This window comes from Candidatus Neomarinimicrobiota bacterium, from assembly GCA_021734025.1.
Classification (GTDB): domain Bacteria; phylum Fidelibacterota; class JAANXI01; order JAANXI01; family JAANXI01; genus JAANXI01.
On record JAIPJS010000020.1, the window covers coordinates 1 to 57,671 of the forward strand.

The 57,671-nt window shown below is 51.4% G+C and carries 40 protein-coding genes (1 of these 40 running past the window's edge); 37 read left to right on the top strand and 3 right to left on the bottom strand.

Annotated features, from left to right (window positions below; all coding sequences use genetic code 11):
• Nucleotides 1–554: 554 nt before the first annotated feature.
• The 11 genes from K9N57_15340 to K9N57_15390 all read left to right on the top strand — a co-directional run bounded on the left by K9N57_15340 (nucleotide 555) and on the right by K9N57_15390 (nucleotide 12,706).
• Nucleotides 555–1,772, top strand: a complete 1,218-nt coding sequence (locus tag K9N57_15340; GenBank protein ID MCF7805557.1) for a dicarboxylate/amino acid:cation symporter — start codon at nucleotides 555–557, stop codon at nucleotides 1,770–1,772.
• Nucleotides 1,773–2,433: 661 nt separating this feature from the next.
• Complete coding sequence (locus K9N57_15345) at nucleotides 2,434–2,883, top strand: dCTP deaminase (protein ID MCF7805558.1); 450 nt, start codon at nucleotides 2,434–2,436, stop codon at nucleotides 2,881–2,883.
• 134 nt (nucleotides 2,884–3,017) lie between these two features.
• The gene (gene ccsA / locus K9N57_15350) at nucleotides 3,018–3,836 is read left to right on the top strand and encodes a cytochrome c biogenesis protein CcsA (protein ID MCF7805559.1); all 819 of its coding nucleotides are present in this window, start codon (nucleotides 3,018–3,020) and stop codon (nucleotides 3,834–3,836) included.
• Nucleotides 3,836–5,749 (top strand): sigma 54-interacting transcriptional regulator, encoded by a 1,914-nt coding sequence (locus K9N57_15355; protein MCF7805560.1) that lies wholly within the window; start codon nucleotides 3,836–3,838, stop codon nucleotides 5,747–5,749. The genes ccsA and K9N57_15355 overlap by 1 nt, the downstream gene beginning before the upstream one ends.
• A 576-nt stretch (nucleotides 5,750–6,325) precedes the next feature.
• A complete protein-coding gene (gene pyrF / locus K9N57_15360; GenBank protein ID MCF7805561.1) occupies nucleotides 6,326–7,156 on the top strand; it encodes an orotidine-5'-phosphate decarboxylase in 831 nt (276 codons plus the stop codon).
• Entirely contained in the window at nucleotides 7,149–7,742 is a 594-nt protein-coding gene (gene pyrE, locus K9N57_15365; protein MCF7805562.1) for an orotate phosphoribosyltransferase, read from the top strand. Before pyrF ends, pyrE begins: the two co-directional genes overlap by 8 nt.
• A 3-nt stretch (nucleotides 7,743–7,745) precedes the next feature.
• Nucleotides 7,746–8,537: an MBL fold metallo-hydrolase gene (locus K9N57_15370; GenBank protein MCF7805563.1), complete on the top strand. Its 792-nt coding sequence runs from the start codon at nucleotides 7,746–7,748 to the stop codon at nucleotides 8,535–8,537.
• A gap of 56 nt (nucleotides 8,538–8,593) precedes the next feature.
• On the top strand, nucleotides 8,594–9,304 hold the full coding sequence (locus K9N57_15375; protein ID MCF7805564.1) for a peptidylprolyl isomerase: 711 nt from the start codon (nucleotides 8,594–8,596) through the stop codon (nucleotides 9,302–9,304).
• 5 nt (nucleotides 9,305–9,309) lie between these two features.
• On the top strand, nucleotides 9,310–10,227 hold the full coding sequence (locus K9N57_15380; GenBank protein ID MCF7805565.1) for a patatin-like phospholipase family protein: 918 nt from the start codon (nucleotides 9,310–9,312) through the stop codon (nucleotides 10,225–10,227).
• A gap of 87 nt (nucleotides 10,228–10,314) precedes the next feature.
• Nucleotides 10,315–12,099: a protein-disulfide reductase DsbD gene (gene dsbD / locus K9N57_15385; protein MCF7805566.1), complete on the top strand. Its 1,785-nt coding sequence runs from the start codon at nucleotides 10,315–10,317 to the stop codon at nucleotides 12,097–12,099.
• 40 nt (nucleotides 12,100–12,139) lie between these two features.
• Complete coding sequence (locus K9N57_15390) at nucleotides 12,140–12,706, top strand: TlpA family protein disulfide reductase (GenBank protein MCF7805567.1); 567 nt, start codon at nucleotides 12,140–12,142, stop codon at nucleotides 12,704–12,706.
• A gap of 347 nt (nucleotides 12,707–13,053) precedes the next feature.
• Here K9N57_15390 and K9N57_15395 read toward each other — a convergent pair whose 3' ends face one another.
• Entirely contained in the window at nucleotides 13,054–16,512 is a 3,459-nt protein-coding gene (locus K9N57_15395; GenBank protein ID MCF7805568.1) for an alpha-amylase, read from the bottom strand.
• An 805-nt stretch (nucleotides 16,513–17,317) separates the two neighbouring features.
• Here K9N57_15395 and lysW point away from each other — a divergent pair.
• From lysW to K9N57_15440, 9 genes are all read left to right on the top strand, one after another.
• Entirely contained in the window at nucleotides 17,318–17,494 is a 177-nt protein-coding gene (lysW, locus tag K9N57_15400; GenBank protein ID MCF7805569.1) for a lysine biosynthesis protein LysW, read from the top strand.
• A 21-nt stretch (nucleotides 17,495–17,515) separates the two neighbouring features.
• Nucleotides 17,516–18,406 carry a lysine biosynthesis protein LysX gene (gene lysX / locus K9N57_15405; protein MCF7805570.1) on the top strand — a complete coding sequence of 297 codons (891 nt, stop codon included), beginning with the start codon at nucleotides 17,516–17,518 and terminating at the stop codon, nucleotides 18,404–18,406.
• Nucleotides 18,400–19,431, top strand: a complete 1,032-nt coding sequence (gene argC / locus K9N57_15410) for an N-acetyl-gamma-glutamyl-phosphate reductase (GenBank protein ID MCF7805571.1) — start codon at nucleotides 18,400–18,402, stop codon at nucleotides 19,429–19,431. Before lysX ends, argC begins: the two co-directional genes overlap by 7 nt.
• Nucleotides 19,432–19,600: 169 nt before the next feature.
• On the top strand, nucleotides 19,601–20,449 hold the full coding sequence (locus K9N57_15415) for a [LysW]-aminoadipate kinase (GenBank protein MCF7805572.1): 849 nt from the start codon (nucleotides 19,601–19,603) through the stop codon (nucleotides 20,447–20,449).
• A gap of 11 nt (nucleotides 20,450–20,460) precedes the next feature.
• Entirely contained in the window at nucleotides 20,461–21,657 is a 1,197-nt protein-coding gene (locus K9N57_15420; protein MCF7805573.1) for an aspartate aminotransferase family protein, read from the top strand.
• A complete protein-coding gene (locus K9N57_15425; protein ID MCF7805574.1) occupies nucleotides 21,654–22,706 on the top strand; it encodes a [LysW]-lysine hydrolase in 1,053 nt (350 codons plus the stop codon). Before K9N57_15420 ends, K9N57_15425 begins: the two co-directional genes overlap by 4 nt.
• A complete protein-coding gene (gene lysS / locus K9N57_15430; GenBank protein MCF7805575.1) occupies nucleotides 22,703–23,875 on the top strand; it encodes a homocitrate synthase in 1,173 nt (390 codons plus the stop codon). Before K9N57_15425 ends, lysS begins: the two co-directional genes overlap by 4 nt.
• On the top strand, nucleotides 23,872–25,209 hold the full coding sequence (locus K9N57_15435; protein ID MCF7805576.1) for a 3-isopropylmalate dehydratase large subunit: 1,338 nt from the start codon (nucleotides 23,872–23,874) through the stop codon (nucleotides 25,207–25,209). Before lysS ends, K9N57_15435 begins: the two co-directional genes overlap by 4 nt.
• The gene (locus tag K9N57_15440) at nucleotides 25,209–25,709 is read left to right on the top strand and encodes a 3-isopropylmalate dehydratase (GenBank protein ID MCF7805577.1); all 501 of its coding nucleotides are present in this window, start codon (nucleotides 25,209–25,211) and stop codon (nucleotides 25,707–25,709) included. The genes K9N57_15435 and K9N57_15440 overlap by 1 nt, the downstream gene beginning before the upstream one ends.
• Before the next feature lie 2,044 nt (nucleotides 25,710–27,753).
• Here K9N57_15440 and pncA read toward each other — a convergent pair.
• A complete protein-coding gene (pncA, locus tag K9N57_15445; protein ID MCF7805578.1) occupies nucleotides 27,754–28,458 on the bottom strand; it encodes a bifunctional nicotinamidase/pyrazinamidase in 705 nt (234 codons plus the stop codon).
• Between the two features lie 547 nt (nucleotides 28,459–29,005).
• Here pncA and K9N57_15450 point away from each other — a divergent pair.
• The 9 genes from K9N57_15450 to K9N57_15490 all read left to right on the top strand — a co-directional run bounded on the left by K9N57_15450 (nucleotide 29,006) and on the right by K9N57_15490 (nucleotide 46,591).
• A complete protein-coding gene (locus K9N57_15450) occupies nucleotides 29,006–30,640 on the top strand; it encodes a glycoside hydrolase (GenBank protein ID MCF7805579.1) in 1,635 nt (544 codons plus the stop codon).
• Between the two features lie 175 nt (nucleotides 30,641–30,815).
• Nucleotides 30,816–32,276, top strand: a complete 1,461-nt coding sequence (glgA, locus tag K9N57_15455; GenBank protein MCF7805580.1) for a glycogen synthase GlgA — start codon at nucleotides 30,816–30,818, stop codon at nucleotides 32,274–32,276.
• Between the two features lie 1,244 nt (nucleotides 32,277–33,520).
• Nucleotides 33,521–34,669 carry an alanine racemase gene (gene alr, locus K9N57_15460; protein ID MCF7805581.1) on the top strand — a complete coding sequence of 383 codons (1,149 nt, stop codon included), beginning with the start codon at nucleotides 33,521–33,523 and terminating at the stop codon, nucleotides 34,667–34,669.
• A 295-nt stretch (nucleotides 34,670–34,964) separates the two neighbouring features.
• Nucleotides 34,965–36,107: a DUF5009 domain-containing protein gene (locus tag K9N57_15465; protein ID MCF7805582.1), complete on the top strand. Its 1,143-nt coding sequence runs from the start codon at nucleotides 34,965–34,967 to the stop codon at nucleotides 36,105–36,107.
• A 677-nt stretch (nucleotides 36,108–36,784) separates the two neighbouring features.
• Nucleotides 36,785–39,667 (top strand): serine hydrolase, encoded by a 2,883-nt coding sequence (locus K9N57_15470; GenBank protein MCF7805583.1) that lies wholly within the window; start codon nucleotides 36,785–36,787, stop codon nucleotides 39,665–39,667.
• A gap of 182 nt (nucleotides 39,668–39,849) precedes the next feature.
• Nucleotides 39,850–41,418 (top strand): sodium:solute symporter, encoded by a 1,569-nt coding sequence (locus K9N57_15475; protein MCF7805584.1) that lies wholly within the window; start codon nucleotides 39,850–39,852, stop codon nucleotides 41,416–41,418.
• Between the two features lie 110 nt (nucleotides 41,419–41,528).
• Complete coding sequence (lysA, locus tag K9N57_15480; protein ID MCF7805585.1) at nucleotides 41,529–42,791, top strand: diaminopimelate decarboxylase; 1,263 nt, start codon at nucleotides 41,529–41,531, stop codon at nucleotides 42,789–42,791.
• A 241-nt stretch (nucleotides 42,792–43,032) separates the two neighbouring features.
• The gene (locus K9N57_15485; protein ID MCF7805586.1) at nucleotides 43,033–44,301 is read left to right on the top strand and encodes a DUF1343 domain-containing protein; all 1,269 of its coding nucleotides are present in this window, start codon (nucleotides 43,033–43,035) and stop codon (nucleotides 44,299–44,301) included.
• Between the two features lie 385 nt (nucleotides 44,302–44,686).
• Complete coding sequence (locus K9N57_15490) at nucleotides 44,687–46,591, top strand: Na+:solute symporter (protein MCF7805587.1); 1,905 nt, start codon at nucleotides 44,687–44,689, stop codon at nucleotides 46,589–46,591.
• Between the two features lie 122 nt (nucleotides 46,592–46,713).
• Here the strand turns inward: K9N57_15490 and K9N57_15495 are convergent, their stop codons facing one another.
• Nucleotides 46,714–47,655, bottom strand: coding sequence for an LD-carboxypeptidase (locus tag K9N57_15495; GenBank protein MCF7805588.1), 942 nt, complete (start codon nucleotides 47,653–47,655; stop codon nucleotides 46,714–46,716).
• A gap of 203 nt (nucleotides 47,656–47,858) precedes the next feature.
• Here K9N57_15495 and K9N57_15500 point away from each other — a divergent pair, with 203 nt between their 5' ends.
• From K9N57_15500 to K9N57_15535, 8 genes are all read left to right on the top strand, one after another.
• The gene (locus tag K9N57_15500) at nucleotides 47,859–48,482 is read left to right on the top strand and encodes a nucleoside recognition protein (GenBank protein MCF7805589.1); all 624 of its coding nucleotides are present in this window, start codon (nucleotides 47,859–47,861) and stop codon (nucleotides 48,480–48,482) included.
• A gap of 21 nt (nucleotides 48,483–48,503) precedes the next feature.
• The gene (locus K9N57_15505) at nucleotides 48,504–49,037 is read left to right on the top strand and encodes a spore maturation protein (GenBank protein MCF7805590.1); all 534 of its coding nucleotides are present in this window, start codon (nucleotides 48,504–48,506) and stop codon (nucleotides 49,035–49,037) included.
• 416 nt (nucleotides 49,038–49,453) lie between these two features.
• Nucleotides 49,454–50,986 carry a D-alanyl-D-alanine carboxypeptidase/D-alanyl-D-alanine-endopeptidase gene (gene dacB / locus K9N57_15510; protein ID MCF7805591.1) on the top strand — a complete coding sequence of 511 codons (1,533 nt, stop codon included), beginning with the start codon at nucleotides 49,454–49,456 and terminating at the stop codon, nucleotides 50,984–50,986.
• A gap of 333 nt (nucleotides 50,987–51,319) precedes the next feature.
• A complete protein-coding gene (locus K9N57_15515; GenBank protein ID MCF7805592.1) occupies nucleotides 51,320–52,687 on the top strand; it encodes an aspartate kinase in 1,368 nt (455 codons plus the stop codon).
• Nucleotides 52,684–53,421 carry a 4-hydroxy-tetrahydrodipicolinate reductase gene (gene dapB, locus K9N57_15520; protein ID MCF7805593.1) on the top strand — a complete coding sequence of 246 codons (738 nt, stop codon included), beginning with the start codon at nucleotides 52,684–52,686 and terminating at the stop codon, nucleotides 53,419–53,421. The genes K9N57_15515 and dapB overlap by 4 nt, the downstream gene beginning before the upstream one ends.
• Nucleotides 53,418–54,308 (top strand): 4-hydroxy-tetrahydrodipicolinate synthase, encoded by an 891-nt coding sequence (gene dapA, locus K9N57_15525; GenBank protein ID MCF7805594.1) that lies wholly within the window; start codon nucleotides 53,418–53,420, stop codon nucleotides 54,306–54,308. The genes dapB and dapA overlap by 4 nt, the downstream gene beginning before the upstream one ends.
• Nucleotides 54,305–55,144 (top strand): 2,3,4,5-tetrahydropyridine-2,6-dicarboxylate N-succinyltransferase, encoded by an 840-nt coding sequence (locus K9N57_15530; GenBank protein MCF7805595.1) that lies wholly within the window; start codon nucleotides 54,305–54,307, stop codon nucleotides 55,142–55,144. Before dapA ends, K9N57_15530 begins: the two co-directional genes overlap by 4 nt.
• Nucleotides 55,145–56,024: 880 nt before the next feature.
• On the top strand, nucleotides 56,025–57,671 hold the 5' portion of the coding sequence (locus tag K9N57_15535; protein MCF7805596.1) for an FAD-binding oxidoreductase. 1,203 nt of this gene lie beyond the right edge of the window; the window shows 1,647 of its 2,850 coding nt (coding positions 1–1,647); the start codon lies at nucleotides 56,025–56,027; its stop codon lies off the right edge, out of view.

Genomic DNA, 57,671 nt, shown 5'->3' on the forward strand with positions numbered 1-57,671 from the left:
TCTGCGATCAATTTCTGATTCAACGGAATTATGCCAAAACCTTTGCGGGCGTGGCCACGCGGGTGTTAGCCAAAGTGACGGCGTTTACCCTGCTCCAATACGTGAATAAATGTGTCAAAAAACGCCCGCTCAATCAGGTGAAACATGCCTTGGCCTAGTTCCACACAACGGGTTTACTAAGGTATAATAGGAAGGATTGCGCACTGCGTATTACGTATAAAGCCGAAGGGCGGGAATTTGCTGGATAAACAAACGATGAACTACGAACAATTTTCCCCTTCTTTCTTAGAATGGAGGAAACCGATAAGATTTAAAGCACAGTTTTGACCTCTTCTACGTAATACGCAATACGTAATATTTTAACGATAACACTATAACACAGTAACACAGTAACACTTTTGCTACCTGCCTCAAAGGACCCCTTTGAGGAACACCCGAACACTTAAAGGATGATTAAGATTACGTAGATGGTTAAAATTGGGAGCCACTCAACTGTTACACGGTAACACCTTAGCACTGTAGCACGATAACACTCTAACACTGGCGGTATATACATGCCTAAACTTTCACTCTCTACGAAGATTTTCCTCGGAATTATTTTGGGGTTTTTCGTCGGATTCATTTTCGGTGATTCAATCTTATTTCTGGATCCCATCGGGCAGCTGTTCATCAAACTGTTGAAGATGATCATTGTCCCGCTGATTATTGCGTCAGTTATTATGGGCGTCGCCGAAATCGGTGATGTACGGAAATTGGGGCGGTTGGGCGGAAAGACGGTATTATACTATCTTTCGACCACCGGCCTTGCAGTCGTCATCGGGATTATTATGGTGAACGTGATGCAACCGGGAGTAGGGGTAAACCTGACGCTGGAAAAGTCTCCGGAGGCCGCGCCGCCGTCGCTCATCGATACGCTGATGGGCATCGTTCCGGCGAATCCCTTCGAGGCAGTGGTTAACATGGACATGCTACCTATCATCTTTTTCTCCATTCTCATCGGCGTAGTACTCACAACTATCGGAAAAAAGGCCAAGCCCCTGGTCAGTTTTTTCGACTCGCTGAACGCGGTGATGATGAAATTGACTCACTGGATTATGGAATTGGCTCCATATGGTGTTTTTGCCCTGATGGCGGTAATTGTCGCCGAAACAGGCGGAGACGTTATCATTGATCTGGCAAAATACATGGCCACGGTACTGATTGGATTATTGATCCACGGGTTCGTCATTTTACCATTGATATTAAAAATTATTGGAAAAGGGAATCCGTTCCAGTTTGCCAAAGATATGTCATCGGCACTGGCCACGGCGTTCAGCACCTCCAGCAGCTCGGCAACACTACCGGTAACGATGGAGTCTATCGAAAAGAATGCCGGAGTTGATAACACCGTATCGAGCTTTGTACTTACCCTGGGAGCCACCATCAACATGGACGGGACAGCATTGTATGAGGCAGTGGCGGCGATATTTATCGCCCAGGTGTATGGCATCGATCTGACCTTCGCACAACAGCTCCTGATTATTGTGACGGCCACGCTGGCCGCCATCGGCGCCGCGGGAATTCCGTCCGCCGGGCTGATAACTATGATCATCGTACTAAACCAGGTGAACCTGCCGCTGGAGGGTATCGGACTGATTACGGCCGTTGATCGCATCCTGGATATGGTGCGAACCACAGTGAACGTATGGGGCGATTCGGTAGGCGCCAGAACTATCGCTGCAACAGAAAATGCGGTTAATCGTGTGGAGTCAGCGGGTGCAGGGAAATCGTAATTTTTTTCAACAAAAATCCAATCATCTCTTGCGATGTGGTTGACGGATCTTCTATATTATTAACGCTCTTTGAGAAAATAGAATAGTTTTCGGTATTTATTTCTGCAGTTATGGTGCCGAAAAACAGAACCATCAAACGAACATGAGGGAGCTACCCTCCGGGCGTGGAAAGCAGGCCTTCTCTCCCGATTTATCGGGAGGGTAAAGGAAGTTTGAAGTGCACCGGGAAGCACCCACCGTAAAAACAGGGTTCTGTTACCCGTAAGTCGCCATGGCTGTAGAATTTGACGGGTCCGGTTTTCGCCGGACCCGTTTTTTTTATACGCTAAATTTTGTGGCCTAGGTGCCAGAGCGCAAAGAGAGAAAAATTTAAAGCCGAATATATATGCGAATAACACGTAACAACAACTAACGACAAAAAATGCACTCGTTAAACCGGTTTTGACTCCATCAATAGCCAGATTATGAATCTGATCAAATGAAGGGGACAAGACACAAGCGACACAGGACTGGGGACCCGGAACACACAACAGTCCTAACTATAACACGGTAACACTATAACACTATACACGATAACACTGCCGTTAACAGGTAGAGAAACTCCATGCTAACCTGTATTTTACCACAAGTATAAGACAAACGTGGCAAAAGGAGGTCTGCCATGGCACGGAATAATACTACCCTTAAAGATATTCTGCAGAACATTATCCACGAAGAGACGCAATTTCCCGAAGACCGAAACGTTGCATTTCTCACTGTAAACCAGATAGGACGTTTGACCGAACCGGGGGCCCTGGATTTCGGGGGCTCGGAATACACCGAGGCGGAAGTGGAATGGATTGTTCCCGAAGTCCGCAATGAAGATGATAAGTACGGTTGGTGGGAACTCGGAGAAGGCTCATATCGGATTCAGTTCAATGAAGGCGTGGAGATGCCGGATGACACCGGAATGCTGCTTCAGACCTGGGAAAAAGTACGAAAAAATGGTGTCATCCATCCCACGGAAGTCATCACCAGGACTCGGAATCCACTCAGTACGCATATTTACGTCGGTGAAGCAGGTATTGGCATTAAGGAAAATGCCCGGTTGTCCGAAGTCCGGTTGCTCTGATACATCTTTACCCGCTAAATCTATCTCTGGGATAAACAGAGATACCCCTCATTCCGACTAACATCTTGCGGGAAATACGCCGGCCTCGTAAATTGCTGTTGCACTATTCAATCCGCCACTAACTCAGGAATCTTATGTCTGCTATCGCCGTACTGCACATCGTCTCATTGGGTTGCTACTGGATTAGTCTCATCCAGTTCTGGCGGTACTTTCGTTCCAGAGATTCCCGTACGGCGCGTATTGCAACACTGGGCGTGTGGCTTGGGCTCATTTCGCAGACGCTGATGCTGGTTTTATTTACCCTCCGGCGCGGGAACCTCCCCCTGGCGCAATTTGCGGAGGCAGCCACGGCATTCGTCTGGATTCTGACCATTATGTACCTGGTGCAGCAATATCTGTTGCAAGAACAGGAATTTGGCGTGTTCGTGATGGGCGTGGTGGCCCTGGTACAGACGATCAGCGTATTAGTTATAGATTATACCCACCCCCTGGCAGAAAGCCTGCAAAACGTGATGTTCGAGATACATGTGGTCTCTATGCTGTTTGGTTATGCCGGATTTACGCTGGGATTTATCGCCGCACTCATGTATCTGCTGTTGTTCAATGATATTCACGGACACCGGTTCGGACTGTTCTACTCAAGGCTGCCGTCACTGGAATTCCTGGATAAACTGAATGTTCGTTCCGTGCTGATCGGCCTGGTATTTCTGACCATGGGGATAGGGTTGGGCATGATGAACGCCGGAACCGCATGGGGGTTTTTCTGGGAATGGGATCCCAAATTGACGGTTGTCTTCCTGAACTGGCTGATCTACTGTTATTTTGCGGTGAGCTACTTGTTCTTCGGCTGGCGGGGACAGCGGACGGCCAACCTCAGCATCATCGGATTCGTTGTTGTCCTCATTTCATTCTTTATCGTAACTAATTTTACTTCTACGATTCACACTTTTTGATGCAACTTCGGTTTTACATGGTGACTGTATCGGAATCCCACATTCCGAATAGCCTGTGGAACCACCTGAGTGGGCTCATTGATAATAATCTGCTCTCCGAAGCCCTCGTGTTTCCGTATGGGGAAACATATCATCTCTATACGGTGCAGCGGGATGTAAAGGTGGACAGGGAGGTTAGGTCCGGACTTCCCGGGGATGAAAAAGCCCGGCTGGACTCCGGATTGTCGGGATTACCCGCGATTCAGCAATTCTATTGGGATGTCTTAGGTAAAGGGACTTCTCTGATTGGAGACCGTTCCCTTCAGCAGGGGCTTGAATACCATTTTTCGGAGTGTCTGAAAGCCGAGCTGATTGGACCAGTGTTCCGGAAGTTGTGGACTGAAACTTCCGGCTTCGCTGAGGAAGCTCGCGAAACCACCGAGCTGTCTGCCGGAGCGGTGATTCCCGCGTATCTTTCCTATGATTTGGCCGGAAAAATTATGGAGGATACCGGAGATGCGAAGGTGACAATACTTGGTGAACATGCCGAAGACGATGAATTTCTTCGATTTTGGAGTAATCGGAAGATAAACCAGTTATACTTCGTTGAGTCGGGAAGAGGCGCAACCCGCCAGGTTAATAATACAACCGGATATATCCCTGTCCCAAAAGATGGTTGCCGGAACGTACTTAAAAATTCCGATGTGATTATTTTGAATGCCCGACATCAGGAGTCGGTAATTACGGATGCGCTCGTTCAGGAAAACCTCAGGAATCGCCGGCAGCGGCATCTTCTGATATTCAACTGGGAGGATAGAGACTCAATAGAGTCAGAATTTATCCGGTCCCAGGCAGTATTTCTCTATTCTAGAGAGGAAATGGAGGAAGCCCTGAGTCGTGCCCGGGATCGAAGGCAGCAGGCGCTGGACAGATTAAATCCGGTACTGAATGAGGCCGCTGCAAAATTTTATGAGTGGTTTCAGTCCGATCGAAAATACCAGTTCCATGAAATGGTTGGTGCCAGCCGGGAGATGCAGCAAGTGTTTGACCTGATCCGTCGGGTAGCCTCCACTGATATTACTGTGTTAATACAGGGGGAAACCGGCACCGGTAAAGAAATGGCCGCCAGAGCCATCCACGACTTGAGCCAGCGTCGAAACGGATCGTTTGTACCGGTGAATTGCGGCGCCATCCCGGAAACCCTGCTGGAGAGCGAACTATTCGGCCATAAAAAAGGGGCATTTACCGGAGCAGATTCAGACCGAACCGGCCTCCTGAAAGAGGCCTCTGGCGGTACGGTCTTCCTGGATGAAATTGCTGATACGCCACAATCATTTCAGGTGAAACTCCTCCGGGCATTGCAGGAGAGGGAAATCACGCCGGTGGGGAGCAATAAGCCGGAGGCTATCGATGTGCGAATCATCACCGCCACACGACAGGAACTTGAGGTCCAGGTTGAGAGGGGGAACTTCCGCTCTGACCTTTACTATCGCATCAACGTCGTAAAAATTGAACTGCCGCCCCTTCGACATCGTAAAGATGATATTCTGCCATTGGTACGGCATTTCATCAGGAAGTATAACGAACGGATGGGGAAAAAAGTTACCGGACTTTCTGCGGAGGCCAATGAGGTGCTGCACTCCCATCGGTGGGATGGCAATGTACGGGAATTGGAAAATGTCATCGAACGAGCTATCGCTTTAACCCTGGGCGACGAAATCCGGAAAACCGACCTGCCGGAAGGCATCCCTGCGACGGCCAAAGATGACTCATTTGACTCCTCACCGGACTTACGTACCCTGGAAGAAGTCGAGCAGGAGCACATTGCAAACCTGCTGCGGGAGTACGACGGAAAATATGAAGATGTGGCGGAAATCCTCGGCATTGGACGCACGACACTGTGGCGGAAGATGAAAAAGTACGGACTGAGTTAACAGCAGTGTTCAAGTGTTCAGGTATTCAGGAGTTTAGGTTGAAAGGCGTGTTAAGGTGTTACAGTGTTATAGTTTGCGTTTACTTAATCTTGACATACTCTTATTCACCGCGGTGAATTACTCGCTTCCTATCATTCGGAGAAAGCAGAAAGGAAAGCAGCAGACTGATGATGTTCGCTTCCCGGTATTTTCTTCTCACCTCTTCCATTCCCACTCTTCAATAGTGTCTTGCGTCATGTCTCCACATATTCAAATCTAAAACTCCATGCTTGTAGGTGGTTCCGGCTTTAGCAGGTAGATGTTGGTGGTTCGTGGTTTGTTGTTGCCTTTCCGGTCTCGCGTCTCCGGTCTTCAGTCTCCAGTCTGTTATTCCCTATATCATATTCCCGTTTCAAGCATCCAATTTCTAGTAACCTTTATGCAATACGCAGTACGTAATACTTAATACCACACAATTCACCACTTTTTCTCCCGTTTAAACCCGCTTCGCTGACTTTAATCGGGAGATCATTCTTCCCAATCCCCGCGCACTTAACATTGCTTCTGAAGTCGAATCAGTTTAGTTTATAGGACTTTATGACGAACAACCATCCTTTCAACAGACGACTGATTACGGCACAGGAGACGCAGGACAGCCTGCTGTGCGTCGGGCTCGATCCCGATCTGCGCAAGCTCCCGGATCATCTTTCCAGAGATGCCGATGGCGTCTATACATTTTGCTCGGAAATTATTGCACAGACGAGTGAGTTTGTTTGTGCCTACAAGATCAATAGCGCTTTTTTTGAAGTACTGGGTGCCCGGGGATTTGAGATCCTGGAGAAACTTCGAGGTGAAATCCCGGATGATATCCTCGCCATCTATGATGTGAAGCGCGGCGACATCGGCAACACGGCAAAACAATATGCGTATGCGGCCTTCGACACTCTCAATATGGATGCGGTTACCGTAAATCCATACATGGGCGCCGATGCAGTGGAGCCGTTTATTCGGGATCCCACTCGTGGAGCATTTGTACTTTGCCTGACCTCAAATCCCGGGAGCGCAGATTTTGAACGGTTACAATTTAACTCCGGAGACACGTTGTACGAATCAGTGGCAAAAAAGTGTGTAGAATGGAATGCCAAAGACAACGTCGGTCTCGTGGTCGGCGCAACGCAGGCCGAATCGCTGGGAGCAATACGCAAGATCGCTGGCACCCTGCCGATACTCGCTCCGGGCGTGGGAGCACAGGGTGGTGATCTCAGAACTGTGTTGGAGGCAGGCCTGACTGACGATGAGAACGGATTGGTGATTCCCATCAGCCGGGCAATTCTGTACGCCGGTTCGGGTAAGGATTTTGCAGAAGATGCCGGCGAAGCAGCATACCATTATTCAACTCTGATCAACAGGACCTTTTCCAATGAATAAGCAGTTTGATATCGAACAACTACTCAAAGATTCCGGAGCCTATCTGGAAGGGCATTTTCTGCTGAGCTCAGGAATGCACTCCCCGCATTATTACGAAAAATTCCGATTACTGGAGAACCCCAAATATAATGCGTTGGTCGCGGATGCAATCGCACAAAAATTTAATGACAATCAGGTAGATGTCGTTGCCAGCGCTGCAGTCGGTGGGATCCTTCTGGCGTATGAAGTCGCCCGATGCTTTAACGTCAGGACAGTATTTGCCGAGCGTGTGGAGGAAAATCTTACCTTTCGCCGTGGGTTTGACATCCGGTCGGATGAAAATGTGTTATTGGTTGAAGATATTGTCACAACAGGCGGTTCGGTGCTGGAATTGCGTGACGTGGTTAAAGAAACCGGTGCCACAGTCCAGGGCATCGGGATTATCGTGGATCGCAGTAATGGCCGGTTTGATCCGGGAGTGAAGTGGTCGGCGCTCTATACCGCAGCGGTAGAGAACTACCAGGTGGATGAGTGTCCGCTTTGTGAACAGGGAATACCAATGACGACCAGAGGCAGAACCGGCAAATCAAAACAAGGGACGGAATAAACGTTGCGTTTTCGAATTCTCGGGAGCGGAAGCAAGGGTAACGCCTGCGTGGTGCAGACAGATAAAGCGCTCATTCTCGTCGATAATGGGTTCAGCGGTAAGGAAGTTGTGCGACGATTGGAATCGGTGGAAATTGATCCCAAAGATATCAACGGTATCATTGTCAGCCATGAGCACAATGACCATATAAAGGGCGTAGGTATCTTTGCCAGACGATATAAGACACCGGTATACATCTCTCATCAAACGTACAACGCGGCAAAGAAGAGCCTGAAAAATACAGAAATCCGATTTTTTACTGAAGGGAAAGAACTCCGGTATGAAGACTTAGTGGTCGATACGTTCCAGCAACCACATGATGCCGTTTCGCCGGTGGGCTTTACCTTCCGACAGCAAAACGGTGCTGGTCCGGGGGCAAAACTCGGATACGTTACCGATTTGGGACAGGTTACGACATTAGTGCGCCAGCGACTGTCAGATATTCAGGCGCTGGTTGTGGAAGCCAATCACGATGAAAAAATGCTTATGAACGGGCCGTATCCCTGGCGGACCAAGCAGCGGGTGCGTGGCCGGTACGGGCACCTGTCCAACGCCGTTTCCGCTCAGCTGATTGGCGAAATCGTCGAATCAACCGGTATTGAAGAAGTGACCCTAGCCCATCTCAGCGAAAATAATAATCTGCCCGCCCTGGCACGGGACACCGTTTTGAAACATGTAGAAGAGTCCGCCGGGCAAAAAATCGAAGTCCGGGTGGCCTCCCAACATACACCATCTGAAGAAATCATTCTGGAATAAGGAGAGACTGTATGAATGCGCGAAGAATAACACTGGTATTGACGATATTTATTGGAATGGCGTTGCTCTGGACCTGCGGAGATGAGCAGGAGACGGAATTTTCGGAGTTGAACCAGACGCAGATTGATTCGATAAAGCAGGTCGTAAAAAATGCGCCAAGGCCGCAGGTGGCCGAAAACGAAGTTGGTGTTATTGAAACGAATCATGGGACGATCGTCATCCGGTTTTTCCCTGACGTAGCGCCGAAGCACACCGCTAATTTCAAGATGCTGGCCCAGGAGGGGTACTTTGATGGCACGTGGTTTCACCGGGTAATCCCGGGATTTATGATCCAGGGTGGTGATATTCTCTCCCGTGACGGTAACCCGTCCAATGATGGCACGGGAGGTCCCGGCTTTTCCATTCCGGCGGAATTCAACAGAAAACCGCATTATCGGGGTCGCCTTTCTATGGCCCGGAGTCGGGATCCCAACAGCGCCGGGAGTCAGTTTTTTATCGTGCAGAATCCGAAGTTGACGGAAGATCAAATTTACAACGCCGAAATGCGCTTGGATTACGAATATCCGGATTCGGTCGTACAAAAGTATCTTGAAAAAGGGGGCTATCCCGGTTTGGATAACCAGTACACGGTATTTGGTGAGGTTATCCAGGGTATGGACGTTGTTGATAAAATTGCGAATCTTCCCACGGATGAGCGGGACCATCCCAACGAAAAAGCTATTATGACAAACGTGTACTTCACCGATCGCGACAATGTGGATCTTTGAATCGGATGGAGGACACCAGAATTGGTTTAGCGTTGGGTGGGGGTGGCGCCCGGGGATTTGCCCATATCGGTGTATTGCAGGTGCTGCATGAAGCGGGGTACGCCATCGATACTATTGCCGGAACGAGTATGGGCGCGGTGGTGGGAGCCATGTACGCCGAAACGCTTGACCCGTATGAGGTTGAAAACCGGTTTCTCGAATTCCTGGAGAGCGATGCCTATGAACATACTGGAATACCGCGGATCAATGCAAAAGAGGAACAGGACGCCAGCTTCTGGGATCAGATAACCTCGGAAATCCGTGGCAGGCTGGCGGTGAATCTTGCCCGGAGTCGAAAATCTTTGATAAAATCTGAGCGGCTGAAGAATGCCATCAATACACTTCTCAATATCGAAGATTTCAGCGAGTGTCAAATACCGATCACCATTCTGGCCACCGATATACTCAACGGTGAAGACGTCCCGATTTCCACGGGGGACTTACGCCAGGCTGTTGAGGCCAGCTCTTCGATTCCGGGATTTATTGCTCCCATAGATTACGACGGACACCTCCTCAGCGACGGGGGAATCAGTTGCCCGGTCCCGATAAAGTACGCCAGACAATCGACTGATAGGGTGGTAATCGGCGTCGCCGTCCCGCCACCGATTCGTAGCGGCACCGGTCTGGATAATGCCATCGAAATTATGACTCGTGCGGAACAAATCACCTCACACTACTATTCAATTAGTCAAATGAATGATGCCGATGTCAAAATTTATCCCGATGCCGAGATGATCCAGTGGAATGATTTTACACGGATGCCAGAGGTTGTAGCCGCCGGCCGGAAAGCCGCTGAAGCGGCTCTTCCGGTATTGGAGTCGGTCCTCTGGCAACGCAAACCGTGGTGGAGGCGGATATGGCAGAGATTCATTGGAAAATTGTAACAATTGTAATGATTACCACATCATAGTAATTGAGTATTAGATAATTTTAGTCCAAACAGAATAAACGGGTACGAAATGGTAGGAATAATGAGAAATATCACCGGGAAATTATTGGCGCTTTTTCTGCTGCTGCCGATTACACTTTTTGCGCAGTTTGATGTCCCTGAGAACATTGTACAGATTGAACCGAAATGGGCACAAAATGGCGCGGTGACCGGTGAGAGCGTCCAGTTGGCGCTCCAGGTTGAGGTGGAGGAGACCTGGCACATTAACTCCAACGAACCGCTGGAAGATTTTTTGATTCCGACGGAGGTGTCCTTCCAAACTGAGGATGGAATAACAACTGGCCGCGTTTATTATCCGGAAGCGCACCTGTATAATTTTGATTTTTCCGAAAGCGAAGTTGCCGTCTATGAGGGAACCGTCAACCTGGTGACGGCTGTAAGCGTGGATCAGTCGTTCACCGCAGACAGCCTGCATATTGTAGGGACTCTGCAATATCAGGCGTGTAATAATACTTCCTGTCTGCCTCCTCAAGAGAAGGATTTTACTGCGTCAATTCCGGTATTTGCCGATTCCGCCCAAATTGAAGAGGTCAACCAGGCTGCTTTCACCGGTGTCGAATCTGATATAGAATCAAGTGGCTTGTCTTCCGGTACCGATGCTGAAATCAGTGCCTGGATGCAGGAAAAAGGATTGTTCATCACATTGTTACTGGTCTTCCTCGGTGGCCTTGCGCTGAATCTCACCCCGTGTGTCTATCCGCTGATACCGATCACTGTCAGCTATTTCGGCGGGCAGGCCAAGGGGGAAAGCCTGAAGAATACCTTTGTCCTGGCGCTGTTTTACGTTCTGGGAATGGCGATTACCTACTCTTTGCTGGGTACCGTGGCTGCCCTCACCGGACAAATGATCGGTGCGGCGCTGCAGAATCCCTGGGTGCTCGGGTTTATTGCAATAATTCTCGTGGCGTTGGCGTCCAGCATGTTCGGCGCGTTTGAGATAACCGTACCCCAGAGTCTGGCGTCTATTGGCGGGAAATCGCGCCAGGGATTGTTCGGATCGCTGTTTATGGGGCTGACCGTTGGCATCATCGCCGCGCCCTGTATCGGGCCGTTTGTTTTGAGTTTGGTAATTTTTGTCGGTGACATTGGCAATCCGGCACTCGGTTTCACCATGTTCTTTGTCCTGAGTCTGGGATTGGGACTGCCGTATCTGGTGCTGGGGACGTTCTCCGGACTGATGCAGAAACTTCCCAAATCCGGCCAGTGGATGGTCTGGGTCAGGTATGTATTCGGATTTATCCTCATTGGGATGGCGATCTATTTCCTCGAACCGGTGATGTCCGGTACGCTCTACCGGATTCTGCACGGCGTGAACGCGCTTGCCGGTGCAATCTACCTGGGGGCTATTACCTGGAGCCGGTCGGATTCCAGGGCGTTCAAAATCGTCAAACCGGTCATTGGACTACTCTTTCTGGCATTCGCAATCTGGGTGGTGATTCCCAGCAAAGGCCCGGAGGTAGAGATCGAATGGCAAAAATATTCCCAGGAAAAACTGGACCAGGCTGCCAGCCAGAACAGACCCGTCATCATCGACTTTTACGCTGACTGGTGCATCCCGTGTAAGGAGTTGGATAACTTTACTTTCAGCAATCCTGCGGTGGTGGAAGAGGCTGAGCGATTTGTAACATTGAAGGCGGACCTCACTCAAAACAATGCACCGGAAGTGCAACAGTTGAAACAGAAATACGATATCCGGGGTGTGCCCTCGATCGTATTTTTAAACGAAGATGGTAGGGAAGTGGAGTCACTTCGGCTGACAGGGTTTGAATCAGCGGAACAATTTCTGGAACGTATGAATGAAATATAAGCAAATATGATAGAAACTGACCATGAGAGGAAATCAATTTATGAATTATAAAAAGGTATTTCTTGTTCTACTGGCAATGGTTATTGCAGGCGGTGTGGCTTTTATCGGGACCTACTCCAGTGCCCAGTCCGGAGTAAGCCTGGATTCCCAAGAGGCTATCTCATACAAGCCAAACGCCGATGTCAAGCCGGAGGCACCCAACTTCCAACTGCAGACCATTGATGGTAAAACAGTGCAATTGGATGATTATCGCGGCAAGGTGGTCGTGCTGAATTTCTGGGCTACCTGGTGTCCGCCGTGCCGCAAGGAGATCCCGGATTTTGTGAAGCTGACCGAAACCAAAAATCCGGAAAAGTTCGTTATACTTGGAGTGACCCTGCAGAGCGGAACCACGGAGGAGATTCAGAAATTCGCAGAAAACATGAATATGAATTATCCGGTGTTAACGGGCGATTCCAAGTATCTGGCGAAACTGACCCAGGTGTACGGCGGTGTGAGTGCCATTCCGACCACCTTTATCATCGGCCCGGACGGCAAGGTGCAGGATCGTTACGTGGGCATTAAAACCGCAGATCAGCTCTGGCAGGAGATTCAGTCGGTGATGTAGCGCCGGAAATTATTTCTTTCGAGGTTTTTGGGGCGCTATCAGCCATCGATGACTGGCAGCGCTTTGTGTTTTCATGAGGAATAATAGTGAGTCATCCCGACCGAGTCCGGCAACTGCCGGACGAGTGGAGGGATCTGGTGAAATAGTCTCTGGGGTTAAGATAGCGATATCCTTCCCCCGCGGGGATCCCTTTAGGACGACTCGCTTCGCTCGCTCAGGATGATTGAATAATATAGTCCCTTGAAGAAAAAACGGAGTCATTCCGACTGAGCGTTAGTGAACGGAGGAATCTCGTGAGATGCCCTCCGGCGGTTCTTTAACGAGTCATGACTCCTACTTTACCGCAACTACACTTCCCGCTTTAATTCTTCCAGCAACTGCTCAACCTTATACCCTGAATCCTTCTTTGCCTGCTCGAACTTCCGGACAATATCATTGCCTGAGTTAAACCGGTCTATGGCTTCCTCAGAAAGAGCATCGGTGAGCAGTATCAGGCGCAGCCAATGGGTGAGTGTGTCGAACGCTTCATCGTTAAACCAGAGTGTATTCTGGTGGCGGTTCAGCCCGAGGTAGTAGCGAACGTCTTCCAGCTTCAGGAGCGATTCCATTATACGATATGCTTCTGCCCGCTCTCCGTCTTCCGTATCATACCAGTCCTGAGCAACGGTGAGCATTTTGACGGTGCGTACCAATTTGTCGATTCTGTCGGCTGGAATCTCTAACTGGCGAAACAGATCGGCCAACAGCTGCCCCAGCAGATACTCATCAATCCACGTCCGGCTTCTTCCGGGGATGTCAGTCTCTGCGACGAGTCCGCCGATCCGGCTCAGGAGCGCCCAGGCCAAAAGGGTTGTCGGGGCGTCGGGGTTCTCTTCCAGCCGTGTCAGCACCCTCTCAATATCTGCCGCCGCTTCTTTGGACAAATCAGCACCCGATTCCTCAGTCGCAGTTCCGATGGTAAGCACGGCTTTGATTCTTTCCATCGCTTCCGGAAGCACCCGTTCGACTCCTTCCGCATTGCCAGTATATTCACTCAACGCTTTCAGAAAGCCACGGAGGTGGGATTTCAGCTGGGATGGTATGTCCGAATCCATTTTATCGGAATCGGCCGCAAATTTTTGAAGTGTCCGAAACAGTTTTGCATTAAATATCGGTCTGGCTTTCTCATGTAACGGCTGCAGCATGGTTTCACGGAGGGCCTCCTGCACACTGGGAACTCCCCGTCCGTTCAGATATTCGGCCAGCTGCCGGTACTGGCCATCCTGATCATAGACTTCCCGGAAATCCAGGAACACCTGATATTTGAAGGCGCCGAGTTCGATGTACAATCCCTGTTCGTGCAACTGTTTACTGTTCCTGATGTACTCCATCCCAGTGATATGATCACGGAAGATGCAGTAATACGAATCGTCGTTGCTCAGGTGGAGTCCTTCGCCGAGGGACTGTTGTACAAGATTGCCATCAGACGTCCTGCGCCCAACTGAAGTCCGCAGCCACCCCTTGGCATCTTCGAATTTGTTATTGTAGGTCACCAGTCCCTTTTCATCACCAGAACGGTTGGAGTAGGCGAAGACGTTCTCGTTGACGTGTCCCTCCGGTGCGAACAGATCATAAAGTTGGAAGTTTTCAACATCGGCGAACAGGTACCGCTTTTTCATAAGAGGAAAAACTTCCCGTTCATGGCGCTGAATGAGATGGTCGTCCGGCGTCTCGTCACGGTACGCCCGCTTGTATTCCATGCCGTACTTCTCAGTGTAGCCTTCTATTTGTCCGTGGCCGATCATCGGCAGCCCGGGCATAGTGACCATCATGATGCAGGTGCCGAAGTATTTGTCATCTTTGCCAAACTGGGCGACCGCCGTCTCCTCGTCCGGATTATTCATAAAGTTCACGAACCGCTTCAGGATCTCAGGGTTGAACTCCAGTACATTTTTGATGGTGTCGCGATATTTCGAATTTTCTTCGTCCTTCAGCATGTGCATAAAGGCGCTGTTGTACACCCGGTGCATGCCGAGGGTCCGAACGAAATATCCTTCCATCAGCCAAAACGCCTCGGCCAAAAGCAGGGTGTCCGGTTCTTCCTCGGCTACACGATCCACGACTTCCCGCCAGAATTCCTTGGGGAAGACGCGGTCGAATTCTTCTTTGGTCATGCCGTACTCAGCGCGGGACGGAATGTCCCCACCGGTGCCCGGCTGAGGATACCAGAGTCGCTGATAGTGCTTTTTCGCCAGTGTCATCGCCGCATCGAAACGGATAATGGAGCACTTCCTTGCCACGTGTAAGATGGTCTGTATGACCGCCTCCCGAACTTCTTCGTTGAGATAATTCAGTTGGGCTGTGTCATTCCACGGCATGCTGGTGCCGTCGTTCCCATGATAAATGAAGCGCGTCTCACCGGTGTTGTGATTGACACGCTTGAAGACCACGGCAGCGTCACTTCGCTCGTAATAATGGTCTTCCAGATAGATGCCGACATCGTCTCTTCGGCTTAGATCTTTCCCATTGAAGGTATAACCCGGGAACGGCGGATAATCCAGCTGGACGAACCAGTCCGGATGTTCGATAACCCACCTGCCGTCAATACCCACATGGTTCGGCACCATATCGCCGGACATCCGGATGCTGCGTTCTCTGGCCCGGCGCCGGAGATCGTTGTAGGCCTCTTCGCCGCCGAGTTCGTCAGCGATAACATAATCATAGAGCGAATATGCCGAGGCGACCGCCTCCGGATTGCCCATCATCTGCTTGATTTCCTTGGAGGCATGACTCCGCTCCCAGAGCCCGATGAGCCAGAGGCCGGTAATGCCCCAACGACTCAGTATATCCAATTCCTCATCCGGGATCTGATTCAGCTTGGAGATATCCCGCTCGTATTTCTTCGAGAGCTGATCCAGCCAGACGTAAACATTTTTTGCCAGCAGGACGACCTTCGGCATCCAGTCCAGATCTTCGCTGAATCGCTCGTAATCCGGCTCGCCCGAAAAATCGTATGTTTGGCTTGGACCGGAACCGATGAATCGGGCTTTGCGTTCCTCCTCGATAAAATCCAGCCCACGGAGCAGGCGATAAAAATATTTGCCAAGGATAGAACCCCAGTGCTGTCGAATCCATTCCAGCTGGCCAGAGATAGAGTGGGGTGATGCCTTTGCCGGTGCCTGGAGCATTTCCAGCAGCTGCTGGTTCTCGGGGCCGAATTTTGGCTGCGTCTCGAAGAAATCGTCCAGGGATTCGAGGGCTTCGAGATATTTCGTACCCTTTTCAAGATCGTCATCGTCGAACAGTTCGAGATAATTGGACAAGGCCGGATTGATATTTGAGAGCCAGAGAAGGATCACCTCTTCCAGCATTACTTCAGTGTGTGGAGTGGATTCGGTGCTCTTTTCCAGATAATCCGCCGCGGAAAGTTCCTGGCGATACACTTTAATGGGCGGGAATGCATCGGTAAAACGTTCCAGTGTTTTCCGAAGTTCTTTTTCACCAATTCTCTCCCGGAGATATTCCAGAGCCTCCGGGAAAACCGTGCTGTTCTTCTGTTTTCGGAATTGATCGATCATATAATGGAGTACTTCATGAATAAGGCCGATCCCATTGATATCGCCGGCGTTCACGGCTTTTTCGGGGATTTCCACCACGTTCCGTTTGTCGTTCATTCGCTGGGCGAATTTCCGGACGGTGTGAAAATCGGCGAATATTGCATCCCCGTGCTGGGCGAATAACGTCTGTTCAAACTGGTATTTGTCCCTTGCCTCCCGTGATATGTGAAGTTCACGCCAGAGTTCGTAATTTGGCCTGGAATAATTCATAGTGCTCCTTCCGCAATCATCTCTGCAAAGATTATCTGTTATTTTAACCAGCAGGCGGGTCTGTGTCCAGTGAAGTCTGATAGACATATGGAATATCCGATGGCCAAATATAAATTTTCTTAAATCCCCACTCATAAGTGAAAAACACAGATTACAAAATAAAGATTTAAGAAAGGGCGAAGCGAAGGCGCCCAAAATATTTCTCCCTGTATAAATTTCGGAATTCCCGGAGTGTGGGGTGGAATGCACAATCAGATAGTTGGAGGGATGGTTATTAATAACGGGGATCCTTTGGCTGCGGATTGATTGAATCGAACGCTCGCTCAGGATGACTGGCATTGTTTCTGTGCTAGCATGAATAAAAAAATTGAGTCATCCCGACCGAACGAAGTGAGTCGAGGAACCGCGTGAAGTAATCTCAGGAGACAAACTGACGAGATCCCTCCCCGGATAGATAGCGCAGTAGAGGAAAAACCACTTGACACCCAATTTTCTAATCTCTATTCTTACAATCTCATAAACGAAAACGGATTAAAAAGAAAAATAATGGCACAGATAACTAAAAATTTTAACGCACATGGATCTGAGGTAACGGAAGTGCGTCCCGTCATTATTACTCTATCCGATTCGCTGAAGAAACAGTATAAGGCTAAGGCCAAGGATAAAACTACATACCCGGGGTTTGGTGCCTTGTACTGATTTCTACATACATAAGATTTAACTAAAAAGCGCCGAATCCCGAAAAGGGTTCGGCGCTTTTTTTATGTATCTTATAATCAAACACCAATCGAAAGGAGCAACAACAATGAGTTCACAGACAGTATCCTGCCCGGAATGTGGCGGCGATGTCAATCTGGATGCCGATGTCATGGCGCATGAGATCATCCAGTGCGAAGAGTGCGGAGTAGAGCTGGAAGTCGTGTCTACGGATCCGGTGGAGATCGATCTGGCGCCGGAAATCGAAGAAGACTGGGGCGAATAGAGACCAAAGGAGCAGACTGTTATGCATGTCGGAGTATTAATCGGCCGGGTTCGGGTGGAAGAGAAACTCCTGTTCAAAGCGCTGGAGGAACGGGGCGTAAACTACGAACCCATTTATGATGATGAGCTGCAATTCGGCTCAGCCAATATCGACGAATGGTCCCGGTTTGACGTGATCCTGGAGCGTTCAATCAGCCATTCCCGGGCGCTTACATCGCTGGGATTTTTTAATAAGCTGGGGATTCCCACGGTGAATGAATACGAGGTTGCCCGGATTTGCGGAGATAAAATTGAAACCTCCGTTCTTCTTGAGGAAGCGGATATCCCACAGCCGGAATTTATGGTGGCTTATACACCGGACAGCGCGCTGGAGGCTATCGAAACCATGGGCTATCCGGTAGTGCTGAAACCAGCCATCGGTTCATGGGGGCGCTTGCAGGCCAAAATTACCAGCCGGAATATGGCGGAATCAATCCTGGAGCACAAGAAAACTTTGGGCGGCGTGCAGCACGCCATCTTTTATATCCAGGAGTACATCGAGAAACCCGGCCGGGATCTCCGGACATTCGTAATCGACGGCGAACCCATCTGCGCTATTCGGCGGGAGTCCGATCACTGGATCACCAACACTTCCCGCGGTGGTCATGCGGATAACCATCCCATGAGCGACGAACTCATTGAGCTGTCTCGCAATACCTCAGACGCCATTGGTGGCGGTGTGATTGCGGTGGACGTCTTCGAAAGCGATCGCGGTCTGCTGGTAAATGAGGTGAACTATACCATGGAATTCCGAAACTCCATCGAACCCACCGGCGTGGATATCCCGGCGCGGATTATCGATTATGTTATCGCCGTCGGTGAAGGCGCAACCGCTGCTGAGCAGGAAGAGGCGGAACTGGAGGCGGTATGTTAGACGTGGCAATCGTAGGCGGTTCCGGCTATGTTGGCGGCGAATTGCTCCGCATTCTGCTGGATCATCCGGAGTGCAAGATCACCCAGGTTACCTCGGAGCGCTTTTCCCGACGATCGGTTACCACCTTGCATCCCAACCTGCGGGATCGGACGCGGCTCCGGTTTCGGTCGATAGACCAGCTGGAGAAGGCCGACGTTTTATTTCTCTGTCTCCCTCACGGAAAAGCTATCGGTGACATCGAACGATTTGCGGAACTGGCCGACACAATTATCGACTGCTCGGCGGACTTCCGGCTGCGTGACTCCGCCTGGCACAAAGAGTGGTACGATACCTATACCGACAATCCGGATTACCGGAGCCGATTCGTGTATGGACTGCCAGAACTGGAGCGGGAGAACTTGCGTGGCGCCCGGTATATCTCCGGCGTTGGCTGCAACGCCACCGCCACCAACCTGGCGCTCTATCCGCTGGCGAACGCCGGCGTGATTGAGAGCGTAACCGTGGATATAAAAGTCGGCTCCAGCGAAGGCGGCGCCAGCGCATCGCTGTCGTCCCATCACCCAGAGCGGGCCGGCGTCGTCCGGTCGTTTGCACCGACGGGACACCGGCACCAAGCGGAAGTCATCCAGGAGCTGGGACTCACCAGAGAACAATTAAACTTTTCCGCGACCGCCATCGATATGGTGCGTGGCATTCTCGCAACTTCGCACGTTTTTCTCAGTGAAGAAGTCTCCAATAAAGACATCTTTGGAATGTACCGGGATGCGTACAAGAAGGAACCCTTCATCCGGATTATTAGGGATCGGGCCGGCGTGTACCGGTTTCCGGAGCCGAAGATTCTGGCTGGCTCCAACTACTGTGACATCGGCTGGCAGGTGGACGAGGGCTCGAACCGCGTCGTGGTGGTGAGCGCGCTGGATAACCTGATGAAGGGGGCCGCCGGCAGCGCCGTCCAGTCGCTGAACGTAGCGCACGGATTTGACGAGCGCGCCGGACTCGGATTCTCGGGCCTGCATCCGGTATGATGGGAGGCAGTCCCAACGGGATCCCTTGCGGGAAGAGATGGAGTTGTGTGGTTTGATAAATACTATATACGATATCCAAGGGCTCCCCAAAGGGGTTGAAATTCAACGAGAATACGAGATAGAAGCAAGCAGTTGTTAGAATTATTTCGAATGATAGAAGGGATTGAGCATGTACGTAATTAAGGTAGGCGGCGGCGAGGGTAACGCCATCGAGCCGCTGGTGAAGGAACTAGCAGATCGCTGGCAATCCGGCGAACGCTGGGTGTTGGTGCACGGTGGATCGGCGCGCGTCAACGAGGTGGCGACCGCACTGGATCATCCGCCGGAGTTCGTGACATCGTCATCCGGCTTCAGGAGCCGCCGGACGGACAAACGCACCGCGGAGATCTTTGCCATGGTGGTGACTGGCGATGTGAATACCTCCATTGTTCGGATGCTGCAGGAATACGATGTGAACGCCGTCGGACTCTCCGGCCTGGACGGCCGGCTCATGTCCGGTCCCCGGAAGAAGGCCATCCGCGTGAAGGAGAACGGTCGTCAGCGGATTATCCGTGACGATTACACCGGAAAGGTAACCAGCGTGAACGCTGATCTGCTGAGGACTCTTTTGGAGAATGGTTATGCTCCTGTAGTCTCTCCGCCGGCCATCAGCACCGAGGAGGAAATTATCAACGTAGACGGCGACAGAGCCGCCGCGGCCATCGCCGGGAGCCTTAAAGCGGATGAACTGATTCTGCTCACCGGCGCGCCGGGGCTGCTTGCCGATGCGGACGATCCGGACTCACGAATTGACTTTGTACCGCGTTCGGGAATCAAGGAAGCGATATCGAATTATGCGGAAGGACGCATGCGAATCAAATTGCTGGCCGCCAGTGAAGCACTAGACGGGGGTGTCGGCAGGGTCTTCATTGGGGCCAGCAATACTTCCAATCCGTTGGCAACGGTGTTTTCCGGCGAGGGAACGCGATTTGAGCAGGATGCGGTAAACGAGGAAAACCAGGAAGGGGTTGAACAGTGAACTCCCATGAGATGGAAGAGCAGTACGGAAGCGGCGCGTACGGATTACGCGGCATCACGCTAACCCACGGGGAAGGCGCAAGAATTTTCGATGACGAGGGCAACTCTTATGTAGATTGCGTTGCCGGTCACGGTGCGGCGATACTGGGCCATGCACATCCGGTGATTGTCGACGCCATGCACGAGCAGTCCCAGCGATTGATGGCCTGCTCGAACTCTTTTTCCAACGATCAGCGAGCGCGGCTACTTGAACGACTCATTCATAATTGCAATCATCTGGACGATGCCAATTTTTCCAGAGCATTTCTCACCAACTCCGGCACGGAAGCTGTGGAGGCAGCGCTGAAGCTGGCCCGTCATGCCACCGGAAGATCAGAAATTATCGCCACCATGCGGTGCTTTCACGGCCGGACGTTCGGATCACTGAGTCTCACCTGGCGTAAAAAATACCGTAAACCGTTTGAACCGCTGGTGCCGGATGTGAATCACATTCCGCTGAATAATATTGAGGCAGCACAGGAGGCGATCACCGAGGAGACCGCCGCAGTTGTGGTGGAGCCTGTGCAGGGCGAAGGCGGGGTGATTCCGGCAGACTCAGCCTACCTGGAAGCGTTGCGGGAGCAGTGTGACGAAACCGGCACTCTGCTAATTTTCGATGAGATACAGACCGGATTCGGCCGCACCGGCGAATGGTTCGCGTTCCAACATCATAATGTGGTTCCGGATGTGCTGACTCTGGCGAAAGGCATTGCGGGTGGATTTCCCATGGGCGCTATGGTGTTCAGGGAATCAGTTGAGCCATTTTCGAACGGGATTCATGGTTCCACGTTCGGCGGAAATCCGCTGGCCAGCGCCGTGAGCCTTGCGACTATGGGTATTCTGGAGGAGCAGAATCTACCGGCGCGCTCAAAAGAACTTGGCGCCAAAGCACTTGAATATCTTTCGGAAGAATTGGAGGACACCCAAATCATTCGCGGAATACGCGGATTTGGTCTAATGATCGGCATTGAGTTGCGTCGGCGGGTGACGCCGGTACTGAAGGAACTCATGGAGCGTGGCATTCTGGCGCTGCCGGCGGGATCGACCATCCTGCGCTTCCTGCCACCGCTGAATATTCCGGAAGAGGAGTGGGAATTCGTGCTGGAGGAGACGGTCGCAATCCTGCAGGACAGAACCATGCCCACAAGGAAAGCATCGGAGCAGGGATGAATCCCAGGGAATTACTCCACCGGATGGTCGAAATCCCCAGCGTCAGCGGCGACGAACGCGCGGTAGCGGAGTTTCTTGTCGAGTCCATGAATGATATGGGCTTCGATGCTCATATCGATTCCGCCGGGAATGCCATCGGAGTTATCGGCGACGGCCCCGGAGAAATAGTTCTGCTGGGACACATGGATACCGTCCCCGGCGGGCCGGAAGTCCGCATCGAGGATGACATCCTGTACGGACGTGGATCGGTGGATGCCAAGGGCGCATTGGCCACGTTTATCTCTGCGGCGGCAAACGCTGGAGCGGACAATCAGCGAATTATTGTGATTGGCGCGGTTGAGGAAGAGATTCACACTTCAAAGGGCGCTCGAGCGATCGCAGATGAATATCGCCCGGATTACTGCATCATCGGTGAACCCAGCGGCTGGGATGCAGTCACCCTGGGATACAAGGGCCGTGTAGTGATGGAATATTCCGCGGAAAAGCCGACCGCGCATCCGGCGGCGGACGAGACCTCCGTGGCGGAAGACACTATCCATCTCTGGAACGGTATTCAGTCCTACGTTGCCGAATTCAATGAAGATACAGACGGAATTTTTCAGCGGCTCCAGAGTCGAATTCCGCATATGGCCACGAGTGAACCGGAGAATACCCAGCGGATGGAAGCCCGGTTTACCTTCCGGCTCCCGCCATCTCTGGAACCGGAACAGTTGATTGAAGATTTACGGAATTTACCCGGAGCAGATGGCGCTATCACCGTCAAAGAATCGGTACCGGCGTACGCCGGAGACAGGAGGACGCCGCTGCACCGGGCGTTTATGAAGGGCATCAGGGCGGAGGGCAGCCGGCCGCGATTCAAGGTAAAAACCGGTACCAGCGATATGAACGTGGTCGGGCCGGTCTGGAACTGCCCGATACTGGCGTACGGGCCCGGAGATTCCGGCCTGGATCACACGCCGAACGAACATCTTGATTTAAACGAATATGAACGAAGCATTGCAGTATTGACAACTGTATTACACGAAACCGCACGGGAGGAACGAACATGAAAATCGGCGAATACTCAATTATCGAATCGACGCTGCGCGAGGGTGAGCAGTTTGTAAACGCGTTTTTCACCACCGGGCAGAAAAAGCACATCGCCGAACTGCTGGACGATTTTGGCGTGGAATATCTGGAACTCACGTCGCCATGTGCGTCGCCGCAGAGCAAGGCGGACATTGAGGAGATCACCAAACAAAACTACCGTGCGAAGATCCTGACGCACACCCGCTGTACTGTGAGCGATGCCAAAATCGCAGTAGAAACAGGTGTGGATGGCGTGGATGTTGTGATTGGGACATCCTCATATCTGAGAGAGTTCAGCCACGGGAAATCGATAGACCAGATCATCGACCTGGCGCTGGAGGTGATCGATTACCTGAAGTCCCAGAATGTGGAAGTCCGCTTCAGCACCGAGGACAGTCTCCGCTCTGAGAACGAAGACCTGTTCCGGGTCTACGAAGCCGTGGACGAATTCGGCGTCGACCGGGTCGGTATCGCCGATACCGTGGGCGTCGGAACACCACTGGAAATATACGAACTGGTCAAAGAGTTACGTTCCCGGGTGGCCTGCGACATCGAATTTCACGGACACAACGACAGCGGATGCGCCATTGCCAACGCCTTTATGGCGCTGCAGGGCGGCGCCACGCACATCGATACCAGCGTGCTGGGCATCGGCGAGCGGAACGGCATTACGCCGCTGGGTGGATTGATCGCCAGACTCTACGCCACAGATAAATCGCTGGTGGAAAAGTATGACATTACCAAACTGGATGAACTGGATCACCACGTGGCGGAGTTGGTAAACGTGGACGTGCCGTTTAACAACTACATCACCGGTTACTCAGCATTTACCCACAAGGCTGGCATCCACGCCAAGGCGATCCTGAACAATCCGGCGACTTATGAAATTTTGAAACCGGAAGACTTCGGCCTGAGTCGCTATATCCATATTGCGCATCGGTTGACCGGCTGGAACGCTGTCCGCCAGCGGGCCCAGCAGCTGGGGCTTTCCATGGAAGATGAGGCAGTCAAGGCGCTCACGCAGAAGATTAAAACCCTGGCCGACGATCAGCATCTGACCCTGGATGACGTGGACGCTATGCTCCATCACGTGGCGGAAAATGATGTGAGCCTGTCGGAAGCAGTCTCGGAGGTGGTGGAGGCGCAATGAGTAATCAAACTAACGGAAGTAGCCGGTCGCAGACCTTTGTCCAGAAAGTCCTCGCCAGAGGCGCTGGCCAGGAGTACGCCGAAATCGGTGAAGTGGTGGACGTCACACCGGATCGCGCTCTGAGCCACGATAACAGCGCAGCCATTCGGGGATATTTTGAGTCGCTGGGTGTGACGGATGTTTGGGATCCGGAAAAACTGGCTATCACCCTGGATCATGCAGCGCCGGCGCCGACGGTGAAGCACGCGGAGAATCATTCGAAGATCCGGGAATTCGTGAAGGAACAAGGTATTTCACATTTTTTCGAAGTCGGGCGAGGGATTTGTCACCAGGTACTCAGCGAAGAGGCGCTGATTTTGCCAGGACAGATTATCTTGGGCGCCGACTCCCACACGCCGCACTTCGGCTGGATGGGAGCCTTTGGAACCGGTATTGGTCGCAGCGAGATGGCTGCCACCTGGGCAGCCGGCGAACTCTGGCTCCGGGTACCGGAGACGATTCGCGTACGATTGACCGGGGAGTTGAGTAACGGAGCAACCTCCAAGGATGTGGCGCTGAGTCTCATCGGACAATTCGGAGCCGACGGTGCGCTGTATAAATCCGTGGAATTTACAGGCGACGGTGTGTCACAGTTCACCGTGGAAGACCGGATGGTGCTCATTAATATGATGGCGGAGTTCGGCGCTAAGAACGCCTACCTTGAGCCGGATGAGAGTGTATTCGACTGGCTGGCAGCGCGGCTGGCGAAGCGCACTGGCGATTCGGTGGAATCGTGCCGCCAGCGAATCGAGGAGTTGGTGCTTTACCCGGATGAAGACGCCGAGTACGATCGTACCATCGATTTTGACCTCAGTGAGATTGAGCCGGTGGTGGCGAAGCCGCATACCGTGGACAATGTGGTGCCGCTCTCCGAGATGGAGGGGACGCGGGTGCATCAGGCGTACATCGGCACCTGCACCAACGGCCGGCTGTCCGACATCGCCGCTGCGGCGGAAGTCCTCCGGGGCAAACGAATTTCGCCGAATACCAGGCTGATGGTCGTACCGGCGTCATCTGAAGTTTTGGAGCAGGCTACGGATCTTGGGTATACCAGCGATCTGGTGAAGGCCGGTGCGGTGATAAGTCCGCCGGGCTGCGGCGCCTGCATGGGGAATCACATGGGCGTGCTGGCTCCCGGTGAGGTCTGTATCAGCAGCGCGAACCGTAATTTCCAGGGACGCATGGGCACCAGAGATGCGGAGATCTATCTGGCGAATCCGGCGGTGGTGGCAGCCAGCGCACTGGCGGGATATATCACGAATCCGGAAAATATCAAGGAAGAGGTGGAAGTCTGATGGAGAACGTAATCGAAGGCAAAATCTGGAAATACGGCGATGACGTAAACACCGACGTGATCTTCCCCGGGAAGTACACCTATACCATCAGCGACCCATCTGAGATGGCCAAACACGCACTGGAAGATCTTGATCCCGATTTTGCTGAAAATGTGAATGCGGGCGATATCATCGTCGGCGGCTCCAACTGGGGCAACGGATCCAGCCGGGAGCAGGCGGTGACCTGCCTGAAGGAGGCAGGCGTCGGCGCTATCATTGCCAAATCCTTTGCACGGATTTACTACCGGAACTGCATCAACAATGCGCTGCCGGCGATTACCTGTCCCGACCTGGTGGATAACGTAGAAGAGGGCGATACGATTGCCGTCCATCTCAAAGACGGAGTTATTCGTGCAAATGATCGGGAATTCCGCTTCCCGGCGTTCCCGGTTTCGGTGGTGGAGATCTTTAATGCTGGTGGGTTGTTGCCGTATACGAGGGAGCGGTTGGCGCGGGAATAATCTCAAATCCCACCTCCAATTATAACAGGAGTCTTTCCGAGTAAGTCCGGCGGAGACCGGACGCACCGAGGAATCTCGTAAGATTAACTCTCAAGGTAAATTAACGAGACCCTTCCCCAGCGGGATCCCTTTGGGACGACTCGCTCCGCTCGCTCAGGATGACTGTGTATGTCGGGGCAGCCATTAGTAAATGTTTTTTTGTGGTTTTATTCGGAAACTCAGCTGTCTGAGCACCTGGATAGAAACTATCGAAGCGGAATTTTCACTGTAAAATATTGAATGAAAGACCATCTGTCGGCGTAGAAGTGCGAGTTCTGAGTTTCCTTGATTTTTTCTGCCCGTTTTGTATCAAGACAAAACGGGTATTTAACGATGTTACCATTTTTCTGTTGCCCCGATGGACTCCCTGGCTGTATTCAGGCTACTGAGCTATGTGCTGCATTTAAGAGATCTTTCTTTCGAAATCCTGAAGCTTTTCATCTGACTTTCCTTCGGTACTTGACATCGGTTTTTATTTTCTGAAGAGTCGAGGAATTTCATAAAAACTAAGCATGGAGAAATCTTGCCGAGATCCTTCCCCGGAAGGGATTCCTGTGGGACGACTCTCCCGCCAGGGCGGGATCGCTCAGGAGGATTTTCAATGTAAACTCATCCAGTAACAATTGTTACCAAAAGGACATTCCCTCGCATCGCACTTTTGTTTTGATACAAAAGTGCGCAAAAAATCAAGGCTGCCAAGATAATTTTGGTATCGGCCGCAATGGTCTCCGGGGCCAAAACCAGAAACTCGCTCCGCTCAAACAGGCTGGTTTTGGCTACCTTCAATCATTGGCCGATAGAGCAAAATTATCTTGGAGGCCATTAGTAAAGGCTTCTTGGTCGTTTTTATTCGGAAACTCAGCTGTCTGAGCACCCGGATTGAAACTATCGGAGCGGAATTTTCACTGTAAAATATTGAATGAAAGACCATCTGTCGGCATAGAAGTGCGAGTTCTGAGTTTCCTTGATTTTTTCTGCCCGTTTTGTATCAAGACAAAACGGGTATACCACTATCTGATTCTAACTTGAAATAAGGTTGCGGGGTAATAATTGAAAAGTCTTGGAATCTCTGTGGCAAATTACTCCAAGGCGATACCTACCCTGATTTAACGGTTTTCAGGTAAGACGTTGCATGCAACGTCTCTACGAAAGGCTTCTCGCTTATGTGCAGACAATACTGTCTCAATTATCCATACTCATAGCCTAGAAATTCGATTTATATGAAGCATCTGTGACAAGCGTTATATACTATTCGCACTTTTTTCTTGATACCCCAACGGGATCCCTAAGGGAAAAAAGTGCGGAAAAAATCAAGGCTCCGCTATTCATTTTGACCGCATTTCCGACTTGCTCTGTGGCAGAACCAGAACTCAGTCGCTTCGCTCCCTCAGACAGCTGGTTCTGCCGATTCGCCGCTCGTCGATGCGGTGCCCAAAATGAACAGCGAGGCCAGGAAGGAAACTTTGTGGGTGTTTGAACGGAAACTCAGCTGTCTGATCCCGACGGGTCGGGAGAGTTCTGAGTTCCCTTGAATTTTTCTACCCTTTTTTCCCCGGAAGGGATCCCCAGGGGATATCAAGAAAAACGGGTAATTAACGATGTTATCATTTTTCTTGTCGGCCGATGGGGGGGTAAAATATATTTAGGGCTCCTGATCCCCGGGCTAAAGCCCGGGGCTATTCACTTTCCACTCCTTCGGGGCTTGGAAGACATTCTTTTGTGAAAACTAAGACAGATGGTTCTGAGTTTCCTTGATTTTTTCTACCCGTTTTTTGATGTCCAGGTATTCCATACAAGTCTCAAGAAAAAACGGGTAATTCTTCAATTAGTTTCCGCCTCGCAATGAGATTGCGAGGCTTTCAAAATAGCCTTGAAATTTTATTTCAAGGCGGACAAAAGGCATACAAATTGTAAAGAGAGAGAACGGGAATAAGGTGTAAAAAAAACCCTTTCAGGGTTTTAACCCCTGAAAGGGTCTACAATTTGCTAATTACCGAGTAATTTTTTACGCTGCCTTCACCGTGTGTGGATCTTTAAACTTCACGTCTTTGGATTTTACGAATTTTACACCCTTGGCTTTCATCGTCTCAAGCGCGTTGGAGACGCTGTCCTCCGGCGATCCGACGGGGAGTGTGAGATCCGAGAGGTAGAAGACCTCATATCCCTTATCAGCGCCATCTTTTGCGGTGAAAAAGGCGCAATAGTCCATGGCCAGTCCACAGATGAATATCCGTTTGATCTTCCGGTTGCTGAGGTAGCCGTCCAGTCCGGTTTCGGTTTCGTGGTCATTTTCCACGAATCCGGAGTAACTGTCCCTGTTTTTGTTATATCCTTTCCGGACGATTGCATCCGGCAGTGTTGTGTTTACATTCGGATGGAAGTCCGCGCCTTCGGAGCCCTGCACGCAGTGATCCGGCCAGAGCACCGGGCCGATGCCCGGTTCCTCATATGGATCGAACGGCTCCTTACCCTCATGAGCGCTGGCGAAGGAGCGATGATTTTCGGTGTGCCAGTCCTGGGTGAAAACAATGGGGAGGTTTTTGCTGTTAAATTTTTCCATGAGTTTGTTAACCCCAGGGATTATCGAATCGCCATCCTCGACGGCGAGTGCTCCACCGGGCATAAAGTCGTTCTGCATATCCACCACGATGAGCGCATCGCCGTTTTTAACCTGTACCTCATCCAGATGCTGGACATCTTTAAGTTTCATAGAAATCACCTCTCCGATGATCTATGGTTTATGTCCTTTTCTTATTCCATTTCAATACAAGCGTAAAAGTTGGTGGAGTGAAGATCAATGGGAAACCAGTTTAAAAGTGTGCTATAGTGTTATTGTGTTACAGTGTTATGGTTAAAACCGTCGCGTGTCCTCCGTCCTGAGTTATAGGGAGTTTGTGAGATTTTCGTAGTTGGTTGTTGTCTTTCAGGTCTCCCGGCTCTGGTCTTCGGTTTCCGGTCAATTTTCCCTTATACCCTTATACCCTTATACCCTTATACCCTTATACCCTTATACCCTTATACCCCTATACCCCTATACCCCTATACCTTATACCTAATTCCATTTTTCCGCATTCCGTTTGCACTTCCATCGCCGGCAATCTAAATTCACCAAGTGAGAAGAAATGAAAAGAAATATTAATACTGACGAAGTGTAAATACATTATTCCGGACTCCGATGACATTTACTATCAATACTCGTGATTTTGCCTGCATTTTTTCCTGATTTAACCGATCATTAAAAAGAGATATACACTATTATGACCCGTTCTCAACCGCTCTACGTGATTTTCCAGTGGCATATGCATCAGCCGTTTTATAAAGACCAATCTACGGGTGAATACCTGTTACCGTGGTCACGTTTACACACCACCAAAGATTATACCGATATGGCCTGGCATCTGGAGCGCCATCCGGAAGTAAAGGGCGTGGTGAATTTTGTCCCATCTCTGCTGAAACAGATAGAAGAATACAATGATTTCGACACCGTTTCGGAGAAGCACCTGAATCTTACGCAAAAGCCTGCGGATGCTCTGACTGCTGAGGAGCAATTTTTCCTTCTGCAGGAATTCTTTATGACCAATGAGAAGCGGATCATCAATCGCTCCGAGCGATATACCGAACTTCTGGAAATGCGGGGTGACGATACCACTGCCGTTACACTGAATACGGTTCGAAATAAATTCAAAGCGCGGGATTTCCGCGACCTGCAGGTCTGGTTCCTGCTGGGATGGACAGGTGAACAGCTGCGATCCCTCCCGGAAGTGCAATCTTTGGTTGAGAAGGATGAGAATTTCACCGAGGCCGATAAGAAGAAGTTGCTCGAAATTCATGAAACCGCCCTCCGAAACGTCCTGGAACAGTACGACGCGTTGCAGAAATCCGGACAGATCGAAATCACCGGGACGCCGTATGCACACCCGATTCTGCCCCTGCTCATTGATTCCGACGTGGCGCGGATTTCCATGCCGGGCGTGCATTTGCCGCAGAAGCGGTTCCGGCATCCGGAGGAAGCGCGCAAACAAATTCACCTGGGGAAACAGGTATTGAAGGAAATCGCCGGCTGGGAAATCGCCGGCATGTGGCCGTCCGAAGGCTCGGTGAGTGAAGCCACCGCCGAATTGCTGGCGGAGCAGGGGATCCAATGGATTTCCACGGACAGTAATGTTTTGGCACGCTCGCTGTCCCGGAATACTGATCCCGCCCCTCTAAAGAGTGAGGATATGTATCAGCCGTATCGGTTTTCCACGGAACAGGGAGATATGACCATTTTCTTCCGGGATCAGGGATTGTCGGATTTGATCGGCTTCGATTACGCAGACAAGTCGGCAGATGCAGCCGTGACAGATTTTATGGGGCACCTGCACAGGATTGACGAATCGCTGCCGGATGATGGATATCCCTATGTGGCGGTAATTACCATGGATGGCGAAAATGCGTGGGAGCATTTTGAGGAGAACGGAAAACCGTTCTTCGATGCGCTCTACACATCTCTGGCAGAATCGGAGCGGATTCAGACGACCACTTTCCGGGAGCAAATGGAGAGAGCAGAAGTGCAGCGGGAGCTCCAGTGGCTGCATCCCGGCTCATGGATCGGCGCGGACTATCATATCTGGATCGGCCATCCGGAAAAGAACGCGGCCTGGGATGCCTTGAACGATGCGCTCAATTTGGTAGAGCAAAAGCGACAGGCTGGCAAAGACATTCCGGAGAAGGTAGAGCAGGCTATTTTACAGGCCGAGGGCAGCGATTGGTTCTGGTGGTATGGGCACCACAATAATTCCGATCACGATGAGGTGTTCGACCTGCTGTTCTGTAATGCACTCCGGATTGTTTATGAAGAACTGGACGCATCGCTTCCGCCGTATCTCAAACGGAATATCACAGAACCGTAATACTTGATCCCGCCATCCGGAAAACCATCCCGCCACGGCGGGACAGATGCATGGTTTTCTGGGCAGGCTTCATTCGGCGGAGAATCCCGCCTAATTATTCATTGGAAATCATCCCACAATTCTCCATTTTAATTTCAATAGTTATGAAAAATTGAAGAGGAGAAGACAGAGGAAGATGAAGATACTGTTCGCTACTGCAGAAGTGACGCCGTTTTCCAAGGTCGGGGGCTTGGCCGACGTCGCTGGCGCGCTCCCCAAAGCGCTGGAAAACCTAGATGTTGAAACCAGGATTATCACGCCGGGCTATGCCACGATACCGTTTGAAGACTATGTTATCAAAGATGTGGATAGCTTTGATGTCCCCGTTGGCAACGAATCGTACAAGGCAGATCTTATCAGTACGGTGCTGCCGGATACGGACCGGGTAGAGGTCATCTTTGTCCGCAACAGAGAATTTTTCGACCGGGATGGGGTGTATGTCGATTCCAAAACCGGTGAAGGATTTCCGGACGAAGCGGAACGGTTTATCTTCTTCATGCAGGCAATTCTTCAGTGGCTGGAGCGGTCGGAATGGATGCCAAACATCCTGCACTGCAACGACCACCATACTGCGCTTCTGCCGGCATATCTCAGGGAGACGGAGTTTGATACACCGGAGCTTGCGGACATTAAAAGCATCTTTACAATTCACAACATGGGCTACCAGGGCATCCACAACAAATCGGTGCTCAATAAAACAGTATTCCCGGAAAAGGCGTATTCCGATAACGGGGCATTCGATTGGAATGGCGACGTCAATTTCATGAAAGTCGCGCTCCGATACGCGGACAAGATCAATACGGTGAGTCCAACTTATGCCAGGGAGATCATGTCATCGGAAGAATACGGCTTCGGTTTGCAGGATGAGATCAAGAAGCGGAAAAAAGACGTGTCCGGCATCCTGAACGGCGTGGATTACAGCGAGTGGTCGCCGGAGAACGACTCGCTGATTCCGTATAATTATTCCGCCAAAGAAATCAGCGGCAAGAAAAAGAACCGGGATGAGCTCCTGCGCAAGAACCGGATAATGGCGGAGCGCACTACGCCGATTATTGGCATGGTTTCCCGGCTTGTGGATCAGAAAGGTCTCGATCTCATCGACGAGGCGCTGCAAGATTTGCTGGATCTTGATATTCGTCTGATCGTGCTGGGAACCGGCGCCAAGAAGTACCATTATCTCTTTGAGGAAGCCAAAGAAGAATATCCGGACAAGGTAGCGGTGAATTTTGCGTACAATAATCCCATGGCACACCTCATTGAGGCCGGTTCGGATATGTTCCTGATGCCGTCCAAATACGAGCCGTGCGGACTGAACCAAATGTACAGCCTGAAATACGGTACCATTCCGATTGTCCACGCCACCGGCGGACTGGCGGACACCATCGATAACTTTGACAGCGAAACCAAGGAAGGGAACGGCTTTTCTTTTGACGAGTACACGTCGGAAGCCATGATGGAGGCTATTGAGCGGGCTATCCGTACCTTTCGGAACAAGGCGCTCTGGAAATTTCTCCGGGATAACGCCATGCGGTGTGATTTTTCGTGGGAAGTGAGTGCCGGGAAGTACATCGATCTCTATGAAAGTGTATTGGAGTAAAAGGGAAACAGTCATTCCGAGCGAACAGAGTGAGTCGAGGAATCTCGTTATATCATCCTTTTGTCTTGATACAAAAGGATGCAAAAAATCAAGGCGGTGGGATTAATTTATAGTACTTCCCCACCAGGGATCCCTACGGGACTATCCTTCGCTCCAGGCCAGAACCGAAACTCCCTTCGGTCACACAGTCGGTTCTGGCTGTCTTCCGCTCAGGAGAAGTACCTACAAAATTAATCCCAAGGCCAATAGAAACGGTTCTTTGTTTTTTAAACGGAAACTCAGTGTTTGAGCACCCTGATAGAAACCTGTGCGCATAAAATGTGTGTTGCGATTTTTTATGAAAACCCATTATTAGGTATAAGTGTGCGAGTTTTGAGTTTCTCCCATGGGGATCCCGTTGGGGCAAACCCTTTTGGGTACTCTTGGGGCTAACAAAAGTACCTTTTAAAAATGCGGTACAGTTCCTGGAAGGAATCGCCTGAAAAAGTCATAGATAGGGAATCGGCGAGATTCTTCCCCGGAGGGATCCCTATTGGACGACTCTCCCGCCAGGACGGGATCGCTCAAGATGTCTTTGGCTTTGGAGTCATCCAGTAATAATTGTCAATACAGTTTACTCCTTCCACTTTTGCCTTGATGCGCTTGTGCGGAACACTTGGACGCTAAAAGTGGAGAAAAAATCAAGACAGCCCCATCTCTTTCTGCGATGCCAACGGCTGCCTCGGGGCAACTCAGAACTCCCTCCGGTCAGACAGCTGAGTTGCCCTGTTCTCGGTGCGCCGGGCATCGAGACGAAAGAGATGGGGAGGTCATCTAAACAAAAATCACTTCTGGCGAATTCCAGCATCAAAATCTATTGATGTTGTTTTTGCCGGAAACTCAGTGTCTGAGCACCCTGATAGAAATCTGTGCGCATAAAATGTGCGTTGCGATCTTTTATGAAAGACCATAATTAGTTATAAGTGTGCGAGTTCTGAGTTTCCAAGCCCTTTTGGGTACTTTTGGGGCTGGACAAAAGTACCTTTACAAAATATTTAAAGCGGCGTAGTTCTGGAAGAAATTAACTGAAAAAGTTAAAGATAGGAAGTTGACGATATCCATCGGATCGCTCCGCACGCTCAGGATGGTTGATTTTTTAAATTATACAATGAGTTCAGGAAAAAGTCCGTGTCACGGACAAATAATTCTGTATCTTTACACGTTGTTGCAAATTATCATCTGAAGACAAAATAACGAGCAAAATTATGGCTGTCCGAACCGACATCCGCGCAGAAATCAATTTTTCGAATCTTCGAAAAAACATCCGGAATCTGAAAGAACACATCCATCCCTCCAGAATTATCGGAGTGGTGAAGGCGAATGCGTATGGTCACGGGGTTATCGAGGTTTCCCAAGTCCTCCGGGAAGAAGGCATTGACATGTTTGCGGTAGCCTTTCCGGCAGAGGCGGCAGAGCTCCGGGAGGCAGGAATTGATGCCCGCATCATTATCCTGGACAAACTGTGGGATCGAGAATTGGGGCAAGTTTTCGAGTACAATCTGGAGCCGATCCTCGCCTCGGATGACGATTTTGAGCGACTGAGTCACGCCGCCGAAGAGCGTCAACAGAAGCTGCCGGTACATCTGAAAATCGACACCGGGATGGGCCGTCTCGGCTACCTGTACAATCAGTACGAAGAGCCACTTCAGCAGGTCTTGGATCATCCGTGGTTGGAACTGGCGGGGGTGATGTCGCACTTTTCGACTGCGGACGAGCCGCAACGGGAGCATACGGAAATCCAGGCAGATCGGTACAGAAAAATCCATAGAAAATTGCAGTCGCTGCCGGGAGACAATCCACCGCTGTTCCACCTGAGCAATTCCGGGGGCGCGCTCTATCTCCCCGAAACCGGATACGACATGGTGCGTCTGGGACTCTCCATGTACGGGGTTGCGCCTTCACGGGAGGAGACGCAGCCGTTCGAACTCCACCAGGTTATGCAATTGAAATCGAAGGTGGCGTATATCAAGAATTTACCGGAGGGATTTCCCATCGGATATGGTGCCACCTACCATACCAAGAAAAATTCGACCATCCTGGTCTGTCCCGGCGGATACGAGGACGGCATTCCGCGTCGATACGGAGGCACCGGTGAGGTACTGATTCACAGAAAGCGTTTTCCCATCGTTGGAAACGTCAGCATGGATACGTTTATGGTGGATGTCTACGATGAGCCGGTCAACGTCGGTGACGAAGTGGTGATCCTCGGTGAGCAGGGAGGCAATACAATCTCCGTCTGGGAAATGGCGGAGAAACTTGGGCTGATTCCGTACGAGGTCACCTGCGGTATTTCGTCGAGAGTCGGGCGGGTCTTTGTTGAAGAAGGTGAAGGGGAATCGGGTATAAGGGTATAGAGGGTTTTCCGCTTAAAGACCGGGAAACGGGTTTAAGCGGGGAATAATGCGGAGTAGGGAATAAGGACAGATTAAATAACAAAAACCCAATGTCCAATATCGAATGACCAAGTGCCCAATTCATGCCCCCGAATGAAAATAAACAGAAGGAAACAGTGGAAACCCCGGCACTGGAGACATTGGACTCTGGAGGGATGACACTAGACGTTTTTAACTATAACACTGTAACACAAAAACACATTAATACGCCTTTCAACTCAAACGTTCGACTGCCTGAACACTCAAACACTCCCTTATGTCCGCAATCAAAAAAACAGAACGCCTGACTTCGCTGGATGCCTTCCGCGGACTGGCCATCGCCGGGATGATCCTGGTGAACAATCCCGGCAGCTGGGCGCATATTTATGATCCGCTGGAACACGCCGAATGGCACGGCTGGACGCCGACTGATCTGATCTTTCCGTTCTTCCTGTTCATCGTCGGCGTAGCGATGACGTTTTCGCTTAGCAAGCTACGGCGTCATAATGTTTCGAAGGTCGAAATCTACAAAAAGGTGCTGAGGCGGACGCTCATCCTGTTTGGTCTCGGACTCTTTCTGAATGCGTTTCCATTTGTGCAGTTCGAGTCGCTTCGAGCCATCGATTATTCGTCCCTGAGAATCATGGGAGTTCTGCAGCGGATCGCGCTGTGTTATCTGTTTGCGTCAATTATTATGTTGGAGTTCAGGAAACCACTCTGGCACGGCGCCTGGGCATTCGGTCTGATCATCTTTTACTGGATAGTTATGTTTACCATACCGGTACCTGGGCATGGTGCTGGTGATTTATCCATGGAAGGCAATCTGGCAGCGTATCTGGATCAACTAATTCTGCCGAATCATCTCTGGAAACCGGGTTGGGATCCTGAGGGACTCCTGAGTACAATTCCCGCCACAGGAACGGTGCTATTCGGCATACTGACAGGACACCTGTTGCATAAAGGATGGTCGAACGGACAAAAGTTTCTCGCCATGGCCATCGCTGGGATTCTTGGAATAATTTCGGGCTATGTTGTGAATATCTGGTTTCCCATTAACAAGGGACTCTGGTCGACGTCATACGTACTGTTCACGGCGGGAATGGCGCTGTTAATATTGGCGCTGTTCTACTGGCTCATTGATATGAAGGGTATCAAAAAATGGGCGAAACCGCTCGTAGTATACGGCATGAACGCCATCACAGTGTTCGTACTGGCCGGACTGCTGTCCCGGCTTTTGACACTGATCAAAATTCCGGTTTCCGGAGGATCAATCTCGGTGAAAGGGTACATTTATCATCACCTGCTGACTCCAATTGCCTCACCGGTCGATGCTTCATTAATTTACGCGGTAATTTATGTTATCTTCTGGCTTGGGATGATGTGGATGCTCTACCGGCGGAAGGTTTTTATCAAGATTTAGAACTGATGGCACGCTGTCCCCGACAAGTCGGAGAACGCTCCGGTCGGGATGACTCAATACTAATGGCGAATACAACTCACTTTATAGGTCTCCGAGAGGAATAAGAGGGTGAGATCGTTTGTATAAGATGCAATCGGTTTATAACTATATTCATTTGCTAATTAATCATAAAAACAGATAATCTGAATATTGACAAATCCTGGAAAATGGGGTTCATCGAGGCTACAATGATTCAATGGGATTAATGAAAAGGAGACCTTTTGTTTTGGCACTTTTTTTAAAAAAAAGTGCCAAAAAATCCGGCAGGGCTGTTTGTTTCTAGAACATCTACGCCGGGCTCCCTATCAAACCCAGAACTCAGTCGCTCTGCTCCTTCAGACAGCTGGGTTTGATGCACGGTCGCCTGGCAGAAGTTCTACGAAACAAACAGCAAGGCCGAATAAAAGCCAACAAAATAAATTGTCCGTATAAATAATTTCTAAGATGGCCTTCAAATCAATTTCGCTCTATTGGCCAATGACCGGAGGACTGGTCAAACCAGGTGTCTGACCGAAGGGAGTTTCTGGTTTGAGCCCGGAGGGCATTATAGCCAATACCGAAATTGATTTGTCAGCCTTGACCTTTTGGGCACTTTTATGTCAAGATAAAAGTGCCATAAAAAACACTGAGGATTTACAATGCATAAATTGAAGCAAATTCATTCTATTTTAATCCTAATAACCATCACAACTCTACTCGCTTCCTGCACTCCAAAACCATCACTCCAACCGGAAGAGAGGAAACCGAAACCGGCACCGGTTTCGGTTGAGGCGATGCTGGACAGCATGACTATCGAGGAAAAGGTCGGCCAGCTGTTCATGATGGACTTCCGATCGGATTTTTACAACGAGCAGAGCTGGACCTTCAAGCAAATCTCCCACTGGATCGAAGAATACAAGGTCGGCGGGTTGATTATGTTTGCCGGCGCGCCGTACGAAGCGGCCCGAAATGTAGAACGGTTCCAGGCAATTTCCGAAAATCCGTTGCTCGTCGCCGCTGACTTCGAGTGGGGCTTGCCCATGCGAATCTCCGCCGGAACGCGATTTCCCGAAAATATGGCTATTGCCGCCACCGGGGATCCTGAGAACGCGTATCGCCAGGGAAAAATCACCGCCAGAGAAGCCAGGACGCTGGGTGTGAACGTCTCGTTTTCCCCGGTGATGGACGTGAATAACAATCCGGATAATCCAATTATCAACGTCCGCGCCTATGGGGAGGATCCGCAGCAGGTGGCGGAATACGGAGTGCAGTACATCAAGGGGCTCCAGGAGAATGGAGTCGCTGCCACCGCCAAACACTTTCCCGGTCACGGCGACACGGATATGGACTCCCACCTGGATCTGCCGGTCATCGACGTGAATCAGGCGCGACTTGATTCATTGGAGCTGGTACCGTTCAAGGCGGCAATCGATTCGGGCGTCAAGGGCATCATGGCGGCGCATATCGCCCTGCCGCAGATCACCGATGGTAACGCGCCGGCTACCTTTTCGCCGACATTTTTGCAGTCCGTACTCCGGGATTCGCTGGGATTCAACGGCGTTGTCTTCTCCGACGCGCTGAACATGGGGGGCGTCACCAACAACTACTGGCCCGGCGAGACGGCAGTCCGCGCTGTCAACGCCGGGGTGGATATGCTGCTCATGTCGCCGGATATGGCTCTGGCGTACCACACCGTCCTCGAAGCAGTGCAGGATGGCCGGATTACCGAAGACAGACTGAACCAGGCCGTGCGGCGGATTCTCACACTGAAGAAAGAGACAGACGTTTTCGAACAAACAATCCCCGAGCAGTCCGAGATGGAGGTAGAACTGGAGCTCCCGATAGATGAGGTATTCGCTGACGGATTGTTCCAAAAGGCCGTAACGTTGGTGAAGGACTCCGTCAATACCCTGCCCCTGAATGCCGGGGAAATCGATTCTGTGGTGACCCTCATTGTCACCGACGACCTCCGGTATGGCTGGCCTGGAAGCACGTTTCTCTGGTCGATTAAGAGCCGCATAGACAGCGCCGGAGCCCATTATCTGGGGCCTGACGCTGCTGACAGTACCCTAATTAAAATCCGGGAAGCGATGAAGGGGGCGGATGCGACAATTGTAGGCGTATTTTTGCGGTTCGCCGATCACAAGGGCACTATCCGGATGCCGAAACGACAGCAGGAGTTACTGCGCGAAATCTACAGAGAGCAAAAACAGGTGGTTACCGTGGGATTCGGTACACCGTATCTACTCCGGTATTTCCCGGAGGCGCCGGCTTATTTGGTTCCCTACAGCACCAACTCACAGGCGCAGCGGGCGGTGGTATCGGCTATCTTCGGAGAAAAACCGATCGCCGGAAAACTGCCTATCACACTCCCTTCGGGATACGAGAAAGGTCACGGTCTGTCCAGAGATGTCTCCTCCAATACATGGGCCGAACAGCAGGAGCCGAAGCGTTTTGAAGAGGTGGAGTCCCTGATTCAATCCGCAATCGCAGATTCGGTCTCGCCAGGGATGGCGGTGTATATCGCAAGGAATGATACCATCAGATTTGCCAAAGGATTTGGTCATTTTACCTACGATTCACTCTCCTCGGCTGTGAGCAGAAAAACCACCTTTGACCTGGCATCCTTGACCAAGGTGATTGCCACTACGCCCGTTGCCATGGAGATGTACGAGGATAACTACCTGCACCTGGACAAGCCGGTGTCGGCGTACATTCCGGGATTTTCCGGCGGACTCAAGGACAACGTAAAGATCAAACATCTCCTCACACATACCTCGGGACTCACACCGTATCTTCGCTTCTGGGAGCTGACCGACGACCCGGAGCAGGTCATGGATATGATCATCAACTCCGAACTGGAATATGCGCCGGGTGACTCCACGGCCTACAGCGACCTTGGTATCATCCTGCTGGGCGAAATCCTGGAAAAACTCGGCCGGGCGCCGCTGGATGAACTGGCCAGCAGACAAATTTTTCGTCCGCTTGGCATGGAGAATACAGAATTCGAACCGAACCGGAACATCTGGGACATGATTGCACCCACGGAATACGATTCCACTTACCGGGAACGAATGATTCAGGGAGAGGTGCACGACCGGAATACAGCGTTTCTTGGCGGCGTTGCGGGCCATGCGGGTCTGTTTTCTACCATAGATGATCTGGGCAGGTACGCGCAGATGCTGTTATCAAATGGATACTACAACGGTCGGAAGTATTTCAGTTCTGCAACGATTGATACGTTTACCGCCCGACAAAATATCGTTCACGGCAGCTCCCGGGCGCTGGGCTGGGACACGCCAAGTCGCCACGGGAGCCTGTTCGGAGATTACTTCTCCCCAAAGGCATATTGCCACCTCGGATTCACCGGGACGTCCATCATCGTCGATCCGGAATATGACATTATCGTGATCCTGCTGACCAACAGGGTCTTCCCAACCAGAGAAAACCGGAAGATCGGCGATTTCCGGCCGAAGTTTCACAACGCGGTGATGAAGGCGTTGCTGTCGGAGCAGGAACTGGAGATCGAGAGGGGAAGATAAAAACTTCCAGTCATCCCGAGCGGAGGCCCGACTATTCGGGACGGAGTCGAGGGATCTCGTTATTTTCACTGAGGAGGTAACTTTACGAGATCCCTCCGCTTCGCTACGCTCCGGTCGGGATGACTCGACAATCATGACAAACCAGCAAGGATGACTCTAATCATTATCACAGTTCATAATCCATGGGCCTGACCTCCGTCGACTATATCGTCATCGTGGTTTATCTGGCCGGCGTGGCGGTGGCCGGTATCCTGGCGGCCGGGCGACAGAAGTCGACGTCCGACTATTTTCTCGGCGGACACCGCATCCCGTGGTGGGCGGTGCTGTTTTCTGTGGTGGCCACCGAAACCAGTACGCTGACATTTATCAGCGTCCCCGCCGTGGCGTATGGCGGAAACATGACTTTCCTGCAGATTACCCTCGGATATATCGCAGGCAGGATTACGGTGGCCCTGATTTTCCTGCCACGATATTACGAAGGTGAGCTCTCCACGGCCTACCAGTTCCTCGGGAAGCGGTTTGGTGACTCCATGCGGAACATCACCAGCAGTACCTTCATGGTCACGCGTCTACTGGCGGACGGTGTTCGCCTGTTCGCGACGGCCATCCCACTGGCAGTGATTTTGAGAATGGGCGGTGGATTTGCCGGGCTCACGGATCTGCAGATCTATCTGCTCTCTATCATCGCTATCGCCGGAGTGACAATGGTCTATACCTTCATTGGTGGAATCAAGGCTGTGGTCTGGATGGACGTGATCCAGATGACCGTGTACATCGGCGGGGCATTGATAGCTGTTGGGATTATTTTAACACATTTGCCGAACGGACTGCGGAGCGCGCTGTCCCTGGCGGGTGAATCCGGCAAGCTAGAGACCATCCGGTTTGGATTCGATATGTCCTTTCGCGAGTTCATTGCAACACCGTACACCTTTTTCACCGCCCTGATCGGTGGCGGGATCTTTTCTGTGGCGTCCCACGGGACGGATCAATTGATCGTCCAAAGATTGCTCACGACCAGAGACCTGAGGAACAGCCAGAAGGCGCTTATCGGGAGCGGATTTGTCATCCTGTTCCAATTTGCCCTGTTCCTGTTCATAGGCATCCTGTTGTATGGCTTTTACGACGGGCAATCTGTCGCACAGCTCGGATTAACGAATACCGATGAAATCTTTGCAAAGTTTATTGTTGAGGAACTGCCGATTGGGCTTTCGGGGCTCATTGTGGCGGCGCTGTTTGCGGCAGCCATGAGCAGTTTGAGCTCGTCGCTGAACTCCCTGGCATCTGCGACCACCCTGGATTTGTACAAGCCGTACTTCGGAAAGGATGATTCGCCGGAGAAAGAACTCAAAATTTCCCGGTTCATCACCATCATCTGGGGATTGATATTAACCGGGGCGGCGTTTCTGTTTGCGGTGATTCAACTTGGCGCGGAAGGCGAGCAGCCGGCCGTAGTGGAGCTGGGACTCAGCATCGCTTCCTACACGTACGGTGGACTCCTTGGTGCATTCGCCCTGGGCATTCTGTTTAAACGACCGGAGCGTTTGGACGCGGTCGTTGGATTTTTCGCCGGATTGGTTACATTACTCTTTCTCGTGAAGGGGCCGGTGCAGAACCTGCTCCCAGGGGAAGGGCTGGCAATCGCGTGGCCGCTCTACACAGTGGTTGGCAGTTTGGTTGTGGTACTGGTGGGGAATGCTTCGCGGATCATTCGAGAGCAAATGTTGAAGAGAGAGGAAAATATTGAGCCGTAGCATGTCGGAGCGAAACTGAGAACCTGAATTATAGGGGCTTTATCTCTACCATAGCCGACACAGGAAAGTTCAACACAAAATATTTATAATCCATAAGAAATTATCATTAGATGAATCAAAACACTGCACCATTGACGGATATCCTGGAGAACGAGTCGCTTATAACTGGAATTCGCCGCCGGTTTGGTACGCCGACCTATGTCTATTCGGCTGATCGAATTCGTGAGAATATTTCCGGACTGCGGCAAAACATGACGGTTCATCTGCAAAATTCTCAGTTACTCTACGCGGTAAAGGCGAATATGAATCCGGTACTGATGCAGGTGATGCTGGATGCAGAGCCGGAGCTGGGCTTCGACTGTTCCAGTCCCGGCGAATTGAAAATTGCCAGAGAGGTGGGAGGTAAGGAAGCGCATATTATCTTTTCTGGGAATTACGAGTCGCCCGAAGATCTGAAATACGCACTGTCCGCCGGAGTGCCCATCAACTTCGATGATATCACATCGTATCAGCGCTGCCGTGAGATCGGGATGCCTGAGGTGATCTCCTTTCGTGTGAATCCCGGCGAAGGGAAGGGCGCGTTTCCCGGCATCGTTACCGCCGGCGACGATGTGAAGTTTGGGATCTCCAGGGAAAAGATCGGCGATGCATATCGGATGGCAATGGATGATGGTGTCAAACAATTCGGCCTGCATACTATGGTCGGCTCCGGCATCCTGGATGCGGACTATTTTGCGTGGAATTGCGACAGAGTGCTGGAGATAGCCACATCTCTGGAACAGGAACTCGGAATTCACTTCGAATTCATCGACCTCGGCGGGGGATTCGGGATTCCGTATAATGAAAATGAGTCCCCGCTGAATACCGAAAAGTTATTTGCCGGCGTCGGCGAAATTACGGATAAATATTACACAGCAGATTCGCCGACTATTATCTACGAACCCGGACGGTATTTGATCGGCGATGCCGGATTCGTCCTGACGTCAGTGACCGGCACCAAGGAAGACGAACAGTATTACGCGGGACTGGATATCGGCATGAACCAGTTTCTGCGTCCGGTGCTCTATAACGCCTACCACCGGATCATTCCGCTGGGAAAAGCTGCTCACCGGGAAACCAGGCGGACACAGGTCACCGGACAGGTCTGCGAGAACACGGATCGCCTGGCCAGAGATCGAGCACTGCCGAAACTCCAGACTGGCGACCTATGCGCCATCTTGGATGCCGGAGCGTATGGATTTGCCATGGCCAGCCAGTACAACGGCCGACCGCTGCCCGCCGAGGTGCTCGTCGACGGCGACACCGTGTCCCTGATCCGGCAGCGGGAGTCGCTGGATGACCTGACGAAGAACGTGGCGTATCCGTTGGGGTAGGACATTGGTTCTCGGGCCTGCGTAGAATACAACTCCATCCCCTTGTTCCCCTTCCTCTTCGGAAGAGGAAGGGGAGACGATTTTAGTATGCTAGCCAGAAACTTTTCCCCTCTCTTTAAAGAGAGGGGATTAAGGGGTGAGTTGTGTTTGTAAATGAGTACATATTGAATGAATAGCCCCTTTCAGGGGTCATCGACCCTGAAAGGGGCACATGAACGTTTTTTAAAGAAAAATGAAATCAATGAGCCGAACTTTATTATTATCAATATTTCTCTTCATTTATGTGACTGGTTTCGTTGGATCTACTTTAAGCCAGACAGAAAAATTGCAGCATCCCACCCCCGTCACCACCGGCATGGAGAACCTCCTCGAGAACCATCTCTCCGAACTCCGCGGCAAATCGATCGGATTGATAGTGAATCAGACGGCGGTGGATGGAGAAGGTGTGCATCTGGTGGATCGATTGATGGAGGCCGGTATCGATATCCAGACGATCTTCGCTCCGGAGCACGGATATCGCGGCGAGGCAGCCGCGGGGGAGGAGATTCAGGACGGACGGGATCCCGTTTCTGGCGCCCGGGTTTACAGTCTATACGGGGAGCACCGCAAACCGACACAGGAGATGCTAGGCGGGCTGGACATACTTCTCTACGATATTCAGGACGTAGGCGTGCGGTTCTATACCTACATCAATACCATGGGATACGCCATGCAGTCCGCCGCTGAGAACGTTGTAGAATTCTGGGTATTGGATCGGCCGAATCCCATCTCCGGGAGCCGGGTAAACGGCCCGATGCTTCAGAATGGATTCGAATCCTTCGTCGGTTTGTATCCGATTCCCGTCCGGTACGGACTCACAGCCGGGGAACTGGCGAAAATGATCGTTGGAGAGGGTTTTCTGAAATTTCCAAAGGGATTCGAGCCTGCAATTCTTCCAATGAAAAAATGGCGGAGGAATCTCTGGTCGGACGAGACTGATATCCCCTGGGTGGCGCCATCGCCGAATATGAACGAGATGGCGACGGCGATTTTATATCCCGGACTCTGCTTCATCGAAGGGACGAACATCTCCGAGGGACGCGGAACCGACTCTCCTTTCCAATGGATTGGAGCACCGTGGATTAGTTCTGAAGATCTGGCTGAAGAATTAAACAAAGCGGGAATATCCGGTGTTCGGTTCGAGCCGATAACATTCACGCCCAAAGAAATCCCTGGCCGTGCCTGGAATCCCAAGTATGAGGATGAAGTATGCGGCGGAGTTTCAATTCGTATCACAAACCGGGATTCACTGAAAGCGGTGGAAGTCGGAGTCCGGATTATCCATGCCGTCCACAAAATGTATCCGGAGGAATTCGAATGGCGGGAGGCGGCCATCGACAGGCTCTACGGGAGTGACGAACTAAGGGAATCTATCGATGGTGGGGCAACACCGGATGAGATTATTGCAGGATGGCGGGAACCGCTGGAGCGATTTCTCGAGATTAGAGACGATTACTTGCTTTATGAATAGAGAAGTATCGAGTATTGCGTATTGCGTATAGGTTACTCGAAACTGCTTGCTTGAAACGGGAATTGGCTATAGGGAATAACAGACTGGAGACCGAAGACCGGAGACGACAGACCGGAAAGGCAACAACAAACTACGAACAACTAACAACCAACAAATAACCGCTAGAGCGGGAACTACCAACAACTATGACGTTTTGGACTCAAGATTGTGGACATTCGACACATGGGAAAACCCAATTTAATATCGTTTATGAAAACATCGATTAAGATTAGGATTATGAGTAAGATTAAGAAGACGCGAACTCTAACACTGTAACACGCTAACACATTAACACATCTTTCAACTTGAACACTCGAACACTTTAACACTGATAACAGGCAAACACATGAACCTCGTACTCATCGACTGGGCGGTCATAGTCACATTTTTCGCGATTATTTTCGGGATCGCTTTTTACTATTCAAAGCGCGCCGGGAAGGATACCGACGAGTTTTTCCTCTCCGGACGGAATATGCCATGGTGGATTGCCGGGACAGCCATGGTGGCAACAACCTTCGCTGCTGATACACCTCTGGCGGTCACCGAGCTGGTGGCGAAGCACGGCATCGCCGGGAACTGGCTCTGGTGGAATCTGGCTATCGGCGGGATGCTGACGGTGTTCTTTTTCGCGCGGCTCTGGCGCCGGGCCGGTATCATGACCGACGTGGAATTGACCGAAATGCGCTACTCCGGCAAGCCGGCCGCAATCCTGCGTGGATTCCGGGCCATCTATCTGGGGCTTTTCATGAATGCCATCGTCCTGGGATGGGTGCACAAGGCAATGGAGAAGATCTTTCACGTCACCCTGCCGGAGGTGGACGCTTTTCTGCTGGTGACCCTCGTGGCACTGATAATCGCGGTTTACTCTTCCGCAGCGGGACTCCTGGGCACGGCCCGCACCGACAGCTTCCAGTTCATCTTTGCCATGATCGGAGTCATCATCCTGGCGGTGATTGTCGTACGTCTTCCATCGGTCGGCGGGATGGCTGCGCTTACCAACAAAATTTCCCCGGAGCTACTTGATTTCTTTCCCCGGGTTGGGAACGTCACCGCCACCGGCGTCACTGGCGGAGCGCTGGCGCTGACCACCGGGGCATTTTTCGCGCACATCGGACTCCAGTGGTGGTCGAGTTGGTATCCGGGTGCCGATCCCGGCGGCGGTGGCTACATAGCCCAGCGGATGATGTCTGCCAAGGATGAAAAACACAGCCTGTTCGCCACACTCTGGTTTACTATTGCCCATTACGCTATCCGGCCCTGGCCATGGATTGTGGTTGCGCTGGCTGCGCTGGTGATTCTCCCGAGAGGTGAGAGTCCGGAAGCACTAAAAATTGAAAATCCGGCGATGTATCAGGAAGTGGTGCAGGCCTATGAGAATCCGGGTTTACTTAAGACCGAAGCGCCGGTCTACAAAACACGGGAATTCAAACAGTTCTATGAGAAGTACGAAAATACGGTGGATCCCGGCGTCATGTATCCCAAGTTAATGGTACGGTACCTGCCGGCAGGACTCCTGGGGCTTCTGATCGCCGTCTTCCTGGCGGCCTACATGTCCACTATCGCCTCCCAGCTGAACTGGGGGACGTCGTACCTTATTAACGACTTTTACCGGCGGTTTTTCAAAGCCAGTGAAGATGAAAAACATTATGTCTTAATTTCCCGGATTACAATCATCCTACTGACCATCGTATCCCTCCTCATCACCAACTATCTGCTCACAACAATTAGCGGAGCGTGGGAGTTTATCATCAACGCCAGCGCCGGGATGGGCGCGGTACTGATTCTCCGGTGGTACTGGTGGCGGATCAACGCCTGGTCGGAGATCTCCGCGATGATTGCGCCGCTTATCATCTATCCCATCGCCCGATTTGGCTACGGGATGCAATCGCCGATTACGCTCTATCCGGTGGTCATCGGCACCACCATCGTCTGGCTGGCCGTTACCTTCCTCACCAAGCCGACCAGCAGAGAGGTATTGTCCTCCTTCTATAAAAAGGTGCACCCCGGGGGCATCGGATGGCGACAGGTTGCGGAGGAACATCCGGAAGTGACTCCGGACGCCGGATACGGTCGGCTGTTTGTATCCTGGTTATTCGGTGTGGTGTTCGTCTACTCGACTTTGTTCGGGATTGGCGAGGTACTCTTTACGAATTGGCTGAAGGGCGGGCTCTTTCTGTCAGCAACCGTCATCTCCGGAATAATCATCTATACCAATATGAAAAAACAGGGATTTGAGACGCTGGCGGAGTGAACGAATTGGGGGCTACACCATTATTCCACTATTCTACGTCAAGGGAAAAAGGGTATAAAGGTATAAGGGTATAAGTATGGTCTCCCGCTTAAAGTCCGCGAAGCGGGTTTAAGCGGGTAAAGTTAACTATGGGTATAGGTGCATTCCAACGAAATCGAAGGCCCCGTCTCCAGCCGCACCGGCGCTCCCAGCGGAACGGTTAGCCGTGTACCGGAACCGTGGCCATACGGATAATTCGCGATTACGGGAAAATCGTAATCAGCAGTCGCGTTCAACACCAGATCCTTCAGCGTAAAACTCTCCCCGGGATCCTCCGGGAAACAGTTATGAAATTTTCCGAGTATCAGTCCCGAGATGCGCTCGAATACTCCGTGAATCCTGAACTGATGCAGCATCCGGTCGATGCGTTGCGGTGTTTCGTCCACGTCCTCAAGGATCAGGATGGCATCTCGGTAGTCCGGAGAATTCGGAGTCCCGAGTAAGGTGCAGACCAGCGCCATGCAACCGCCGAGCAGCGTACCTTTCGCCACACCATCATGCCAGATTTCAATCCCACTGCTATCTTCTGGCAGAAGATTCCATTTCATCGGTTCGGAGGTAAGCATGGACAAAAGGTGCGTCACCGTGGAAGAAGACTCCGATTTGTTCGCCAGTTCCGTAGCGACCATGGGCCCTGAGAAGGTCACCCAGCCGTATCTTTGATATAGGGCGAGCTGCAGAATAGTGATATCACTGTAGCCCACGAACGTTTTCGGAGCCACACCTTCCAGTTCATCAATGAAATCCGGGAGTAGGTGAATGGCACCATCGCCGCCCCGGGCGCATATGATGGCATCGATGGAATCATCTTTGAAGAAATCCAGCATCTCCTGCAGCCTAATCGTCCAGCTACCGGCCAGAAAGTGATTTCGGTTAGTGACATTATCTGCGACATTGATATCGTATCCGTGTTGACGCAGGATATGGATTCCTTTGTCCAGGTCCTGTTGGTCTGAGCCGCTGGCTGGGGCGACAATGCCGATGGTGCCGTGTTCAGGGAGCGGTTTGGGGAATTGGGGATCCATGGAAGATAAATTATACGAGCACGGTTTCCCGGGCAAGGAGTTAGTCACCCTTTAATACCGCTGCCAGCGTTTTCATTCGCTGGTAGCGGCCCCTTCAAATTTGGTTCGGTGACGTCTTCCTCCCCTTGCATCGATGAGAACGTCACCCTACATTAATCTCTCGTTTTTTCGGAAATACTCCACCGAACCAAACCGGAGGAATAATGATTAATATTATCTGGTTAGCACTTCTCGTCATCGGCGTCATTATGGCGGTGGTTACCTCTATCACCACCGGCTCATTCGATCCGCTGGTGCAGGTGACCGACGCTCTGTTCAACCAGTCCAAGACCGCCGTGGATCTGGCCATTGGGCTCATCGGTCTGATGGCGCTCTGGCTCGGGCTGATGAAACTGGCTGAGGAATCCGGTCTCATCGATCTCATTGCCAAAGCCGTCCGACCAATTATGGTACGACTTTTCCCGGAGATCCCGGCGGATCATCCCGCCATGGGAGCGATGATCATGAATATCGCCGCGAATATGCTGGGACTGGGTAACGCCGCCACGCCGCTGGGACTCAAGGCGATGCAAGAGCTCCAGAAGTTGAACGAAAAGGCGGAGACTGCCACCAATGCCATGGTAACGTTTCTGGCAATTAACACCTCCAGTGTCACCATTATCCCGGCGACGGTTATCGGGATTCGGGTCTCGGCCGGTTCCGGGAATCCGGCCGAGATTATCGGCACCGCCATCTTTGCTACAACATGCTCAACAATTGTGGCGGTAACAGCGGCGAAGTTATTCAGCAAACTGCCGCGGTTTCAATTGAAGCCGGAAGACGTCTAACCAGGAAGGGAACATCTGACTATGTTCGAATCGGTAATAAACGGAATATCGGCTCTGGCCATTCCCATCGTGATTGTAGTGATCCCTGTCTATGCGTACTTCAAGAAAGTCAAGGTCTACGAGGTGTTCGTGGAGGGCGCCAAAGAGGGATTCCAGATCGGCGTAAAGATCATCCCGTTTCTGGTGGCCATTCTGGCAGCAATCGGAGTGTTTCGTGCCTCTGGTGCGATGGATCTGCTCGTAAAAATTCTGGGCCCGGTTACCGACGCCATCGGGATGCCCGCCGAACTCATCACCATGGCGATTATGCGTCCCCTTTCCGGCAGCGGTGCGCTGGGCGTCATGACTGAGCTGGTCAACACCCACGGCGCCGACTCTATGATCGGCCGCATGGCCTCCACCATGATGGGTTCCACCGAGACCACCTTCTACGTGCTGGCGGTTTATTTCGGCTCGGTGAGCATCAAGAATGAGCGCCACGCCGTCCCCGCCGCACTGCTGGCCGACCTCACCGGGATCATTGCGGCGGTGTTTATCTGTAATATGGTGTTTTGATATGGGCGATTTTTTGTTTAGGAAGGTGAATGAGTTCAGATAATGAGATGTGGTTTATCACCTGATGGAAGCATCCCCCGCAATAAACGTTGGACTTCAGATTTGCTTCGAGATGGTACGTCTCTACGAAAGGGTTCAACGACCAATCATTATATTTAATCGTAGAGAAAATCCCCTGTTTCATCCCTTTTTCTTGATAAAAAGGGATACAAAAATCAAGGCTGTGCTATTCATTTTGACCGCTTCACAACTCGTTCAGAAAAATTCCCGGAACTTGCTTCGCATCGGACAGCCGGGAATTTTTGTCTTCACTCGTCGAAGCGGTGCCCAAATTGAATAGCAAGGCCAGATAACTACTTAGGGGAAGGTATGGGATCTCTTTACACTGAATGATGACAATCTATAGAGGAATAAAAATGAGTCGCACCTTGTACAAAAAAATTGTCATACTTGCTGTTTTAAGTATCACCTTAACATCTGGCTGCACCTCAACCCAGGTCGCGACCAATGCTGAAAAGAAGGTAGCGGCCGATACCACAGAAGTCACTCTGCAGCAGGAGTTACGGCAACTGCTGAATCATCCCGCACTACAGACGGCGCATGTAGGGATCTACGTGCAGGATCCGTACACCCGGAAGGTCGTCTTTGCCCGGAACGAGCACCGGCTGTTCGCCCCGGCTTCAAATCAGAAGCTCCTCACTACTGCGGCGGCGCTTTCCACCCTTGGCCCGGATTTTCGTTTTCACACAGAGCTCTACACAAATGGCAGAATCGAGAACGGGACTCTGTACGGTGACCTCTACATCCGGGGTACAGGCGATCCCACGCTGTCCGGCAGGTTCCACGACGGCGACATGATTCGTGATCTGGAGAACTGGGCCGACGCGTTGCAAGAGCTGGACGTCACCCGCATCACCGGGGATATCATCGCCGATGCCACCATGTTCGATCAGGACTGGATTGGAACCGGTTGGGAGTATGACGATTTGAGTTACTGGTACGCCGCTCAGCCGGGCGCGCTCTCGTTCAACGACAACTGCCTGGACGTTTTCATCACTCCCGGAGACAGCATCGGCGCTCCGGCCAACCTTCGGTATGAGCCGGAGACGGATTACTTCCGTATGACCAACGACCTGGTGACGGTACACGAGGATTCCATCACTTCCTACGACTATCACCGGGAGTTAAACACCAACGATATGCGCTTCTTTGGGAAAATTTCCATGAGTGAGGATAGGATTAGGGACTACATCACGATACATAATCCGGCCCGATACACGACAAACGTTCTCAGAGATGTACTGACGGATCGCGGTATTTCCATAGATGGTATGATCCGGGAAATCCCGCAGGATGAGCCGGTTGACTACAAGGGGTTTACGCAGATCCTGGATTATACATCTCCGCCGTTGATCGAGATCCTCAATGTGATTAATAGGCGCAGCCAGAATCTCTATGCGGAGCAGGTGTTCAAACGGCTGGGTTACGAGGTGACCGGCAAAGGAACCTTCGAAGGAGGAAAGAGAGCCGTACTAGAGTTCCTGGGAAAAAACGGTGTGGATACCGAACACCTGAACATCGCCGACGGTTCCGGTCTCTCCCGGCGGAATCTGGTCTCCCCGGCACAGATAGTGATGGTGCTCCGATCCATGTACACCGGAAAATACAGCGATGAATATTTGCGTTCGCTTCCCATTGGAGGCGATAATGGCACCCTCAGCCAGCGGTTTCGGGGGACAATTTCGGAGCGACGTGTCAATGCCAAAACCGGATATATGGGATTCGTCCGTATCCTTTCCGGTTATTTGAATACCAGAGATGACCATACGCTGACCTTTTCCATCATGGTCAACGGCTACACCACAGAGACCAGCGTGATTGATGAGATTCAGGATTCGATTGTGTCGGTGATCGCGTCGTATTCTTATGATGAACTTGTTGGAAAATAAAAGATTCACCGCAGAGGCGCAAAGAGCCCAGAGAACAGAGAAAAACAATAATTGTAGCTGCGAAGAGACGCGAAGAATCTCGAAGAAAACAACCAACAACCAACAACCAACAACCAACAACAGATTAAGAGTAAGATTAAGATTATGATTAAGAAGGTGCGTAACTATAACACGATAACACGCTTTTCAACTTAAACACGTGAACACCCGAACACTTAAACACCTCCGTTAAGTTGACAACTCTGAGCTCCCGTCGTTATATTACATTCGTAATTATTCCGCACCAATACTAACAAGGATTTTGCCCAAACCGATGAAACCCGGAGTTTACCCTTGGTTATTCTGAAATTCGGAGGCTCATCCCTCGCGGATATTGAGGAGATCCGGCGGGTGACCTCGATCATCGAATCCCAGCTCGGGCGGAATCCCGTGGTGGTTGTTTCGGCGCTGGGGGATATCACCAATGTGCTGGAACACCTGGCGGATCTGTCACTGGAGCACTCCGAGAAGTTCGTTATCAACGAGCTGAACGATTTTTTTGAGCCACGGCTGTACCGGATTATCTCGGGAGTAGTTTCCAAAAATGCTGAGCAGCAGCAGTGCCTTTCGGACGTCAACCGGATTATGCAGGAGCTGAAGAACGTCTACCGTGGATTGACCGTGGTGAAGGAGCTCACTCCCAGGGCGATGGATACCCTCCTGAGCTATGGAGAAAAGATCTCGCAAACTGTAATCACGCATGCACTCAGATCTATGAATATTGCCGGCGTGGAGATTCCGGCACAGAAGTGCGTCATCACGGATGCCAATTTCGGTCGGGCGGACGTGCTGTGGGACCAGACGAGCCGCTCGGTGGAGGAACACGTCGTTCCGGCGATCGAACAAAACCAGGTGCCGGTGCTCCAGGGATTTGTCGGCGGAACGAGCGACGGGACAGTCACGACACTCGGTCGCGGCGGATCGGATTATACTGCGGCGGTACTCGGGTCGATCCTTGGGGCGGAAGATATCCAGATATGGACGGACGTGGACGGCTTCCTGAATGCTGACCCCGGATTGGTGGACGAAGCGACAACCATTGAGAAACTCAATATCGAAGAGGCGAAGGAACTGGCGAATTTCGGCGCCCGGGTGCTGCATCCGCGGACGGTGCTGCCGGCCATTGAACGAGATATTCCAGTGTATATCCGGAACACGTTTGCGCCGGAAAAGCAGGGAACGGTGCTCTCCGGAGATAAAACCGGGGCAGGCATCCACTGTCTGACGGCGGTACGTGACCTCGTCCGCATAGAACTCAGCGGCACTGCTCAATCCCGCGAGCAATTTGCCGATCTCATAAATTCCGCCGGATGGAGCCAAATCTATCTCACCATGCAGTCGCCGAATGCTATGACTGCAATAGTTGATCCCGGAGAACCAAGATTGATCGACCGATTCTGTGAGGAGCTCTCCGATGAAATCGAATGCAGAACTGAGACGGAGATCGGGATCATTGGAATTGTGGGCGAGTCACTGACAACCAACTCCGAAGAATACCGCAATTTGATCGGAATTCTTGAGAAATTCGAATACGATTTTTTCCCGTATTCGCCAAATTCCAACCGGTGGTTGCTGGCCGTGAAAGACTTTAATCTTAGCGAAATTTTCAGTACACTTTTTCACGAAATCTTTAACGCAAACTCCGGAAAGACATCCGAATGAAAATTGCCGTTATCGGGACTGGGAACACCGGTCAACATGTGGCGGGACAGGCCGAATCGCGCGGCCACGAGGTTGTGGAAACGTTCGATATTGACCATCCCCTGACCGAAGAGAATGCGCCGGAAAACGTCACATTCATCGACTTTTCAGTGGGAGAGATGGTACCGGAATATGTAGACATCGCCGGGAAGACCGGGAATAATATTGTCATCGGCACCACGGGCTGGTATGATCAGCTTGAATCGGTGGAAAAATCGGTTGAAGAGTCTGGCATCGGGTGTCTCTATGCGCCGAATTTTGCGCTGGGGGTGAACCTCTTTTTCCGGGGAACGGAATTCATCTCAAAACTATTCGGATCGCAGAATTACGATATCACTATCCACGAGGAGCACCATACCAAAAAATCCGATGCTCCCAGCGGGACGGCATTGGAACTCGGGAAGATCGCGTTGAAGCAGTTCGATTCGAAGTCCGAACTCCTGGTCGGGAATCCGGACGGTCGGATCAAACCTGAGCAGCTGCAGATTTCATCGTCACGGGTAGGAGATGTCTACGGAAATCACCGGATTGTCATCGAAGGGGAACACGACCGGATCGAATTCAGTCATTCGATAAAATCCCGGAAGACTTTAGCGGAAGGAGCCGTTATTGCAGCGGAATGGCTGGAAGGGAAACAGGGGCTGTACACCATACACGATTTAATCGACGATATTTTACAGGAAGGACAAGCATGAGCAATAAACGATTTACGGGGGCCGGCGTCGCACTGGTGACCCCGTTCAATGAGCAGGGCGATATTGATATCCCGTCGGTGCATTCACTGGTAGAGTGGCATTTGGAATCCGGGACGGATATGATTCTCCCGTCCGGCACCACCGGCGAGGCGGCCACGCTTTCCAAAGATGAATTTGCTGAACTGGTTACAGCGGTGCTGGAGGTCGTCGACGGCAGGATTCCGGTTATTCCCGGAACCGGAACCAATAGTACTGCAAAGGTTATCGAGATGTCGCAGCTCGCCCAATCGCTGGGAGCCGATGGGGTACTGGTGGTCTCACCGTATTACAATAAGCCAACTCAAGCCGGCCTGTACGAGCATTATAAGGCCGTCGCCGAGTCCATTGAAATCCCTGTCGTGATGTATAATGTACCGGGCCGCACCAGCAGCAATATCTCTGCGGAGACGCAGTTGCGATTGGCAGAGATCCCGAACATCGTCGCCACCAAGGAAGCGTCCGGAAATTTCAAGCAGATCATGCATATTATCGATAATTGTCCGGATGATTTCAGCGTTCTCTCCGGGGATGACTCCGACGCTTTCTCGATAGTTGCGCTGGGCGGAGACGGCGTAGTCTCGGTGGTTGCCAACGAGATGCCGGCCGAAATGTCCAAGATGATTGAGCAGGCGCTGAGTGGCAATTTCGCTGGGGCCAGAGAACTCCATTATACGATGCTTCCGCTGATGGAGGCGAACTTCTTTGAAACGAATCCGATCCCGGTGAAGACGGTACTGGCAGCCATGGGGAAAATTCAGGAAAAATTCCGCCTGCCGATGGTGCCGATAGCAGACGAGAACAGGAAAAAGTTACTGGCCGTGGCGAAATCGATGGGGCTTATTTCATGACGACTGACCAAATCAAAGAACGTATTCAGGAATTATACGACGAAAATCCGGATAACTATACCGAGCAGGATGAGACCCTCTTTACTGAGTTTAAATCACTGCTGAACGAGGGAACTGTCCGATCTGCAGAGCCGCAGTCTGACGGCTGGAAGGCGGTAAGCTGGGTCAAAGAGGGGATTCTAATTGGTTTCCGCATGGGGAAGTTGGTGGACTATTCGGTGAACGAACAGTTCCGGTATTTTGACAAACACACTTACCCGCTGAAGCAATTGACGCTAGAGAATCAGGTGCGACAGGTGCCCGGCGGTTCGAGTATCCGCGACGGCTCCTACATATCTCCGGAGGTGGTGATTATGCCGCCGGTGTATATCAACGTGGGCGCGTATGTGGATGCGGAGAGCATGGTGGATTCCCACGCGCTGGTGGGATCGTGTGCCCAGATCGGCAGCCGGGTGCACCTGAGTGCCGGCGTACAGATCGGCGGGGTGCTGGAGCCCATCGGCGCGTTGCCGGTGATTGTGGAGGACGGCGTGATGGTGGGCGGCAGCAGCGGGATCTACGAGGGGACAATCGTGAAGCAGAACGCCGTCATCGGCGCGGGCGTTACGCTGACGGCGGGAACACCGATCTACGATCTGGTGAATGAGGAAGTGATCCGCGCGAAGCCTGGGGAACCGCTGGTGGTGCCGGAGGATGCCGTGGTGGTGCCTGGCTCCCGGAAGATTGAGAAGGACTTCGCCGAAGAGAACGGGCTTTCAATTTACACGCCGCTGATCGTGAAGTACCGGGATGAGAAAACGGATAGTGCGACCGTGTTGGAGGATTCGTTGCGGTGATTTTTTTTACTGTTTTTACCTCACAGATATTCATACGGCAATCCTTGAATAGTGCCGTTCCACCCGGACAGGACGGGGATTAAATACCCCAAATCCAGATTGAGCCCCGGCGGGATGGCAGAATTTTTACTTACTCTTTTTAAGATCCAAAGGGAATCCATCAGACAAAAATTCAAAAAATCCGCTGACCTAAATTGTATCAAGAATATTTACACCGACCTGCCTCCGAAAACTTTTATTAATGGTACTTTTGTTGGCCCCAAAAGTACCCAAAAGGGCCTGGAAACTCAGAACTCGCACTCCCTTTCAATTCAGCGTCTTTCATAATTTTGCTATTCGTACGGTTGAACTATTGGAATCTTAATCTGAGTGCTCAGACAGATGAGTTTCCGGAAAAAAACAGATGGAATCGGCGTTATCTAAAACTGGCGAATAGAGTAAGTTTATCGGATGAAATGCGCTGTTCAATAATTATTATAAGTTTTATATACAAATTTGTATATAATTTTACCGATATTCAGGAGACACCATATAAACATATGGATGCAAGTTTTTTGTAGTTTAACGGAAACTCAGTGTTTGAGCACCATAATAGAAATTTAGTGAAATAGTTAAATTGAATGCGAAAATTATAAAAGACCATTTTGAATTATTAAGTGTGCGAGTTCTGAGTTTTCGGGCCTTTCTGCCCACTTTTTTGGCTGGAAAAAAGTGGGTTTAGGTAATATTTACAGATGATTTCACTATTCGACGTGCTCAGAGTTAACTTTTCAACGTTTATTCTGAACATGTCTTGAGCAGGGGCAAACAATTTGTCGAAGAATGGACGACGATTTGAACTCGGATTTTAAATTGAGGGAAGTATAATCGAAAACGTTTAATGCAAACAAATCACCTCCATAAAATCCTCTCCAACTCCCTCCCCGAAGATCAGATCCTCTCCCGTCCTATTGATCGTTATGGATTCGCTGCCGATGCCAGCTTCTATCGGCTTATTCCCGAGACGGTGGTGCAGCCAAAGACGGAGGATGACATCCGGAATCTCTTCCGTATTGCGTTGGAAACCTGGCAACCCATAGTCTTCCGGGCGGCGGGGACGAGCCTTTCCGGCCAGTCCATTACCGACGGGATCCTGGTGGACATCAGCCGGTACTGGCGGGAGCACGAAATACTCGACGGTGGGGAAGGCATCCGGTTGCAGCCGGGTGTCATCGGGGCGCATGCGAATATGCATCTGCGTCCGCTGGGACGCAAGATCGGCCCTGATCCGGCGTCCATCAACGCCTGCATGATCGGCGGCATCATCGCCAACAACGCCAGCGGGATGTGTTGTGGGGTCCGGCACAACTCCTATCATACCTTGGAGGATATTCGGTTTATCCTTCCGAACGGACACTGCTACGATTCCAGAGATGTCGAAGCCGCGGAGGCTTTCAGGAATACGGAATCCGAATTGGCGGCTACGTTGGGTTCACTGCGGGACAGAATCAGATCAAATCCGGAATTATTGGCAAAGGTACGCGGAAAGTACCGCCGAAAAAATACCACCGGATACAGCCTGAACGCGTTTGTCGATTTCGATGATCCGTTCGATATTTTCTGCCATCTGCTGGTGGGATCGGAGGGGACGCTGGCGTTTATATCAGACGTGACGCTCAGAACGCTACCGGATTATCCGGAGAAGGCGACGGCGCTGACGGTGTTTCAATCATTGGAAGAAGCGGTAAATTCAGTCGGCCCGTTGCAGGAAATGGGCGCGGAAGCGGTGGAGTTGATGGATCGGGCGTCGCTTCGGTCGGTGGAGAATCAGTCCGGCGTGCCTCAGGAGATCCGGGGAGTCAGCGAAACCGCGGCGGCCCTGCTGGTGGAATTTCAGGCAGAGACGCAACAAAAACTTGCAGAATTCATCAATGAAGGGGAAGAATGGATCTCCGGGCAAATGTTAGAATTATCCACCGGATTCTCTACGGAGCAGAATTACAGGGATCGCCTCTGGAAGGTACGAAAAGGGTTGTATCCCTCCGTCGGCGCGGTGCGGAAGGCCGGCACCTCGGTAATTATCGAGGATATCGCATTCCCGGGAGGGGGGCTGGCTGCGGCGACACAGAAAGTCCGGCGGTTGCTCGATGCCAACGGATACGAGGACGGCATCATCTTCGGCCACGCCAAGGACGGAAACCTCCACTTCGTTATAGCACAGGATTTTGACCGGGAAGGAACCACTCGGTACGAAAATCTCCTCAATGACATCGCAGAGCTGGTTGTGGAGTACGGTGGTTCGCTGAAGGCCGAACACGGTACCGGTCGCAACATGGCGCCGTTTGTAGAGGCCGAATGGGGCCCGGAACTCTATAATATCATGCATCGCCTGAAGCAGGCAGTCGATCCGGAGAATATTCTGAATCCCGGCGTCATCCTGAACGAGAACCCGCGGGTACATCTTCAGGATATTAAATCCATGCCGGAGGTTGATCCGATCGTCGACCAATGTGTGGAGTGCGGATTCTGCGAGCCGGCCTGTCCCTCG

Excerpts from the sequence above, each read along its gene's own strand:
- dsbD (MCF7805566.1), top strand. The coding sequence starts at position 10,315 with ATGAGAAATATCACCGGGAAATTATTGGCGCTTTTTCTGCTGCTGCCG.
- K9N57_15485 (MCF7805586.1), top strand. The coding sequence starts at position 43,033 with ATGAGCCGAACTTTATTATTATCAATATTTCTCTTCATTTATGTGACT.
- K9N57_15475 (MCF7805584.1), top strand. The coding sequence starts at position 39,850 with ATGGGCCTGACCTCCGTCGACTATATCGTCATCGTGGTTTATCTGGCC.
- K9N57_15450 (MCF7805579.1), top strand. The coding sequence starts at position 29,006 with ATGACCCGTTCTCAACCGCTCTACGTGATTTTCCAGTGGCATATGCAT.
- K9N57_15395 (MCF7805568.1), bottom strand. The coding sequence starts at position 16,512 with ATGAATTATTCCAGGCCAAATTACGAACTCTGGCGTGAACTTCACATA.
- K9N57_15425 (MCF7805574.1), top strand. The coding sequence starts at position 21,654 with ATGAATCCCAGGGAATTACTCCACCGGATGGTCGAAATCCCCAGCGTC.
- K9N57_15435 (MCF7805576.1), top strand. The coding sequence starts at position 23,872 with ATGAGTAATCAAACTAACGGAAGTAGCCGGTCGCAGACCTTTGTCCAG.
- dapB (MCF7805593.1), top strand. The coding sequence starts at position 52,684 with ATGAAAATTGCCGTTATCGGGACTGGGAACACCGGTCAACATGTGGCG.
- pyrE (MCF7805562.1), top strand. The coding sequence starts at position 7,149 with ATGAATAAGCAGTTTGATATCGAACAACTACTCAAAGATTCCGGAGCC.
- K9N57_15355 (MCF7805560.1), top strand. The coding sequence starts at position 3,836 with ATGCAACTTCGGTTTTACATGGTGACTGTATCGGAATCCCACATTCCG.
- K9N57_15505 (MCF7805590.1), top strand. The coding sequence starts at position 48,504 with ATGTTCGAATCGGTAATAAACGGAATATCGGCTCTGGCCATTCCCATC.
- lysS (MCF7805575.1), top strand. The coding sequence starts at position 22,703 with ATGAAAATCGGCGAATACTCAATTATCGAATCGACGCTGCGCGAGGGT.
- dacB (MCF7805591.1), top strand. The coding sequence starts at position 49,454 with ATGAGTCGCACCTTGTACAAAAAAATTGTCATACTTGCTGTTTTAAGT.
- dapA (MCF7805594.1), top strand. The coding sequence starts at position 53,418 with ATGAGCAATAAACGATTTACGGGGGCCGGCGTCGCACTGGTGACCCCG.
- K9N57_15345 (MCF7805558.1), top strand. The coding sequence starts at position 2,434 with ATGGCACGGAATAATACTACCCTTAAAGATATTCTGCAGAACATTATC.
- K9N57_15530 (MCF7805595.1), top strand. The coding sequence starts at position 54,305 with ATGACGACTGACCAAATCAAAGAACGTATTCAGGAATTATACGACGAA.
- lysA (MCF7805585.1), top strand. The coding sequence starts at position 41,529 with ATGAATCAAAACACTGCACCATTGACGGATATCCTGGAGAACGAGTCG.
- K9N57_15495 (MCF7805588.1), bottom strand. The coding sequence starts at position 47,655 with ATGGATCCCCAATTCCCCAAACCGCTCCCTGAACACGGCACCATCGGC.
- K9N57_15465 (MCF7805582.1), top strand. The coding sequence starts at position 34,965 with ATGTCCGCAATCAAAAAAACAGAACGCCTGACTTCGCTGGATGCCTTC.
- K9N57_15380 (MCF7805565.1), top strand. The coding sequence starts at position 9,310 with ATGGAGGACACCAGAATTGGTTTAGCGTTGGGTGGGGGTGGCGCCCGG.
- glgA (MCF7805580.1), top strand. The coding sequence starts at position 30,816 with ATGAAGATACTGTTCGCTACTGCAGAAGTGACGCCGTTTTCCAAGGTC.
- pncA (MCF7805578.1), bottom strand. The coding sequence starts at position 28,458 with ATGAAACTTAAAGATGTCCAGCATCTGGATGAGGTACAGGTTAAAAAC.
- K9N57_15375 (MCF7805564.1), top strand. The coding sequence starts at position 8,594 with ATGGCGTTGCTCTGGACCTGCGGAGATGAGCAGGAGACGGAATTTTCG.
- pyrF (MCF7805561.1), top strand. The coding sequence starts at position 6,326 with ATGACGAACAACCATCCTTTCAACAGACGACTGATTACGGCACAGGAG.
- K9N57_15490 (MCF7805587.1), top strand. The coding sequence starts at position 44,687 with ATGAACCTCGTACTCATCGACTGGGCGGTCATAGTCACATTTTTCGCG.
- K9N57_15390 (MCF7805567.1), top strand. The coding sequence starts at position 12,140 with ATGAATTATAAAAAGGTATTTCTTGTTCTACTGGCAATGGTTATTGCA.
- K9N57_15500 (MCF7805589.1), top strand. The coding sequence starts at position 47,859 with ATGATTAATATTATCTGGTTAGCACTTCTCGTCATCGGCGTCATTATG.
- lysW (MCF7805569.1), top strand. The coding sequence starts at position 17,318 with ATGAGTTCACAGACAGTATCCTGCCCGGAATGTGGCGGCGATGTCAAT.
- K9N57_15440 (MCF7805577.1), top strand. The coding sequence starts at position 25,209 with ATGGAGAACGTAATCGAAGGCAAAATCTGGAAATACGGCGATGACGTA.
- argC (MCF7805571.1), top strand. The coding sequence starts at position 18,400 with ATGTTAGACGTGGCAATCGTAGGCGGTTCCGGCTATGTTGGCGGCGAA.
- K9N57_15470 (MCF7805583.1), top strand. The coding sequence starts at position 36,785 with ATGCATAAATTGAAGCAAATTCATTCTATTTTAATCCTAATAACCATC.
- K9N57_15415 (MCF7805572.1), top strand. The coding sequence starts at position 19,601 with ATGTACGTAATTAAGGTAGGCGGCGGCGAGGGTAACGCCATCGAGCCG.
- K9N57_15420 (MCF7805573.1), top strand. The coding sequence starts at position 20,461 with ATGGAAGAGCAGTACGGAAGCGGCGCGTACGGATTACGCGGCATCACG.
- K9N57_15340 (MCF7805557.1), top strand. The coding sequence starts at position 555 with ATGCCTAAACTTTCACTCTCTACGAAGATTTTCCTCGGAATTATTTTG.
- lysX (MCF7805570.1), top strand. The coding sequence starts at position 17,516 with ATGCATGTCGGAGTATTAATCGGCCGGGTTCGGGTGGAAGAGAAACTC.
- alr (MCF7805581.1), top strand. The coding sequence starts at position 33,521 with ATGGCTGTCCGAACCGACATCCGCGCAGAAATCAATTTTTCGAATCTT.
- ccsA (MCF7805559.1), top strand. The coding sequence starts at position 3,018 with ATGTCTGCTATCGCCGTACTGCACATCGTCTCATTGGGTTGCTACTGG.